Origin of the sequence: Paenibacillus sp. 79R4 (genome assembly GCF_013393165.1) — a bacterium.
In the GTDB taxonomy this organism is placed as follows: Bacteria; Bacillota; Bacilli; order Paenibacillales; family Paenibacillaceae; genus Fontibacillus.
The window spans coordinates 230,685-288,355 of sequence record NZ_QJOT01000008.1; the positions used below are offsets into that span (position 1 = coordinate 230,685).

The following is a 57,671-nucleotide window of genomic DNA, read 5'->3' on the forward strand; positions in this document are numbered from 1 at the left end:
CGCCCGGCCTGGATGTCGGAGAAATATCCGGAAGTGCTGCGCGTGGAAGCGAACCGTCGCCGCAATTTGCACGGTCACCGGCATAATCACTGCTATTCTTCCCCGGTATACCGGGAGAAGGTCAGAATCATGAATAGCAAACTTGCCGAGCGGTACACCCATCACCCGGCTGTTATCGGTTGGCATGTATCGAACGAATACGGCGGCGAATGCCACTGCGATTATTGCCAGGAAGCATTTCGGACCTGGCTGAGGAACAAATACGGGACGCTGGACGCGCTGAATTATGCGTGGTGGACCGCCTTCTGGAGCCATACGTATACATCCTGGTTACAGATTGAATCGCCGGCCCCCCATGGAGAGACGATGGTGCATGGTCACCATCTGGATTGGCGCCGCTTCGTATCTCACCAGACCATTGACTTCTATAAGCACGAGATCGCGCCGCTGAAGCAGGCCAATCCAGACTTGCCGTGCACTGCCAATATGATGGATCTATTCTACGGGCTGGATTATCGCGAGTTCGCCGAAGCGGTGGATGTTATTTCCTGGGATGCGTATCCGACCTGGCATGAAGCAGATTCGGAGGCGAGGATCGCTGTCTGGTTCTCGTTCAACCATGACTTATTCCGCACGCTGAAGCATAGGCCGTTCATGCTGATGGAGAGCACGCCAAGTCAGACGAACTGGCAGCCGGTGAGCAAACTGAAGCGTCCCGGAATGCATCGCCTTTCTTCCTTGCAGGCCGTTGCCCATGGCTCAGATACGGTACAATATTTCCAATGGCGGAAAAGCCGGGGCTCCAGCGAGAAATTTCATGGCGCAGTAGTAGATCATGTCGGGCATGAACATACGCGGGTGTTTCAGGATGTTGCCGCTCTAGGCAAGACGCTATCGCAAATGAGCGGGATTATCGGCACTCAGGTTCCAGCCGAAGCCGCGATATGGTTTGATTGGGATAATCGTTGGGCCATACATGATGCGCAAGGGCCGCGCAATAGCGGAATCCATTATGAAGAGACAGTGATGCAGCATTATCACTCCCTCTGGGAGCTGGGCGTTCCTACCGATATCATTGGATCAAAGGATGATCTTGCCAGATATAAGCTGATCGTAGTTCCGATGGCTTATCTGCTGCGGGAAGAGACGGGCAAGCGGATGGAACAGTATGTAGAACGCGGCGGAACGCTGGTGGTCACGTATTGGACAGGAATCGTTGATGAGCATGATCTCTGTTATCTGAATGGCTTCCCGGGACCGCTGCGCAGCACGCTTGGCATTTGGGCGGAAGAAATCGACGGGCTGCACGAGCAGGATCGTAATGCGTTGATAATGTCCTCCGGCAACGTCTTGGGGCTGGAAGGCAAATATGAAATTCACGAGCTATGTGAGATCATTCACGCCGAGGGAGCTGAGGTATTGGCTGCTTACGAGGATGACTTCTATGCCGGAGGCCCGGCATTGACCATAAATCGGCTAGGCGCAGGCCAAGCTTATTATCTTGCGGCCAGAGTCAGCGAGCAGCGATTCTACGACTCGCTGTACAGGAAGCTTGTAGACGAGGCCGGCGTGAAACGGGCAATCGACACCGTCTTGCCGGATGGAGTAACGGCACAGCTTCGTACTGATGGCGAGCAGGATTATGTATTCCTGCTTAATTTCTCCGGCCAAGAGGTAGAGGTTTGTCTGGATGCTGCCGTGTATATGGATATTGAAAGCGGAGAGCCGGCTCCCAGTTCCTTTGTATTGCCTAAGCATGGATCCGTGATACTCAGGCGAGAGCATCATTCATTCTAGTAGAGTTGTGAGGTGAAAGGTACGAAATGAAAAAGTCAGGACTCATGCTTCTGGTATTTCTATTGACATTTTCACACTTAAGTTTCGCGAATGCGCCGAGGTCTGCGGCAGCGGATTTGCCGCTGGCATCTTCGCCAGGCAAGCTGCAGAATCCCGGCTTTGAGAGCGGGGATTTAAGCGGTTGGAAGGTGACACAGACCGTGACGGAGATTACGTATGCGGTCAATTCCTTGTCGCCGCATTCAGGCTCCTATTCCTTTAATTACTGGAGTGATAACGGGCCGACCTGGTTCAAGCTGTCTCAGTCGGTCGACGGTCTGGAAGACGGGATTTACGAGCTGCGGGCCTGGGCGTCCGGAGGTGGAGGAGAGACCAGACTGAAGTTTTATACAGAGACCGCAGATAACGATCCAACGGGGCTAAGTACCGATATCGTCAACACCGGATGGGAGCAATGGGCGCAGTATTGGGTACAGGACATTGAAGTGACTGATGGCAAGGTGACGATTGGCTTTGAGGTGTTTGGGCCTGCTGGGACCTGGGGATATTTTGACGATGTTGAGTTGGTGAAGATCGAGGAGGAAGCGTATGATCCGGCCGAGTTCATCAAAGGCGTTGATATTTCCACGCTGCAAGCCTTGGAAGATCAGGGGGCTGCATTTTACGACAACGGCGCAAAGAAGGACCTGCTCACGATCCTGAAGGATCACGGCGTGAACTATGTCCGCTTGCGGCTGTGGAATGATCCGGCAGAGGCGGACGGCTACAACGATAAGCCGCATACCCTGGCGATGGCTCAGCGGGTTAAAGCGGCCGGGATGAAGCTGTTGCTGGACTTCCATTATTCCGACTTCTGGGCCGATCCGGGCCAGCAGGTGAAGCCGAAGGCATGGAAGGAGCTTGATTTTAGCGGTTTGAAGCAGGCGGTTTATTCATATACGCATGAAGTGTTATCAGAGCTGGCCGCGCTTGATGCCTATCCGGATATGATCCAGATCGGCAATGAAATCAACAGCGGCATACTCCTTCCTGACGGATCGACCAGCAACTTCGATCGATTGGCGGAACTGCTGCAGCAGGGCAGCCAAGCCGTTCGCGACACGGTGCCGCAGGATCACGAAGTGAAAATTATGCTTCATCTCGCCGAAGGGGGAAGCAACGGCAAGTTTCGCAGCTTTTTCGATCAGATTCAGCGGCGGGGTGTCGATTACGATGTCATCGGATTATCCTATTACCCGTATTGGCATGGTACCTTCCAGGATCTGAAGAGCAATATGAATGATCTGATTGTCCGTTATGGCAAGGAAGTCGTCGTGGCTGAGACCGCTTATCCCTATACTTACGAAGATGCCGATGAATATGGCAATATTGCGGGCGAGAATGAAACGAGAATCGCCGGTTTCCCGGCATCCGTTGCAAATCAGAAGCTGGTGACAGAGACGGTCATGAATACGGTCGCCCATGTTGATGGCCATAGAGGCCTCGGCGTCTTCTATTGGGAACCAGCCTGGCTGCCTGGTGTAGGCTGGAAGTCGGGCGAAGGGAACGCCTGGGAGAATCAAGCGATATTCGACTTTGACGGCAATGCTCTGCCATCGCTTGATGCATTTCAATTTATCCCGGGCAGCATTGCTGACAAATTGCCACTCCTTGTGTATCCATCGCAAGCCATCACGATTCCAAAAGGCGGTGTACCATCTTTGCCGACCGCGGCGAGCGTCTTGTTCAATGAAGGCTCGATTCACTCCGTACCGGTGGCATGGGATGAAATGGAGGGTGAACAATGGACTACGCCTGGTAAATTTACGTTGTATGGAACGGTGGAAGGGATATCCCAAAAGGCTTCGATTGAAATCACCGTGCTGGCTCAAGCGAACGAGATCAGAAATCCGGGCTTTGAAGTCGGCGACTTATCGGAATGGACACTTACCGGGACCGGTGATGTTGGTAAGGTCGAGCATAATGCAGCCAATGCGCATTCCGGCAACTATGCATTTAATTATTGGTATGGTGAACCGTATAAATATCAATTAACCCAGGACATTACGGGCCTGGAGAATGGAATTTATACGCTGAAGGCGTGGGCTTCCGGTGGCGGCGGAGATACGGTGCTTAAGCTGTTCGCGAAGCAGGGCGAGGAAGTGCTCAGTACCGATATGGTAAATACCGGATGGAATGTATGGAGGCCCTATCAGGTTGAGAACATCAAGATTATGAACGGACGGATCACGGTGGGCTTTGAGGTGGAGGCACCAGGGGAAGTATGGGGGTATTTGGACGATATGGAGCTCATCCGAACTGCCGATATTCCGGAATTGCCAACGAATCCGGAGCAACCGGGTACCTCAGGCAATCCGGGTACGCCAGCGGAAAGCCCATCCTCGGCGGAATCCGCTGGTTCAGCAAGCAATGATGGTCAGAAGCCGGGCAGTGCGGCCAGCCTCTCCATTACTTCGGATCAGTTGAAGAAGACGGAGGAAGGCTCGTACTTTGTAATGATCCCGACCGATATACATGAAGTAACTTTGTCGTCTGGTATCCTCCGGTTGCTCGGATCAGATCCGCTTGAATTAAAGAATGGAGCTGTTTCATTGCTTATTCCTGCAGAGGTATTGCTCGCATTGCTTGACCTGGATACTGATGCGGCTAATACTGCTGCGATAACGGTACGGATTAATCCGGTCAACCTGACGGATGTTGAAGCCATGATGCAGTCAGCGAATGTCGATACCTCTACAACTATTCACGTTCTGACGTTAGGTTATGATGTGGATTTGATGTTGACGACTTCCGAGGGTGTGGTGAAACGCTTGTTTCAGTTCCCGACCCCGCTTAAGCTCCGTCTCCCGCTTGACCTGGAAACGAATAGACATATTGCGGGAATTTTCAAGGTGGCGAATGGAAGTTATACGTACACCGGCGGTAAATGGTCGGACGAAATGATTGCGGCAAACCTTTATCACCCTGGCACATATATAGCTTTGCAGGTAGCGAAGACATTTGCAGATGTCTCTCCTGACTATTGGGCACAGCAAATCATCGCCGAGCTCGCAGCCAAACAGCTGATCGAAGGCGACGGCAAAGGATCATTTAACCCGACCCGTTCGATCAGTCGCTCGGAATTCACCGCCTTGCTTGTACGCGCTTTGTCGATTAAATACGACGTCACTGCAATCGCAATGCAGCATGGGTCGTGGATGGCTGGAACAGGAACTGAAGCAGGTGTGGTCTCGGGGAGGTTTGCAGATGTTCCGGCCGAGGCCTGGTATGCTGAAGCGATAGAGATCGCTTACCAATATGGAATTGTGAACGGCAAAGGAAACGGGCACTTCGATCCGCAAACCGCGATCACTCGTGAGGAAATGGCAGTGATGCTGATGAAGGCGTATGCTTTATTTGGCGAACTTGTACCTCAGCAAGCCATGATTTATCCATTTGCTGATCGGAATGAGGTTGCCGGTTGGGCGGCTGAATCCGTTGTCTCTGCTGTGTCGCTCGGATTACTCCAGGGCAGAGAGCGGAATCAATTTGCGCCTCGCGCCGATCTGACCCGAGCGGAAGCAGCACGAGTCGTATATCGTTTGCTGCAGTTCTAGTTCCTTTTGCACAATGTCGGATTGTTTAACAAGAATTGCTCCGATTTAGGGCGACTGCCCCTTCTGACGTGAGACCCATCAAAACATCTTCAAGATTTGCTATGTCGTAAGATATAGAGAATCCTGGAGGTGTTTTTGTTTTGGCAACCGGAGTAAGAACAGTATGTATTTTGACTCTATCTCGCAACGGGCACTAGCCCCCCTGTGGTCAGGGGAGTTTTTTGAATGCTGGCTGGCCCAACTTGGGAGATGACCCATTCGTAAAGCGATTGTCGTGTTTCTCTTGACAAAGCAAGAAAATGACATATAGTAAGTAGTAAGTGATAAGTAGTAAGTAATAAATGAGATTTAACGGATTCCTCGCATTAGGCAGACATCAGAATAAGCCAAGAAAATGATGATCAGAGGAGGATTTTAAATGACAAATCTAAAATTGGGACAAAGTTTTTCGATTATAGCGTTAAACGCACAGAGAAGTCTTGAGATGACTACTGCGAAGAAGGTGGCTCTTCGTTGCATGGCTGCGGCGGTTATTCTAGAAATTTACTTAGACGGCGGATTCACACAGACAGGGAAGCAATTCGTTCTGAATAAAGCTATGCTTGAGCAATCGCAGACGATACCTTATCGCGAAGTCATTTTAACATCCATCGTGCGCAAAAATGCGCAGACCACGGGCGAGCTGAGTTGGTGGCTGAAGAAGGCTGCCAGGCTCCCGGAAAGAAAATTGAGACAGTTAGAACACGCCATCTCGGATTCTCTGAAAGAGATGAACCTGCTTGAGGAGATTTCTCATATTTTGGGGTGCGATCTCTATTTTCATTCCGCAGGTGTGGATATTAAAGAATATCGCAGCGATATCCAAGCATACTCAACGATTACAGAGAGCGCCCGGGCGGAGCTGCTGGAAGAGGGCCTGGTCACAGATGAGACGATTTGTTTAGTATGGCTTCTTCGCGAAAGCGGCTGTATGCTTGATTTCTTCTCGCGGAGCGAACTGGTCGGTATAAGTGCCGGAATGTATAAGCTATATCAAAATGAACCGCTGGCCAAAGTATTATTCCCGATCCGCATCCATAGCGGCATTGAATTAATCCTCAAGAAGCTTCTGCGCATGAAGACAGGGGTAGTCAGGACACAGGTGGGCAGCGGCATGAATTTCCTTTTTCCAATGCTGGAGCGTTCACAGGCCATATTCATTGACACTGAGCAAATGCTGCCTAATGCAGTGAAAAGGTTGCATGATGTGAGGGGGCGGCTGGAATCCAAGGGCCACACGGTTACGGTGCTGCATAAGGGGCAGATTCCGACCCTTAAGGTGGATAATATTGTTTACGAAGCGATCCCACATGCCATCTACGGAAGAGTGCCGATCCATGGGGTGCGTCTAATTCCGAAACCGTTATTTTAAAAAGGAGTCAAATAATCATGTCCAGACAACGTTCCATGGAGACGATACTAGCCTCTGAATATGTGTCTATAGGTGAATTAGTGCGTCTTACAGATTCGCGCTATAGTACGCTGAAATTTTATACCGAAGAGGGGATGCTTCCTTTTGAGCAGGCAGAGGAAAATTTGACCCGAAGATACAAAAGGGAGGCAACGGTCGCTCGTATATTGCGGATTAAAGAACTGAAGTCCAGCGGATTATCCATCCCCCAAATAAAAGAAGCACTCAGTATGGAATGAGGATACCGCCCCTTGGGTATTAAATGAACTGACGCAATCCACACGGGCTACCGCCGCTTTACACGGATACCAGATTGTTATATGATAATTCCATCATTAGATTTCAATAAATATCTTTTGAACAATATGAGGTGCTTTATGAGTGTGTTAGGTTCTAAATAGTCGTAATTGAATAAATAAACATTACGATATAGGCACGGACGATGGATGGACGTGTGAAATTTCCCTATATTGTAGGTTTATTTGTTTTACCTATGAAGAACCCTACAATACGTCATGAGGCTTGGATGGATCTCTATTCATATATCGGAGATTTCCGGAACAAATATGCCTAGAACATGAATGTAAAGCTGTGGGATTCCTACAGCTTTTTTTGCTGTCTATTTATAGGGTGCCTGTTCAAAAAAGGCCGCCAGGTTGCTATCTTTGAACCAAGCTTGATCAGGTTTGCTTAGCCACAGCGGATCTTTTTGAACAGCCTCTCGGGCGGCTTTATTGAAATCTATTGGGGTAGGGTTTCTTCTTGTCATGATTCATTTACGTGAGGAGAATAAACCGATGAATATAAGTACGTTTGATAAATTACAGTACAACGAACTGAAAGAAATCGTAAAAAGCTTTTGTGTGAGCGGATTAGGAAAGCAGTTTATTGATAAATTGCAACCGAGCTCAAACCTGAGCGTTGTGAAAACCCGGTTGAACGAGACAACTGAGGCCCGGGCGATTCTCGATACGGAAAGTCACGTCCCGTTAGTGGGCATATCCAATATCCAGAACTTTATGGATAAGCTTGAGAAGGGGATGATCCTGGATCCTGCTGAGCTCGTAGCCATCGCTGATTTCCTGCGCGGCTGCCGCAAAATGAAAAGCTTTATGCAGGAGAGGGAGCTTCTGGCGCCGAAAATTAGCGCTTATGCCTATTCCATGACCGAGTTCGCACCTATTGAGGAGCGGATTCAGGCAAGTATCAAGGGAAATCAGGTAGATTCAGCAGCCAGCAAAGAGCTGAAGCGGATTCGCAAACATATTGATATAGCGGAAGCGAAGATTGAAGAGCAGCTTCAGCGCTTTTTGAAAAACAGTGCAAATAAGGAATATATCCAGGAGTTTTTTGTAAGCAAAAAGAATGACCGATTTACGATTCCGATCAAAGCTGCATATAAAAACCATGTGCCGGGGGCGATTGTGGAGGTGTCTTCGAAGGGGGCTACGGTATTTATCGAACCGATCTCCGTATCGAAATATAATGCGGAATTAGCGAGTTTGAAAGCCGAAGAGGCGATGGAGGAATATCAGATTCTTGCAGACTTGTCTAATCTGATATTCGATCATGCGCAGAGCATGAATATCAATATTGAGTTAATCAGTCAGTACGATATGATCTTTGCCAAGGGCAAATTCAGTCGCAGCCTCGATGGCATAGAGCCTCTCATCAACGATCATGGCTATATAAGGCTGGTGTCATGCCGACATCCTTTGCTTACCGGCAAGGTGGTGCCGCTTGACTTTGAGATCGGCGATGCCTATCGAAGTCTCGTAATTACGGGACCCAATGCCGGCGGGAAAACCGTGGTGCTGAAAACGGTTGGACTCAATACTCTGGCCACGATGTCAGGCTTTCATATTGCGGCTGCGCCGGGAACTGAGGTTGCGTTGTTCCGCCATGTTTTTGTAGATATTGGGGATAATCAAAGTCTTGAGAACGCGCTCAGCACCTTTTCATCCCATATGAAAAATATATCGGAGATTATGTATGCGGCAGATCGTCATACCTTACTGCTATTTGATGAAATCGGCAGCGGCACCGAGCCGAATGAAGGGGCAGCGCTAGCGATTGCCATTCTGGAGGAGTTCTACCATATGGGCTGTATCACGGTGGCAACTACGCATTATGGCGAGATCAAGCAATACTCGGAAATGCACAGTGACTTTATGAATGCGGCGATGGAGTTTGATCAGGAGACATTGGAGCCTCAATATAGGCTGATGATTGGTCAATCGGGCGAAAGCAACGCGCTGTGGATTTCACGGAAAATGAAGCTGAAGGAGCATGTGCTGGAGCGAGCCAAAAGCTATATGCAGCGAAAGGAATATCGCATGGACCGCCTTCAAAGCAGCAAGGTTGGCAAGCCGAAGAATATCGATATCGCTGCGGAAGCGGAAATTCCCGTCTATGCTATGGGCGATAAGGTTAAGCTGCTGGATCGGAATGAGAGTGCTATCGTGTATCGTGGACTTGACTCCCTCAACAACCTGATCGTATTTGTTCAGGGGAAGATGCTGGAAGTTCATTATAAGCGTGTATCGCTGGAGCTGCAAGCAAGTGAACTGTATCCGGAGGGATACGATCTGAACACGCTCTTCACGAGCTATCAGGAACGAAAATTTCAGCATGATATGCAGCGCGGCTCGAAGAAGGCGCTCCGGAAAGTGCAGAAGGAGATGCGAAATCAGCGTCGACAAAACGCTGAAGAGCAGGATTGATGCTTACGGAGCCCGGATTTTAACAAACAACCCAGCCCGGATAGGAACTCTATCGTTGGCTGGGTTGTTTGTTAATCAATTACAAGCGTCCTGCTGCCTTTACTTTCACAAGCAGGGCATTACCTGGCAGATACGCGATCGGAATGTCCTCGGACAATACAATCTGCACCGTAGCGCGATTTGCCCCGGCAAGGACCGCTTGGTCTATAGCATGGCTGCGCGCATCCTCCATCGCTTGGTCGTAAGTCATCTCGTCCAGCGAATAGATCCAAAAAAGTAATATACATCCAAATGAATAAAAATACAATAGTTTTTTTAAAGATACGCAATCCGGAAAGTCGGGAGTGTGGAGGAAAAAAGCTCGGGGCAATGGGAATTTACTATTTTATGTTATAATATAGAACAAATGTTCCATAACGGTGATTAGTCAAAGCGAACGGCCATTTTGAACAACCTTTAATAGAAGTCGGCGGGTGAAGCAATAATGAAGGATCAAGTAAAGATCGCTGTCAGGCCATTAGTTGAATATGCGTTCCGCAGCGGGGATCTGGACAGCGGGTTCAGAACAGGAACAGCCTTGACCGAGGGGACGAAGGCGCATCAGCAGGTACAGAAGAGCTACGGTGAGGCGGATCAGAAGGAAGTCTATCGGGCAGCCGAGATCCCCTTCGGGGATCTGCTGTTTGTCATAGAGGGAAGATGCGATGGGCTGCTGGTTATGGAGGACGGATCGGTGATGATCGATGAGATCAAATCGAGCTCCGGCGACATTCCGCAGGTGGTGGAGGAGAGCTATCCGGTTCATTGGGCACAGGCCAAATGCTACGCCTATATGTATGCGAGGGAGCACGAAGTCAAACGAATGAAGGTCCAACTGACCTATGTGCAGGTAATTACCGGAGAACAGCAACGGTTCCAGCAGGAGGCGGATTTGGCCGAGCTGGAGGCTTTTGTAAATGAGATCGTCGAGCAATATGCGCCTTATGCACAAATGATTCGAGATCATCAAATGGCAAGGGACAAGAGCATTAGCGAGCTGGATTTCCCGTTTGCGTCTTACCGGGACGGACAGCGCAAATTGGCAGGTGCGGTCTATAAAGTTATCAGCGAGGGAGTGCATTTATTTGCCAAGGCCCCAACGGGGATCGGCAAGACAATCTCGACGACTTTTCCGGCAGTGAAGGCGATGGGAGAGGGGCGTCTGGAGCGAATTTTCTATTTAACGGCCAAGACGATTACCCGTACAGCTGCGGAGGATACGTTCTCTTTGCTGCAAGTCAAAGGCTTGCATTTGCATGTAGTTACAATTACCGCCAAAGAGAAGATCTGTCCCCAGGATCAGGTGAGCTGTCGCAAGGAGGATTGCCCCTTCGCGGACGGATATTATGATCGAATTAACGGGGCTGTTCTTGATATATTGGCAAATGAGACGCTGATCGGTCGTAAGAAGATTGTAGAATATGCGTACAAGCACCGGGTGTGTCCGTTTGAGTTTTCGCTTGATCTTGCCTATGCGGCGGATGTGGTGATTTGCGATTATAACTATATTTTTGATCCGAGGGTATCTCTGAAAAGGATGTTTGCAGAGTCGAAGAGCCGCACCGCGTTGTTGATCGATGAGGCTCATAACTTGGTGGATCGGGCCCGCGAGATGTATTCGGCGTCCCTGAATAAAGGGGATTTCCTGAGTTTACAGCGGGAGTATAAAGGTCTTAACGCGGAGGTGCATCAGGCAGCCAAGGCCGTGAATGGCTTCTTCATTCAATTGCGTAAAGACGCTATGGACAGGAAGGAGCTGGTATCCCGGCAGGCTCCGGCGCAGCTGGTAGAAACGGTCGAGCATTTCATCCTTGCAGCGGAGCAGGAGCTAAGTTTGCGTCAGGATGGGGTACAGGGACAATTGCTGCTGCAGACCTATTTCGCGGCGCAGAGCTTCGTTAGGATCAGCAAGCTGTATGACGAGAGATTCGTGACCTATGCGGAAATTTCCTCAAGGGAAGTATCCATTAAGCTGTTCTGTCTTGATCCTTCTCATCTGCTGCGGGAGATGGGGAAGGGCTACTGCTCGCATATATATTTCTCAGCGACGTTAACACCGATGTCTTATTATCGGGATATGCTGGGGGCGAGGGAGCAGGACTATACCTTATCGCTCCCCTCCCCCTTCCATCGCGAACAGCTTGAGGTGCAGATTAAGCCGTTATCTACGCGTTACCATGACCGGGAGGGGACGAAGCTGCAGGTGGCAGAGCTGCTTAGACAGATGATGGAGGGGCATCGGGGCAATTATCTGTTCTTTTTCCCTTCCTATGCCTATATGAATCTGGTCTACGAAGCGTTTACGGAAGTCTTTGCGAATCAGGCAGAACTGCGCATACTGCTGCAGCGGGGGGATATGACAGAAGAAGAACGGGAGGGCTTCCTGGCAGCGTTCGAGGCTGATCATGAGGGAACCTTGGCTGGCTTTGCGGTAATGGGCGGCATTTTCTCCGAGGGAATTGATCTGGTGGGTGATCGTCTGACAGGCGTAGCAATCATCGGGGTAGGCTTGCCGCAGATCGGCCTGGAACGGAACATTATTCGCGATTACTTCCATGCAGGAGGCAAGAACGGGTTCGATTATGCCTATGTCTATCCCGGGATGAATAAGGTGCTTCAGGCCGGAGGCCGGCTTATTCGCACCGAGACGGATCATGGGAGACTGCTATTGATCGATGATCGCTATCTGCAGCCGCATTATGCAGGTCTATTGCCGGAGGAGTGGAGATAGAGGGAAGAGAACTGGCATTCTTGGAGTTGGATTGGTTGACCTGTCCAACTCCGAAAGAATGCCAGTTGTAGCTTAAATACTTAGGACAGCTGAGCTTGTCTTGCTGCTGTGACGGAGATCCAGCCCTCCAAATTGTTCGTGCAGACGAGCAGGTCAGGATACTCGGACCAGGCCCGGAGGGAGGCATCATCATCAGGAGTCCAGACCATCAGCCGGACGTCTTCTTCGCGGCAGCGTTCGATAAAGGATGGAGTAACGTAGACGTGCTTAACGGACAAATATGTGCCGCGAAGCTGTGCGAGATAAGGAAACAGGGAAGCCGAAGCTCCGTAAGAAATCAGGCCTATGGCGATCTTGGAGTCGAGCGCTCTTACCCGTTCGATGGCGTAATGATCGAAGGAGGAGAGAATTACCTGCTCCCTCATACCCAAGCGATGAATGGTCTCAAGCACGGTCTGCTCCAGGCCAGGCATGGCATCCCCCGTTTGCTTCAGCTCGATATCGACGGTCAGCCGATCCTTCAAGAGCAGCAGTGCTTGCTCCAGAGTCGGGATTCGCTCCCCGTCCCCCGCATCCAGCTGCATCAGTTGTTCCCATGTATGCGAGCGGACCAGGCCTTGCCCGCCCGTCGTTCTGTCCAGGGTTGCGTCATGGATGACCACAGGTACGCCATCGCTTGTTAATTGCACATCCAGTTCCAGATGATCGAAGCCTAATTCGAGGGCGGCCCGAAAGCCGCGCAGCGTATTTTCCGGATGCTTGAGTGGATAGCCGCGGTGGGCAATCCCGTGTATTTTAGACATTTCTCATACCTCCAGCTTTTCTATATAATTTTGAAAACGGCGATCTACGGCATCTATATAATGTTCCATTGCTTCCAGTACGCCCTCGCTATAGCTAGCCTCGCAGACATAGTCGGCGGCTTGCTTCAATTCAGCGGGACTATTCGCAACCGCCACGCCAATACCCGCGGCTTCCAGCATCGGCAGGTCATTGAGCTGGTTCCCGATCGCCATCACCTGTTCCAGAGGAATCTCCAGGCTGGCTGCGATCTGCTGAAGAGCCGTTCCTTTACTGACTTGGCCTGGAACCAATTCCAGATAATTGTCCTCCGATTGAAAAGCGGCGATAGAGGAGTGCAGCGCTGATGAACGATCTACGAATTCAGCGAACAAACGGCGGCTTTGCTCAACCGGGCCGAGTAAAATCGCCTTTTCAATCTCTGTGCCGCATTTCTGGATTTCATGCAGACGGAGAAGAGAACAAGGAACGCCTTCTTTTCGTTCATAAGCAGCGATATTTATATTTCTGGCCAAGGTCAACACCTCGTCCCCGCAAAAAAGCAGGATATCCAGCCCGGACAGCTTCGCTGCGCTTAGCAGATCATACAGGCTGGCCAGGGGAATCCCGCAGCGTTCAAGCAGCGTTCCATTCGCCCGGGCTACCACGGCACCGTTGCAGAGAATAACCGGCAGATCGAGTCCCAGCTGCTGGATAATCGGACGCGCTGTAATAAAAGGCCGTCCGGTTGCCAGTGTGAAGCAGCCTCCGCGGCTAATGTACTCACGAATGGCAGTTGCGGCAGAGCTTGGCAAGGTATGATCGGCGGAGAGCAATGTACCGTCCAAATCGCTAACGATGAGTCGAATTGGATTCACGAACAACATCCCTTCTGTAATAGGTCTTCCGCGTCAGTTAGAAGGTTGTCTCTATTCTCCACCGTAACTTGTGCGGTAAAAGAAATTCAAAAAGTTTCACTGTTGATAGAAAACCTCCGCCCGTGGCCCTTTCAGGGAATGAAGGGGCCGCGCTTCAAAGGCGGTTTCCGCTTCGCCTCCTCTAACGAAACAGGGTATCGTTATTTTGAGCCAAATAGGCTGTCAAAAATTTTAACGAAACAGGGTATCGTTATTGCAGCGAATTTGGGGTTTAACGGCTGTATTTCTCCCCAATAACGATATAGCGTTTCGTTAGATTTTTATTGCCGTTGTTTTTGAGGAAATAACGATCTGTAGTTTCGTTAGACGCAAACGTGTTGGAATTACGAGCTTGAACTACGTGTTGGCACTATGGAAATCTCCAACTCCCAGCACCTTCCATATTATTTAAAAGTCGAATGGGCCATAGCCGAGACGATATGCTTCTGCATGACCGTAAAGACGAGCACGATCGGGATGATCGCCATGACGCTGGCGGCCATAATGATGTGGAAGTACATCGCTTCGTCCCCGGCGATCGAGTCGCGCAGCATGGCGATGCCAACCGACAGCACGCGCATATTGTTCGTGTTGGTCATAATCAACGGCCAAAAGTAAGAGTTCCAGGACGAGATGAAGGTCAGCACCCCCAGCGTAACAACCGTCGGTTTAGCCATTGGCAGCAGGATGCGATAGAGTATCGTAAATCTGCCGGCGCCGTCGACGCGGGCGGCTTCCAGCACGTCGTTGTTCAGCGACTTGAATGCCTGGCGAAGCAGGAAGATTCCGTAGGCCGATGCTCCGCTTGGGACAATGAGCGCCCAGAATGTATCGAGCCAGTGCACCTTCGACATCATCACATACACCGGTACGAAAGTAACCTGATCCGGCACGATCAGCGCGGCCAGGACGAGGAAGAACAGGATTTCCTTGCCCCAGAACCTTCCCTTGGCAAAAGCGAAGGCCGCCATCAGCGCAACATTCAGCTGGAGAATGACGATACCGGCCGACATGACCAGGGTGTTCATGAAGAAGCGGGCATAAGGGATGACCCGGAACGCTTCGGCATAATTGCTCCAATGGAACGACTTGGGCCATAACGTTGGCACGGCCAGCCGCATCTCCGCTTGAGTCTTGAAGGAGCTGATCAGAAGCCAATAAATCGGGAAAAAGATCAGAACAGTCACCGCAATGCCAAGCACTGTACGCAGGGTGAAACGCAGACGGTGCTGCTTCTCCCCGGCCATTCTGCTATCCCTCATAGTGCACCTGCTTTCTGCTGACGAGCCATTGGATAATCGTTAATACAAGGATGATGACGAATAGGATCATGACCAGGGCCGAGGCTCTGCCAGTCTTGAATTCCGTAAAGGCCATCGTGTAGATCCAGTAGACAATCGCATTCGTCGCTTGCAGCGGTCCGCCGTTGGTCATAATGTCGATGGATTGGAACACCTGCATGGACGAGATAAAGGTCGTAATGACAAGGAATAACGTCATTGGCGACAACAGCGGCAGCGTAATGTAGCGGAAGCGGCTCAGCCCGGAGGCGCCGTCGATGGCGGCGGCCTCATAATATTCATTTGGGATGCCGCGCATGCCGGAGATGAACAGCATCATGGCGAAGCCGATGCCTTTCCAGACCGAGACCGCGACCAGGGCAGGCAATGCCGTGGATGGGTTGGTCAGCCACTGAATCGGTTCAAGCCCCATGAGATCGGTAACACGATTAAGCAAACCGTATTGCCCGTTGTAAATCCAGGTAAATACCATCGCCGCGATAACCATGGAGATATAATGCGGCATGAAGATGATTCCGCGCATGACCGCATACATTTTGGAACGGAATACGTTAAATAGCAGCGCCAGCATCAGGCCGATCGTCAGGGTCAATACGACATCAAGCAGCGTGTAATGCAAAGTGACCTTAAGCGACTGGTACAGATCCTCATTTTTGAATAGCTTGACATAGTTGTCCGTGCCGACGAATTTCTTCACCGGCTTGGTCATATTCCAGTTCGTGAAGCTGATATAGACCGAGTTCATCAGCGGGTAATACAAGAACACGCCAAGGAATATCAGCGCCGGGACGGCGAACATGAAGTCTTTGGCTTTCTCTATCCATTGAAGATACTTCTTGCTGCTGTAAGGAGAGACGTCCGCCTTGGCGGTCGTCTCCCTGATCAATGGAGCTGATTGCGATTGCGAATTGCTGTTCATCATCATTCATAATCCTCAAGAATTTCGTTCATTTTCTTGGCGGCTTCCGGCATCAGCTGTGCAGGGTCAGCCTGGTTCAGAACCATTTCGCCGATCACTTCTTTATACACGGAGCTGAACTCCGGATAAGCCGGGTGCTGCAGACGTGGAGTAACGTTATCGAAGTTGTCGAATACAGCCTTATATTGCGGCCAGCGCCCAAAATAGGCTTTGCCTTCCTCTGTCTCCAGCGCTGATTTGCGAGTTGGCAGGTAGCCTACCGATTCCGCCCAACCGATGTTGTTCTCAGCTGCGGTCATGAATTGCACGAACTTCCAAGCGGCTTCTTTCTCCAGATCGCTAGCTCCGTCCATGATCACGATTCCGGCGCCGCCGATGTTGGAGGTGCGAGTCTTGTCTCCTGGCAGGAAGGATACGCCAACCTCGAAGCTGGCATTTTCACGGTAAGTCTTCAGCATCGCTGAAGTATGCTCAACCATTGCGATTTGGCCACCGAGGAACATCTGACGCATATTGTCCGAAGCGCCTTTTCCGTAGCCCATTTGCATCGATCCTTCCTGGATCCATTTCTGAAAATTCTGCACGTAGCGCAGCGATTCCGGGGTATCAACGGCCGCTTTGCCTTCTTCATTCAGAATCTGCCCGCCGCCATTGATCAACCAGGGATCATAATACCAAGTGTCCCAGCCAGGAACAGCGAAGGCATAACGGGTCGTCTTGCCGTCCTTGCGTTCGGTTACTTTCTCATTAAAAGCTTCGATCTCATCCCAGGTTTGCGGCGGTTGTACGCCAAGCTCGTCAAGCAAGGTTTTGTTGTATACGAACACGCTCGTGCTGACGATCAGCGGGAAGCCAAACTGCTTGCCATTGTAGGCGTAAGCCTGCAGCATACCTTTGGCAAAATCGTTGGTATCTATTGCATCGCGCTGGATATAAGGCGTAAGATCGGCGAACACGCCGCTATCCGCGAAATTCGGCAGGGAAGCGACTTCGACATTTGTTACGGCAGGAACATCGCCTGCGGCAACGGCTGCTTGAAGTTTTTTATGAAGATCGTCATAGCCGCCTTGAAATACCGGTTCTACCGTAATATGCGGATATTTGGCCTGGAAAGCCTCGATCATTTTGTTCAAGCCTTCGATCTGAGCATCGCCATGAGCGTGCCAGTATTGGATCTTGACAGGCGTGGTATCGTCTTTGAGACCGGAGTCAGCTACCGCTGCGGAAGAGTTATTTCCTTGACCAGCCGCATCAGCGCTGCCAGCCGTATTTGTATTACCGCCGCATGCCGCCAGTGTCAAGGTGAGGATGAGGGCGAGCACCGGGTTTAACCATTTCAAGGTTTTCATGGATATGAAAACTCCTTTCCTTATAACGGGATAAGTGATTTTTTAAATGCAAGTTTAAAATGAGAGTTCAAAAAGTCCGGTTTTCAGCACCGAAGCTTATGCTTCCGATGTGCGTTTTTTCAAAACGCTTCAGTTGGATGAAGCTAGGGTCTGAGGAGCGGAGCTACACGTTTTCGTAGAAAACGACATCGGAAGCATTTGCTTGTAGTTTGTACGTGAGCACCGGAAGGCCCGGGTGAATTCAAGATTCGATGCTGATCCACTTCTTGGGCCACTTCGTGTTAGATATAGAATTTATAAGTTATCAGCTACGCTGATGAAATTCTATATCGCAAGAAAACCTACCTTTGAATCGCGGTCGCGCATCCTTGAACTGACCTCGATCAGGTTTTCTTATCAAAAGCGGAATTTTTGAACAACTACGAAAAAGAGACGATTGAAAAAACAGCCAAAAGCGCATACCACCTCCTGTGAATTAGGATTGCATGTCATGTGCCCTTGGGTTATCTCATCGTCTCCACCCAAAAGAAAATATATGAAATTGAATTGCTGAACCTCTAACGAAACTCTATATCGTTATTTCCGTAAAGACGAAGACATTTCGAATCTAACGAAACGTCATATCGCTATTTTGGCCGAATATCGCTGTTTTGTCCCGGATTGGCACAAATAACGATACCCTGTTTCGTTACAATTTTTATCGGCCCATTTGCATGCAAATAACGATCCACAGTTTCGTTAAAAAGTGAGAAAGTGGTTATTTCATGATCGCCCGCTTACCAGAAGCGCTGGTCGCCGATCGATACATAGTCTGCGCCACTTCCGAGCGCGATTTGGATCTCTTCCTCGTGACGGATTAGCCCGCCTACGATCAGGGGCCGTTGAATCCGCGCTTTGAGCTCACCGATGATTCTCGGCATCAAGCCTGGCATCAGCTCAACTTCATTCGGCTGCGCGCTGGTAATCACCTTAATCGCTGTCTCTACCGCAGCGGTATCGATGGCGAAGATGCGTTGAATCGAAGAGATGCCGGCATTTCGGGCCGCAGTAATCGCGTTGCTCTTCGTCGATACAATACCGTCGATATGGAAGGTGTCCGCTAAATATTGAATGGCGGAATGATCGCGGCCGATGCCGCCAACCATCTCCACATGTACGTATACCTGCTTGCCTGCCAGATGCAGCTTGTCCATCATATCGCCCATCTGTAGAATATCGCCGGTCATTAAGATGACACGCTCCACCTGGCTGGTCAGAGCGGCATGGATCTGTTCGGGCTTGGTGATGGAGGCGATGACAGGGAGGCGGGATTCGTCCAATTGTTTCATGATGATCCTCTCTCTCCGGTTGACATGCTTCTATTCTAAATGATGAATGTTAGCCTGAGATCAATGCGGTGTTAACGGGATGTAATGCTCATTGAAAAGAAATCTGATTCCTGCTATGTTTGATCCAAAAAGAGAGTGAGGCGTACACTATGAAATTACATGGACCGAATCCGAATGCGCTTTATCCTAATGAACAAATCAAAAGTATCTGTTATATCAAAAATGCAATTACCAGAGACAATATTATAGTAGGTGATTATACGTATTATGATGATATCCATGGGGCGGAGAAGTTTGAGGAGCATGTGACACATCACTATGAATTTATTGGAGACAAGCTGATCATAGGGAAGTTCTGTGCGATTGCCAAAGGGATTGAATTTGTGATGAATGGTGCCAACCATCGGATGAGTTCGGTGACGACCTATCCTTTCAATATTATGGCTCATGGTTGGGAGCAAGCAGTTCCGGATTTAAAAGATCTTCCTATAAAAGGGGATACCGTGATCGGTAACGATGTGTGGATTGGACAGAATGTTACGGTTATGCCTGGGGTGCATATTGGTAATGGAGCAGTCATTGCTGCTAATTCTACGGTAGTGAAGGATATCCCGGCGTATAGTATAGCTGGGGGAAATCCTTGTAAAGTGATTAGACAACGTTTTGATGATGAGATGATTGAATATCTCGAAGCACTGAAGTGGTGGGATTGGGATGCGGAGAAAATCTTTAATAATCTTGAAGTGTTATGCAGCAGTGACTTAACTAGAATTAAAGAGATTAAATAAAACTAATATGATTTTTTCATATAAGATTCGGAATATCATTAACACTTTCAAGAAAACTCTGATACCCTTAATAAGGTAGCCCAATTAAAATGAGTTTTAGTCGGAGTTACAACCACCTGTTATGGCAGGTGGTCGTTTAATTTGAAGGGATCTTTGCATCATGAAAATCATTCGTATTATTATCCAAGTGTTGCTGCTATATTTGTTCTACATCGTTGGGGAATATCTACAAAAGAAATTGCATCTTCCTGTGTCCGGAAGTATCGTAGGCTTACTGTTACTCTTTGTTCTATTGCTTTTCAAGGTTATCCCCTTGAAGTGGATAGAAGATGGTGCCACCACGATATTAGCTTATCTTCCGTTATTTTTTATTCCAGCGACGGCTGGGATTGTGAACCATATGGATATTTTTAGTGGGAGAGGTTTACTGTTAATCCTGATCCTTATCGTTAGCAGTGTGCTCACGATTGCTGCAGCTGCACATTCTAGTCACTGGCTTTCTAGCCTTAACAGCAAGAGGAAAGCGGGCTGGAGTGGCGAGAGATTAAGCGAAAAGGGGAAGGAAATATAATGTTTTTTATCGCGACAGGTATTGTTCTACTGAATGTAGCTATTTATTTAATGATGTCGTGGGTGTATAGACGATTTCGCAATCCTGTACTTATTCCCGCGCTTACAGCGACAGTTATTGTTGTAGGGATACTCATCTATTTTCATATTCCGTATGACACCTATATGATAGGTGGTCAGTGGATCAACAAGCTGCTCGGTCCTGCTGTAGTGTCTCTTGCTTACCCTCTGTATAAACAACGTAAGGTCCTCGCCCAGAATCTCCCGGCGATCTTGGGGGGAACGGTGGTGGGACTGCTTGTAGGGATGTTTAGCGGACTCCTTCTAGCGGCAGGATTAGGATTCTCGAAACTATATATTTTATCTATACTGCCTAAATCGATCACTACACCAGTGGCTATCCAGATTTCAGGCAGCTTGGGAGGGGACTCTTCTTTAACCTCCGTATTTGTTATGATAGCCGGATTTACGGGGGCGATTGGCGGACCTTTGATCATAAAGCTGTTTCGAATTGAAAGCGAGGTTGGAATCGGGATTGGCTTAGGAACTGCCTCTCATGCGCTGGGAACTGCAAAAGCATTGGAATATGGCGAACGATCCGTCTCCATGAGCTCGGTAGCGATGACGGTTTGTGCGATTGTAGGTTCATGCGTTGGCCCGTTTGTAGTGTGGATGGTTTATCCATAAGCCGCTTAATGGACTGATGATTGGCAAGAAGGACTGCCCTTTGGGGTGGCCTTTTTTTGTGCGGCTGCAATCTACGGGCAAAGAGAGAAGGGGAGGCTATCCAATTCCCCGCTTGCCATAAAAAAGCGCCCCTTCTGTGTTGGAAAGGACGCCTCTTGAACCCATGGAGCATCATAAATAATAGTTAGTCACCGCTTGATCGCTAGCCAGAACGGTCTCACTGTCGAGCTTCTTCTTGAGGTAAGTCTTGTCCGACGAGATGAAGATGCTCATGATCAGATCGACGACAAACAGGAACGTGATGTGATTGGACATCAGCGCGCTGTTATTAACCGATATCTTATCCGGTATGATGATGTTCACGTCCGAATTCTCTGTAATTGGTGACGAATCATAACAGGTGATCGCCATCGTCTTGACCTGATGGACCTGCGCAATCGCGACGGTCTCCACGATTTCCTTCGTTGAACCGGAGCGAGAGAATGCCACAAAGGCATCTTCTTTGCCGGATTGGGCGGCGGCGATCTTCATGGCACGGCTGTCGTTGAACAGCCATAATGCCGATAATGGACAAGCGATTCTTCAAGGTCCCGATACGTTTAGCGGTCCGCGGTAGATAGCAAGCGGCGACAGAATCGTGAAGAACAGGATAAACAACAGTGGTGTATTCGGCAATACCGTCTCGATCAGCGGCGAGATGACCGCCGATACTTGCGGAGACATAACGGAGCTGAGCAGGATGCCGATACCAATCATGAGTCCCATCGCGCCAGCAACGTCCTGAATTCCTTCCACTAATGCACTGGAGAGGATATGAACTGGACGCTTCGGCCAGGTGAGCAGGATCGTAACGATCGCGCCGGCGAAGGCTTTTACAAATATCCAAATCCAGCTTACGCAGATACCCATTTTTAAAAGCATAGAAAAGCAAACGGAGGCTCCTCGTTTTTTGGGGACCTCCGTTTTGCTAATCTCATGGGATAATTCCCATCCATGAATCTTACTTATTGTTTTTCTTCTGCTCTAGAATTTCTCTGTGCTTTGCTCCCCAATTCCCCATACTTGTAAGGATCGGAAGGAATTCTTGTCCTTCTTTTGTTAATGAATATTCAACTTTAGGCGGGACTTCTTTATAGACTTCTCTATGAACTAGTCCGTCCTCTTCCATTTCCCTGAGTTGTCTGGTTAGAATTCCTTTGGATACACCAGGCAAGAGCTTTTGAAGCTCGTTGAAACGTCTGGTTTCCTGACTTAAATGCCACATAATGACTAATTTCCATCTTCCTGCGATTAATTGCTGTGTATACGAGACAGAGCACTTATTTTCAGGTAGGTTTGAATTTATTTTTTTATTTAGACTCATGAAACATCCCTTCCTTATACAATAGTCTCTTTTTTGTGACTAGGTTATAAAAATGTTACTACTTTTATAAACGATCCCTTTACTATAGTATATGACTAGGCCTTAAAAAACCAGCTGGTACATCGATATAGGGAGTTGAAATATGATGTCTTCACCGGTAATGAACGCCATTAGAGTACATCAATATGGAGATACTGATGTTCTGAAACATGAACGTATCGAGCTCCCTGAACCAAAAGACAATGAGATTCTGATCAAAGTCCGATACACAACGGTAACCCCATTTGATTGGAAAATGCGTAAAGGGTTCTTGCATAGTGTGTTTCCTAAAACCTTCCCTTATATTCCTGGAGGCTCCATTTCGGGAGTCGTTGAAAAAGTGGGACAAAAGGTAACGAATTTTAAAGTAGGTCAAGCTGTTTTCGGTTCTTCGACGCATGGTGGTTACGCGGAATATACGCTCTCCACTGAAAAACATATATTACCTATGCCAAACGGATTGACTTATGAGAGTGCTGCTACGATAACAGCAGGTGCCGCTCCTGCATGGAAGGCGATATTTAGTGAAGGAAACTTACAACCGAATCAAAATGTTCTGATTCATGCTGCTGCTGGAGGCGTAGGACAATTTGCTATTCAGCTCGCCAAATGGCGCGGGGCAAAGGTGGTGGGTACCGCTTCAACCAATAACGTTGAATTCGTAAAATCATTAGGTGCAGATGAAGTCATTGATTATCAAAAAACCGCCCTTGAGGATATTATAGATCCATTTGACTTAGTCGTTGATACTGTGGGTGGACATACGTTGGAGCAATCTTGGAATATCGTGAGAAAAGGTGGAACATTAGTTAGCCTTACGCAGCCTCTTTCTTCAGAAAAGGCCAAAGAATACGGCATTCAAGTCCATTTTAATACGAAACAAGTCACAATGAACAATTTAAGGACCATCGCCCAACTACTTGCGGACGGTAACATTTCATCGGAAATTGAACGTATTTACCCTTTAGGTGAAGTGAAAAAAGCACATGAAAAAAGTCAAACAGGGCACGCTAGAGGAAGAATTTTGTTGGAAATTCATTCAAATGAAGATATAGAACACTAAAAATGTTGGGAGAAGATGAACGATGAACGCACAAGAATTAAGAACTAAAATTGCTGAAACATGTGATCAATATGATAGTCAATATGCTAAACTAGTAAAACCCATTAACCAATTGTTAATGAACGTAGAGGCTTCGATTAGTGAAGAAACAGCAAATAAAATTCTAGAAAATTTAAAATTATATCACTCAGGCGATAAATATATTACGGAATGCCACTTTGACGAAAGTGAAAACTTCCTAAAAGATGGAATCGAGCTGATTCAAAAAGGCGATTTGGCAAATGGAGCATTACAGATTTACGGTGCCGGACTGAACTTTGCGAGCTATGCTTCAAAAATTCATGGCCAAAAAAATGTGAATCCGTACAAAGATTTCGAAAAAAACTTCGGTTTAATCATGAAATCATTAAGAGATTAACATGTGAGATATATGAAAAGCCGCCCGTTTTGAAGTGCTTCCATCATAGTAGACTATATATTCTATCTATACTACCTAAATCGATCACTACACCCGTAGCCATTCAGATTTCAAGCAGCTTAGGTGGGGACTCTTCCTTAACCTCTGTATTTGTCATGATTGCCGGATTTACGGGCGCGATTGGCGGGCCTTTGATCATCAAGCTATTTCGAATTCAAAGTGAAGTTGGAATCAGAATTGGTCTAGGGACTGCTTCTCATGCGTTAGGAACTGCAAAAGCATTGGAATATGGTGAACGATCCGTCTCCATGAGCTCGGTGGCGATGACGGTTTGTGCGATTGTCGGTTCATGCATCGGTCCGTTAGTGGTTTCGATGATGTATCCATAAAGAAGCGCCCTTTCCGCAATGGAAAGGGCGCTCTTCATTGAACCCATATTTAGCTTCATAAATAATAGTTGGTCATCGCTTGATCGCTGGCCAGAACGGCCTCGCTGTCGAGCTTCTTCTTGAGGTAAGCCTTGTCCGATGAGATGAAGATGCTCATGATCAGATCGACGACGAACAGGAATGTGATGTGATTGGACATCAGCGCACTGTTATTCACCGATATTTTATCCGGTACGATGATATTTACATCCGAATTCTCTGTAATGGGTGACGAATCATAACAGGTGATCGCAATCGTCTTGACCTGATGGACCTGCGCAATCGCGACGGTCTCCACGATCTCCTTGGTTGAACCGGAGCGAGAGAAGGCGACAACCGCGTCTTCCTTGCCGCATTGGGCGGCGGCGATCTTCATGGCACGGCTGTCGTTGACCGCTTCAGCCATAATGCCGATAATGGACAAGCGATTCTTCAAGGCGATGGCCGCCAGATAAGAATCGAACATACCGATAATGAATATGCGCCGGGCTCCCTTAAGTATGTCGACCACCCGGGTAAGCTGCTCCTCCGTAACCAGCGCGGAGGTGTTCACGATCAGTTCATTATAATCGAGCGCAAGCGCGTCGATGGGATTGATCTCCCGTCTCTCTTTCTTCTTGGCCTGCATATCCCGGTAGAAGGCGTCCTGGGCGAAAGCGATCTTAAAATCGTTGAAGCCCTTGAATCCGACCTTTTTACAGAAGCGGTTGATACTTGTCTCCGATACGCCGATTTCATTAGCAATGGCCGTGATCGTGTTGCGCGTAATAAAGTCCGGATTGTGTATAACAAAATTGGCGATTTGATTTTCACCGTAGGTTAATTTTTGCGTCTGGGATACGATCTTGGCGATGACGGCCGGAACCTGTGAAGACATGATACCTCCTCCTGATCTAACGCTGGAAATGACTACTCCGGCGTGTCTGGCAATAGCTTTTCCCATTATATCATACTGAGTGAGGTATTGAGAGTGCGTTATATCCATAATTTACAAGTCGATATTTGCCGCATAAAATCCTCAGCCGAGAGCTGCTTCTCTTCGATCAAATAAGCATAGTCCAGCAAGTTAGGCAGGCAGGGGAGTGCCAGCAGCTCTTTGCAAAAGGCATGGGCGGCGATTTCACTGCACTGCACTACGCTGGATCGCCTCGTCCAAGGCCCTAGCTTAAAGCTCTCGATCGATGCTAAACGCTCATTTGTAAAAGCTTGCTCCCGGTACTCCAGCCAATGATAGAATTCATGAGCCAGATGAATATCGACCAGCAGGTCGAAGTCTGTATCCGTGCCGTTGGACCGTTCACCAAGGATTTCTTGGCAGACCGTCTGCATTCCCTTGGGCGAGGAGGCATACAAAATGATTTCCGGCGGTGTCTTGGAGAAATCGATCTGTGCCCGGAAGGCGACGTTATGGAATTTCCCTGACGCTTCCGTAATCTCGTAGCGAAGTCCGGCTTCCCTGCACATAGCGCGAATATCGTGGCTAGTGTAGGCCGCTGCCGCCAAACGTCCGGCTTGCAGCGATTCATGGACGTAATAGAGAATTTTCTCCGCGGGTATTTTATGAAACAGCGGGTCCTGCCGCAGCTCCATACAGCCCAGGACTTCATCGGACAGCATGCCACCGGACATCAGATCAGGGATAAGAGCTTGCACCGGCATTTTTCATCGTCCTCCTCGCAATTTCTGCTCAATTAATCTCTAGCATGAATCTTTAGCATTATTCTCTAACGAAACGTGATATCGCTATTTTCGTCCCAAAAGTCTGCTACAAATTGTAGCGAAACAGGGAAGCCTTATTTAGCCGGATGAGTGGCTTTAAGCTGTTTTTTATCGCAAATAACGATCCACGGTTTCATTAGATTTGATAACTAGTTGTTTTTAGGGGAATAACGCTCTGCAGTTTCGTTAGAAATACAAGGCGGTTTCCGCTACTGATAAGCGATAACCAGCATTTCATCCTGGGCTTTAAGCATCTCGGTCTCAATCTCAAGAATGGACAGAAGCTGTTCTTTCGTCTGCATACCGGTCAAATCAAGCATTTTCTCTTTATAAAAGACGAACACCTTCGGGATCGTGGCATTGGCATCGGAATAAATGGTGTTATCGTCCAGGAAGGAGCTTAACGCCTCTGATGCGGCTTTGCTTAGCTTCGTATAATGCACATTGCTCTTCTTGAAGCGGACGACGCCTTCGCGGTCAAGAACGCTGACCGAGCTGGATTTCTTTTTTAACAGGCCGAAAAAGGATTTCTTCACATTCTCGCTGACGAACAGGTTCCAGCGTCCGGTCTGAGCGACAAGCTCCGTTGATTCCAGCGGCTGATCGATCGAGCTGGCGGCGATGGCCTTCATCTCTTCCACGGACATGGCCTCTTGGCCCAGATCCTTGGAGCGCAGCTCGGTGGAGCCGGTTGCCATCGCGCGGAGAATATTCTTCTGGCTGTCGATCTCGATGCTGACTTCGACGGTCTCCTCGGAAGCGCCAGACTGCACGATACGCTCGATGATATCAGCTCTGATGCGCTTAATATCTTCCTCGGTCGGATTAACGACCGTTCGCTCCAGCTGCTCCTTCACCATGGCTAACGCTACCCCGATCGTGGAGACGTAAGGAGCGTTGTTGGCGATTTGCGATTTGAAGCCCTCGCGGTCTGCCATTGCCGGGATGAGCACCGCGCCGCTGCCGCCGCCGCCTACCAATGTAACGAAGCTGCGGTCCAGCTCATAGTCCGCGATCATCTCGTTGACGGTCTTCATCGTCTTATCGATAGCGATATTCATGACTTGTCTGGCGGTTTCCTCTATGCTTAGTCCAACATGATCGGCCAGCGCCTTCCAGGCTTTTAAGGCTGCTTCTGTATTTCCCTGGGCATAATCCCCTTCAGGAATGTAGTTCAGAATATTGGCTGCCCCAGCGAGGGTGTAGGAATATTCCTTGCCTCCGGCGCATTCGCAGATCACGTATTCAGCAGGGTCGCCCTCGCGCGGGCTGATGAATTTTACCTTCGGATCGACGATAGTCTCGGTCGGTGCGAAGGCTTCATATTCTTTACCGGCGATATGCGCGCTGCGCGGCCCGACATCCGTGATCTTGCCGCCTGCTACCTTGATCATACTGCCGCCGGCGATGCCAAGCGTACGCACATCCAGGGATTGCAGGTAAGTACGGTGGCCGCCAACCTCGGCATTCTTGATCATGACTTTCCCGTTCTTGATGACGGAGATATCGACACTCGTTCCGCCGACCTCAAAGAAAATGCCATCGGAGATCTTCTCGTACATCAGCGCCCCGGCGACCCCGGCAGCAAGGCCGGACAGCATCGTCAGGATCGGCCGTTTGCGTACTTCGTCAATGCTCATGACGCCGCCATCGCAGCGCATTATCATGAGTTGGGACTGAATGCTGGCGTCCTTAACGGACTTCTCGGTCATATTGGCGGTCTCCATCATTTTCGGGATGAGGGAGGCGTTGACGACCGCCGTGCGCGTCCGCGTCTTCAGCCCGTAGAGCTGGCTGATCTCGTGCCCGCCCGTGGCGTACAAGCCTTTGCGATTCGCCAGCTCCACCACGCGCAGCTCGTTAGTGGGATCATCTACGCTGTAGGCCTCAGAGGCGACAATTACCTCGGCGCCCTGGGCCGCCAATTCGTCGATGGCCCCGTTGATCTGCTCATCTGTCATGTTCTTGGAGTCCAGATACGTATGGAAAGTATGCAGGAACTTGCCCGGGGCCAGCTCGATATCGCCCGGATTGGATTCGGAGCGGGCGCTGAGCCCATCGATGCCCGAGCCCATACCGATGATGCCGACGCGGGCTACGTCTCCTTCGAGCAGAGCGTTCGTGGCCTGCGTTGTCCCGTGGGCGATAAAGGTTACGTCTTCAGGCTGAATGCCCCGGCTGCTTAGAATCCGCTCCAGAATTTGCACAATCCCTTTGGCCACACCGTCCGGGTCATGGTGGGTGGTCGGGATTTTCATTTTCTCGATGACTTCAAATGTTTCATTATCGATCAGTGCCGCATCGGTAAACGTACCGCCGACGTCAATGCCGACCCTTACTTTCGTTCTCCCCATAATGTCCTCCTCCAGTTGACGGGTCAAGGACCTTCTGCTCGAGCTTTATATAGAAACTCTACGCAAGGCCCTTACCCGGTTTTATCTATAAAGGTAATTCAAAAAGTCCACTATTTAAGGTTTAAAATACCATAAACGATCCGATGATAACGGCGATTAGAACGGACGCCATCGTCCATGGCAGTGTCTTCTTCAGAATCTCGTTGATGTCGCTCTTCGTAAAGTCGGCTACCCATACGTTATGGGAGTTCGTAGGGTCGGAGACGGATTGCACGTTGCTGACTGCACGCAGGGCGAGCATGGCAGCGACCGGCGTCATGCCGGCGGATACGAACAGGGCGGCGATCCCGCTGCCAAGACCCCAGACGTTTAGCGGTCCGCGGTAGATGGCCAGCGGCGACAGAATCGTGAAGAACAGGATGAACATCAATGGGCTGTTTGGCAGCACGGACTCAATCAGCGGCGAGATGACCGCCGATACTTGCGGCGACATTACGGAGCTGAGCAGGATGCCGATGCCAATCATAAGTCCCATCGCGCCAGCAACATCCTGAATTCCTTCTACAAGTGCGCTGGAGAGGATATGGATCGGACGCTTCGGCCAGGTAAGCAGAATTGTGACAAGTGCGCCAGCAATAACGGCTGGGACGATATCGATCTTGAAGATAAATACAAGCAATACCGGTACGAGCGGGCTAATCAGGGCAATGGCAGGCACTTTCTTGTCGCCGCCGCCAGGGGTTGCTGCTGGCATCGCCCAGGCTTTGCGGCCTTTGCCGTCTTTGCGGATATAGAAGACGATCATGGCCAAAGCAATAAGGATCAGCGGGGAAGCTACAACCAATGTGTAGTCGGCGATCTGCTCAACCGAAAGACCAAGCACATCGACATATACCGCCCAGTTGGATACGTTGAACAGGGAGCCCACGCCAACAGCCAGCAGAACTACGATCGAAGCGACGAATTGGGAGATGCCCGCCGTCAGCATAATCGGGATAACGATGGTGCCAACGAGGATGACCATGCCCAGTCCTCCAGCCGCGGAAAAAATAATGGATGCGGTGATGAAAAATAGAATAGCTATAAGTATAGGCTTATCTCCGGCCAATTCGGCCGCCTTGCGAATAATGGATTTAGTAATACCGACTTTGTTCAGAATCTGGCCGAACCAGGCACCAAAGATCAGACCGGCGATAGCACCGGATAGCTTCATGGAGCCTCCGGCCAGAATGGTCTTGGCGATACTTGTCGCCTCGGGGTCATTGGATAATAGCGGCACGCCCGCGATGATGGCGAACAGAATCGCCATTAAGGGCAGGGCCAGAATGGTCGGCAGCTTGCGTGTCATCATCAGCCCGACAAACACCAGAAATACGAGCAAAATACCGATGGCTTGCAACCACATTGTCGTTGTCATCTGATTTTATTTCCCCTCTCCAAATGGGTGATTGAACAAGTTGAACCAATGACTATTCGGATGAAGACAACCGGCTGAAATGTTCCTACGATCGCTGTTGCTCACGAATTTCTATGATTGAGTAGAATCCAACAAGCTAGAAATCCGTTCACAAAGGCGACCACTACGTTTCTTCAGAATCATTTCAGCCTTTTGCCAAGACCGTTCTATTTCCTTAGTTCAACTTGTTATTTTAATACGTGTTCAAAAAGTCCGGTTTTCAGCACCGAGAAGGTTGGATAAGCTAGGGTCTGAGGAGCGGAGCGTACGTAGTTTGTACGTGAGCACCGGAGGACCCGGCTGAATTCAAGATTCGATGCCGAATAGCTTCTTTGATTGACTTCGTGATCAAAAGCGGATTTTTGAACAACCTCTTTATACTTCAAGGTAAGCGCCTTGCTCTTTAAGAAGTGATTGAACATGCTTGATGTCTATATCTTGAACGTTCTTGTGTTCGAGCGCCGCAAGAGCTGCGGCTACGCCGCCGCCATGACCGATCGCGCCTGTTGTTGGCGTGGTTCGCATCGCTGCCTGGGCTTCGAAGGAGGCCGAGATGCAGCGGCCGATCACGATCAGGTTAGGTATGGAAGCGGTGATCATGCAGGAATACGGAATGCTGTATACGCCGCCCCATTCCAGCTTCTCATGCTTGGTGCCTTCGCCGTCCGGGCTGTGGATGTCGATCGGATAGCCCGAGTGAGCGATCGTATCTTCGAACAGGCGCTGCTTCAAAATATCTTCAGCCGTCAGCGTGTAGATGCCTTTAATTTGGCGCGAACCGCGCACGCCGATGCTTGGTCCGGTAGACTCGACAACTGCATTTTCAAAGCCGGGAATGTATTTGCGAACAAACAGCTCCAGCTCCCGGCACTGCTTGCGGCCTTCCATTTCCGCTTGACTGAGACTGTGCGCGTCTGTAGCATCATAACCGATAATCCGCGTTGTATTGAGGATGACCTCGCCCGGGTTATTCGTCTCGAAGAACAGAATATTTTCACGCGGAATTGAGATTTCACCGAGCTCCTTGGCTTTCCTGAACAGGCTGTCGAAGCCGCCGACCGATAGGCGAGGGGCCTTCTCGATAATGGAGGTGTCCCCGTTGTATAGCGGGAAATCCTCGGGATGAGCGTGAATATATTCCTTGACCCTTGGGATATCCACGTTGTACATTTTCATTTTGAGGGTCATCGGCTGGGTCGCTCCGTCAGATTTGCGTCCTTTGGTGTACTCGACTCCTGCCAGGGCCGAGAGGTCACCGTCACCGGTAGCATCGATGAAGACGGAGGCATGAATGTCGCTAAGCCCGGATTTGTTGCAGACTTGGATGCCTGTAATGCGGCCTGCTTCCGTGTAAACGCCTGCCAGCATCGTGTGGTACAAAATTTCTCCGCCGGCTTCCGTTACCATCAGCTCCAGCTCATGCTTCATTGCTTCGGCATCAAATGGGGTAACCGAGTATGTAAATCCGACGGTGTCGAAAATATGCCCCGGAGATTTGCCCAACTGCTTCAGCCGCTCGATCAATTCCCCGGTGAAGCCTTGAATGACCTGCTTATCACCGGCATGGAAGGTCATCATCGGCCCGACACCGTTGGCGGTTAGAGTGCCGCCGAGGAATCCGTGGGACTCAACAATCAGCGTCTTCGCCCCGGTTCTGGATGCTGCAATGGCAGCCATAGCCCCGGAGATGCCTCCGCCCATTACAACTACGTCGTATTGCTTCATAGGTTCTTCGCTCCTTTTCTCGCAAGTGAATAGCTTGTGTTGCTATTAGGCTAACAAAATAATTTTAATTTGTAAACGCTTTTAGAAAATAATTTTCTAAATATCCGGAAATGTTGAAAATTGTTTGCTGAATTTTGGAGATTTAATGTTGAAGAGGATTTTTGAGGAAATAGGGTGAAAAAAAGAAGACTTCCGGGAGGAAGTCTTCTGAGTAGAGTAGGGGCCATTCTATTTATTGAATCGCATCCAAAGCAGCCTCGACTTGAGCTTCGATCGATGCCTTCACATACTGCATGCTTACAGAATACCCATCTTCGGTTCCTTGCAATAAAAGAGTGATCAGCGTGTCGCCTTTTTTCCATTCGCTCATATAGCAGCCCCCGTCAAGCAGAGGGATCTGTTCTAACGTATCCTCGTAAGCGCCAACGACATCTGTGATAGGTTGCCCATAGCTTTTAACTAAACTATCAAACGCTCCATCATAGAAGCCAACTAGCCCCACTTCATTAAGACCGGAAATGACAGGGCTAAAGACCACTTTGGCTAATTTATTCTTATAAAAAACGTATAGCTCTTCAGGGTCTTCCATGGAATCCTGGTACAACAGCAAATAAATATCGCCTTGTCCACCTTCATCAAGAAGGGTTGAATATCCGGCCGCTGATTTAACTTGTTCCGGAGTTATTCCCCATACCGGAAGATTCGCGGTTGCCGGCTTCTCCCCGATCCAGGCGACCCCCTCGGAAGCATCCAATCCGATTGGCTTCCCAGTTAACTGCTTTACAGCTGACAAAGGGATATAGGTGGTTCCGCTCAATGTTTTGGCAGCTGCAGCCAGGTTGACATTGGAGCCGTTAATTTTCGCCTTTTTGCTGCCTAGATTTACGGTGATGTAGGAGCCTGCTGAATTTTTGGCAGTGATGGCCTTTGTCTTTTTATCGACGGTGGTGACATACTTCAGATCAGCCAGCACCGCTTTCATCGGAATGAGTGTAACATTCTTCTCTACAACGACCGGAGTTTTCGCTGATGAAACCGTGCCATCCACATAGAGGGTATAAGATACGGCTGCGGCGGCGGAAGTAGGAGCGGTGAATGAGAACAGACCGAGCAGGACGACCAGGCATCCCATAAGAGTGAAGTAAGTAAACTTTTTCATAATGTCTCCTTTTTAAAGTTTGTTCAAAAGGCCCGCTTTGACTTCATATCACTTTTCGGTGCTGGAAAATGGTCTTTTAAACACTTTTATGTATTGTAATATGGAAAATCCTGAGATTCTATTAATATAGCATATGGATTCAATATTGGTGAGGAATATATTCCCTGGGAGATAAAAAATATAATTAAATAATGATGCTACTTGTTGACATCCATATGCAGAATGAGGATTATTGCATTAGAAGGTAAATTAGCAAAGGAGGTGAAAGGGTAATTCCAATTCGTATTCATAGGACCTTTATACTTACGGGTTCCCGTCCTGCATTTTGCTTGAATGCTGCATCATAAAGTCGTGGAGGGCTAGACCTGCTTATTAATATCGATTGAAATGATTCATTCACGCAGAACGGGAGGATTCACAATGATAACCTATCAAGTGATGACGGAAGAGCAAGTAGGAAAACTAAGGGAAATTGATCGTTCCGAGCATATTGATCTGATCTACGAGATGCAGAACGGTGAGATGATAGAATTGCAGGCCGGCCATGAATGCCCGAGCTGGGACGAAGATTTGCTGCATGAGATGGAGGGAAGATATCTGCTGGAATTGCGCAATGGGGGAATGGCGATCGGCGCGTTCGATGCAGATACATTAGTTGGATTTGGTGTATTGGCACATCAATGGCGAGGCGAACACCAGGATCGACTTCAGGTAGATCTCATGTATGTATCCCGGAACTATCGCAGACGGGGCATCGGGACGAAGATCATGCAGACGCTGGCAGCAGAAGCGAAGCAAAGAGGCGCGAAGTACCTCTACATTTCGTCTACAGAGACGCGTTCAGCGGTGTTTTTTTATAAGAGCAATGGCAGCCAATTGACGGAGGATGTAGATCCCGAGCTGTTTAAAAAAGAGCCGAAGGATATTCATATGTTGGTGGAGTTGTAGGTGTACGGTTTGATAAAATAAAGAGTTTAATCTATTTACAAAGCAGTGTGGCACGGATGAATTACTACACTGCTTTTTCTGTCTTATGGAATGAGTCGGAATTCGACTTAGGCTGCGAAGGCTTAAGAAACTTGTAAGAATCGAGAAAGAAAAAAGAGAAGTCCGCCTTGTACTATGAAAGTGCCAGGTAGGTGTTCGACAGAATCGGCTTCTTCATTCACTTCGAATCAACGGCAGACGAACAGAAATTCTACTATATATATTTTTAATTGGGAAGGAATTGATGTTTTCGTGAGTTACGCCTTATACAACAAAATGCTACAGTCGCTGTGGATGGCATGGGAGACTGTATTTGAACGTATTACGCCGCTTCGGAGTGTGTACCAGTCGAAATTCGGCATTTGCAAGATTGTCGTTCGCGCCCACCGCGGTAGTTCTATCCGCTGTGAGGATGGGACATACATTCATGCGGGTGATCAAGTCGGTGAAGTTCACCTTGATAATCGGGAAGTTCTGCAGTTATCACGGTCGGTCGGAGCAGATCGGGCTGCAATTGTGACGGCGCGCAGGCTGCGTGAAGCGTTGAAGGATATTGGCCGAGCGGTCGATACAGATCCGAAATTGGCAAAGGTTAGGGCCTTGACCGGCATTACCTTGCTGCATCGGGGCATTGTTTATGGATTGGGATTTGAGCAGCATCCGCTGGAGACGAAGTGGATGGAGCGGATATCGACGGTATATCTTCGCTTGCTGCTTCGCATGCTCAACCCAGAAGGGGCCAAACGCTTAAAGCAGCAGAGATCGAAGCTTATACCGAAAATGCTCATGATGTCCCAAGCGTCTTTGGTAAATCGATATGCAAGCGGGGTAAAGGCGTAATTATGGACAATCTCATTCCACGTTTGCTCATTTTCTTGATCGCGCTTTATATGGGGCTGCCTTTCCTGCTGACTCGAATATTCGGTTGGGGGGTCTTTCGCAAGGCCAGTCGTAAGCGGGCAGAGCGCCATGTTGCCTTTACATTCGATGATGGACCCGATCCCCGCTATACGCCCAAGCTGCTTGATCTTCTTCGGGACCGAGGCGTGAAGGCAACCTTCTTTGTTCTCGGCAGTAAGGCGGAGAAATATCCGGAATTAGTGAAGCGCATGCACGAGGAGGGACATCAGATCGGCATTTATAATTATACGCATATGCTGAATTGGATCATGTCTCCAAGAAACATACGTCGAAAACACGTTGATCGTTCTGCAGACATTATCCAAGGAATTACGGGAGAACGTCCGACCTACTATCGTCCTCCTTGGGGGATTTTGAATATTATGGACCTGTTCCTGCTGCGTAAGGCATATCGGCTCGTGTTATGGTCAGTTATCGCACGCGACTGGAAACTGAATACGGGTGAACATCATTTGCGTAATTTGCTGTCCGATCATATCCGTCCCGGGGCTGTCATCGTATTGCATGATAGCGGCGATACTTTTGGGGCTGACAGAGAAGCTCCTGGACAAATGCTTGCAGTGCTTCGGGACATCCTGTCCGAGACCGAACGAAGAGGCTTAAAGTGCGTGCGCACGGATGAATTGCTGAAGCTGGAGCATGCAACGTAAAATCGTAAAAAGAAGGATCATTCACTATCTAAAAGTAGCAAACCATAGAGAGGCAAGGAATCCTTGTTTAGCCAATTTCCCGGCCAATCACCGATTGCGATTTGCCTCTAAATGGAGCTGCTGCATCAAAAACGTAATAGATTATAACCATGGCAAGGGCGTCCTCGGATCTGGGATGCTCTTTTCGCTGCTTATGCAGACCAAGCAGAAAATGAGTTAATTTTGAGGCCAAACAATCATAGATTGAATACCAACAAATTCATTTTACGAAAGGCTGATATGATGCAAATTTCAAAGGGAGTAGAAATGCTTCATCTCGATTTCCATGGTCATGTGATTCACCCCATTCTTTTGTGGGATCAAGAAATGGCTGTTCTGATAGACACAGGATTTCCAGGGCAAATGGAAGATTTACGCGTAGCAGTGGAAAAGGTAGGCGTGTCGATCGACCAACTAAAAGTTGTGATTTTGACGCATCAGGATGTGGATCATATAGGCAGTCTTCCAGAGATTTTGCAGGAGTGTGGCGATCATGTACAAGTATACGCGCACGCATTGGATAAGCCGTATATTCAGGGGGAGATCCCTCTATTAAAAGATGGTCATCTTGAGAATCCCCCTAAGGGCAAAGTGGACGATACCTTAATAGATGGTCAGGAACTGCCGTTTTGTGGCGGAATTCGCATCATCCATACTCCTGGGCATAGTCCTGGTCATATCAGTCTCTATTTAAGGCAAAGTAAAACACTCATTGCTGGAGACTCGATGTACAGCGTAAACGGGATTCTCGAAGGTATTCACGAACCGACTACACCGGATATGAATGCAGCTCGTCTCTCTTTGAAAAAGTACTTGGATCTCGACATTGCATCCGTGGTTTGTTATCACGGGGGATTAAGTCATGTAAATGTGAATGATCAGATATTGAGACTTACTCAGTTTTTGTAAACTGAATTTCTAAATAAATCCTGACATCCTCAGCCACATGCTAAATATCCGAAAGAGAATCTAACTCCTCTAAAAATATTTTGAAGGATGAATATTAACGAAAGCACTTCAATATGTTGATTATCGGGCCTATAAGCAAAGGGATTAACATCTTATAGGGAATACGAGCAACAGTGCTTAACTCAAGCACGATTTGTATGAGGAGGAACGGTTAGATGGCTGTTGGATTGGTCTTAAGCGGCGGCGGTGTAAGAGGAGACTTTGAAGTTGGAGCTGTTCGGTATCTTTATGAGTTAGGAATTCGCCCTACCGTATTAACCGGATCTTCGGTTGGAGCGATTAACGCGATTAAGCTGGCTGAAGGTGAAGGGGATGGTAACGACCCTAATCGAGGCTTACGCGGATTGATTCAGATCTGGAGAGGGCTGAATACGAATTCGGATATGTGGAGAGAGGAAGATTGGTTTAGAAATGTTACGAACAACACTATCGTAAAACTTCTTTCTATGGCTGCTGATGACGAAGCAAAGGTTACAAAGAGCGAGGGAGACAAATTAATTGGCAGTAAAATCGGTTGGTTGTATGTGCTTAAGGATTTACCAAATGATATTAGCAGTTTAAAGACAGATATTATGAAAGTTATTAATGCGAACAGTCGATCTCTATATAATCTGAATCCGATTCGAGAAAAGCTAAATGATACGACCAAGCTTGATCTAACTAAGGTGCGGAGCAGTGGCATTAAGCTGCGGCTTGCTACCGTCGCTCTTGAAAGCGGCGCACTGCGTTACGTTACGGAAAACGGAACGATGCTGGAACGAGATGGTACGTCACCTGTCTACTCTAAATCGTCCTCTTATGCATCGCAATGTCAACCATTTGCAGATAAGATTAAGTTACTGAAGAGGGAATTATCGGGGCTGCAGGAGGAATTAGCAGGCGCAGCTTCTGGTCGTGAGAAATCGGCCATTGTAGCTGCTATTAAAAGTGTGAACGAACAGATTAGTCAACAAAGTCAACAGCTGAATAGCTGTAACCTTCAGTACCCACCATCTCGTAATATTAGTGTTGTGAGTTTAATCGATGGAACAATAGCTTCTGCCTCCATTCCTATGGCATTCTCGCCTGTTAAGTTGGCGGATGAGAATTATGTGGACGGTGGTGTACGCGAAATAGCGCCTATTCAATCGGCCATTCAAGCTGGTGCGAGTGACGTCTATGTGGTATTAGCCTCAGACAACAGTCTCGATGAGGCAAGAAGTGTGGCGAGTGGCAAGGTATTGCCATCCTTTGATACAGGTGTTGCAAATATGGCGGATGTGATTTATCGCTCGACAAGCGACATTATGGCAGATGAGATTGGCTATAACGAGACGAATCCGATTGGAGGCTGGAACGCTAATGTAACGGTTATTCAGCCGGATTATGATATTCATGACATCATGACGATTGATCCTGGTTTAATTGACATTCGGATGGCACAGGGCTATATGCGTGCTGACGATACGATACAGGCAAAACAACAGAATCCACAGGATTATCTTGCGGTAGCAGAGCAATTGTCTCGTGATCGTCATACGATTCTGATCTATAAGATTAGAGAAGAAATATGGAAGCTTGAGTATGCTGCTAACGGATATATTCTAGCGTATGACAACCATGATCGCCCTATCCATCCAGCACCGGTGATTACACCAAGTTACGATGCGATGCTTGAAGTGCGTAATCTTAAAAATAAGCTCCGTAGTTACGTTCTCGAACGTCAGAGTAAGGGGGGAAAGGTCCCTTCAGAGGTCGAAAGCTGGTGGAGTGATTGGGAACGTCATCCATGGCAGCCTACGAGAAGGCTATGGCTTCCGACAGGTCCAGCTGCAACCGGCGACGATATGCTCCCTGGTGAAGTGTTGGACTACGAACGATCCATTGATTCACCTAATGGTAATTATTCTTTCGTCTTTCAAGGTGATGGTAATCTAGTTCTCTATAAAATTACACGGACGATAACCAGACTGGCGTCTCAATGTCAATCGATCGCGGATGCCATTTCAAATCTGAAAGTGGAGTTGGAAGGTCTACAGCAAGAATTATCCGAAGCGGGTTCAGCAAGAGAAAAGGCAGCAATCGTTGCACAGATAAAGCAAGTAAATGCCGAAATTAATCAGAAGAAGTCGCAATTGGATTCTTGTAACGTTACATACCCTCCGATTGTTAGTATTCAACGGAGTCCCATCTGGGCAACAGGTACTGGGGGTCCAGCTGGAGTATGTATTTTACAGCATGACGGGAATCTTGTTATCTATGATCAAGGTAGTCAAGTACGTTGGGCATCGAATACAGCTCAATACCCAGGCAGCCGACTGTTCGTACAGGACGATGGAAATGTAGTATATTATAAAACAGATGGTGTAGCGGTTTGGGCTATTAAGTAGTGATGCGAATGCAATAAATAGAAGCAAGTTCGAGCCGCGGCTCGAACTTGTTTTTGTGCGTACGGCTAGCATGGGCTATAATCGAAACCCCATTTTGCCGATGAAACATTATGAGGAATAGTAGAAGACAGTAATATTTAATGGAGGTCAACATGAAACGATTAATTTCAGCGGTGCTATGCCTTATGTTAATCCTCACGGCTCATTCTGGTTGGGTGCAAGCCAAGGGGAATGACATAAGTGCTGTTAGTGAACAGGAATACACACGTATCGGCGAGGATTACGACATTCTTGACGACAACGTACTAATGGCGAAAAACGATGGATCCGTATGGACTTGGGTCATAAATAAAGATTCCTTAAAAACTTTAGATTACTATATAGCTGAAATGTTCCAAATTCCGGGCTTGCAGGATGTGAAGCAATTTAGATACAAATCGCATGAGAAGAACAGTAGAGCTATTATTAACTACGTTGCGTTAAAAAAGGATGGAACCGTATGGTATTGGGATTCCAAAATCACCGAAACCGACGCTGCTATTATACATAGTCCTATGGGTACTCCGTCGCCCATCACAGAGTTGAATCAAGTCACTTCACTCGTCGCTGATTTTTATTATGACAATTCTAACTTCAAGACTTTGTTCGTATTAAAATCAGACGGTTCGGTTTGGAGCTGGGGAAGCGAAATAGGCGGCGCCTCGTCGATTCCGATTCAATCCAAGCTGCTTGATGATGTCATATCCATAAGCTCGGCGAACGGTTTCGCATATGCGGTTAAAAAGGATGGTTCAGTTTGGAAATGGAGCACTAGTGACTATCTTCCGCATAATATCTCTAAAGACAAAGGGCCAGAACAGGTCAAGGGTCTTAGCGATATCGTCAAGATCGAGACGGGCGCTTATCCAAACTATGCTTACAAGAAAGATGGTACGGTCTGGTCCTGGTCGGCATATAATTCTGCGAGTGTTCCCGAACAATTACATGGAGCAACCGGTGCGCGAAGTATTGTTGAATTTAGCACGATGCTGCAGGATCGATTTATCGATTCCATTTATGCTTTGCGATTGGATGGTCAGCTTTGGTCCGTATACAACGAAGATAAAGTGTTCCAAGGGCTTACGGACATCGTCTCCATACACAATAAAGTTAAGGACAAGTATTCTAAATGGTACTATGCCTTGAAAAAGGATCAGACCTTGTGGGCATGGGAAGATGATTATTATTCCTTGCCCAAGCTTGTCGTGTTCACGAAAGGAACGGCAGCTGGTTATCGTTCTGGCGAAGCTGGAAAATCTACTGGTGATCAAACTGGAGTAACAGGTACCCCAACTGGTGATCACTCGGGGACAGCAACCCAACCAACTGGTAATAAAACTGGGACAACAGGCACAGCAACTGGCTCTGCGACAGTATCCCAACCAACTGGTAGTCGAACTGGAACAACAAACAAACCAACTGGCGACCGTCCTGAGACAAAAGCTCAACCTGCGGTACGGACTTCTCCAGAAATTAGCCTTTTTCCGTTTATCACGATGCTGCAGCCTGGCGGACAACAGATCATTACCGTTAGCAATGTGCTTCCTGGGACCCAAATAACGTATACCATTGACGATTCGAGCATAGGAGCTATATCGAATGTGAATGGCATACCCGTCATTACCGCGAAAAAATCCGGACAAACTGTTGTACGGGTAACCGCAACCAGAGCCGGTTTTCCAGACGAGACCGCCTATTTCTTGTTGTATGTCATGGATGGCAGCATGTTGTCTAATACGTATCTGACGGCTGTCGGGTCAATTCCTGACACTGACAGACAGAACCCCGTTATCGTGGAGGGACTGACACAAGCGGGAGAGCTTGTGATCACAGCGGCAAGCAGCGAAAAAGTGGCTCCCGTTAACGGCCAGCTAGTCGTAACGCCCGAGTTGATGGACCGCTTGGCAGGTAATGCGTCAAAGGCGAAATTAGCGGTAAAGCAGGCGCTGTCGGAGAACCGAATTACGCTTGCGAGAGAGTTGACCGTGAATGCAGAAATCGTGCCCACGTCCGGACAAAGCGAATATATTTTCAAGCTGTACAAGGATAGCTTCATGGGTCAAAAGGATATCGATTATATTACCATTCATGCGGGGGATGCGAAGCTGGTGCTGAATGTTGCCACCGCAGATCGTCTGTTCGATTCACGTACGGTGATTGTGATTCGTCTGATCAAAGCAAATAACGGCGGATTTCAAGTGCAATTCTCAGATGAACAAGGTCAGGAACTGCCGAATGTATCAAACAATATCCTGCTCATTCTGCCTGCAAAGCAGACGAATGCAACACATACCAGCGTGTTCTATTCAAATGGAAAAAAGGCGCAGCCGATCGGCGGAAAGTTCAATCCGTCCCAAAACGGCATAGAAGCGGAAATCAACCGTTCCGGGACGTATTTCGTGGGCGAAAATCCCAAGTCATTCCCTGATATTTACGATCGAGATCCAGAGCTGCAGCAAGCGGTTCAGTTCCTGGCTTCCAAAGGAATCGTGACCGGGAAAGAGAACGGTAATTTTGAACCCGATTCCCTGCTTACCCGTGCAGAGTTCACGGCTATGCTTGTAAGAGCCTTCTACGCATTGGATGAGACGGCGACGGAGAGCTTCTCAGATGTGCATCCGCCGCAATGGCATCATCCCTATATCGCTTCATCAGAGAAAAAGCATATCGTCGAAGGTTACCCTGACGGCACGTTCAAGCCAGATAAAACGATATCCCGGGAAGAAATGACCGCCGTCGGCGCAAGATACCTGCATGAAAAGAAACACTATAATTACCCTACGAATCCGGAAAATTACCTGAACCAATTCGTAGACAAAGAGACCATCTCCAATTGGGCCAAACCAACCATGTCCTTGGCTGTGAAGCAGCATCTGATCGATGTTCCTGCGAATAAACGGATAAACGCCCGCGAGGCTGTCACGCGTGGGGAGGCTGCGCGGATGTTGTATAGGCTTTATTTGTTGCTTTGAGTGGGAGGTTTTTCAAAGGGAGAATGTGAAAAAGGGCTGGATATGATGTTATCCAGTCCTTTTTATGTAGAGTATTGTCAGTTAAAATCCACTTCCACAGAGCCAAGGTCGTAAACAACACGATCAAAGCCGATCCTTACTTTAACGCAGAGAATTTGCAGAGGACCTTAGGAAGGTAACAAAAAGACAAGCTGTTGCATTAACAAAAGCTTGTCTTTTTTGACGTAAGCCTTGACCTCTTGCATTTAGGAGAAGTTACTTAAATTTTTCAAGACTGTTTTTTATTGAAACGCTTGGAGATATTCGTCTGACCAAGAATATAGTCAATATTTACGTTGTAAAACTCGGATAACTTAATTAACACTGAGCTTGGGACGTCCAAGTTCCCACTTTCATATCGGGAATAGGTTGCTTGAGATATGTTTAGATAATCTGCCAATTGCTGTTGCGTCAAATCCTTATCCTCACGTAAATCACGTATTCTCTTATACATTCGTTCATCACCCAAGATAAGTTTAAGTTATGCGAAAATTGCATATTGTATTTTATGCGCTTTTCGCATAAAATCTATTCACATGGAAGCTGCTGGATGTTGAATATTTCAAGATCGTAAATGATACTGTTTACCTATTTCTATAAAAGGGGCGAGTAGAATGAAGAGTGTTATAGAGGAACTTTACTATGGTAATCTCCATCCCGAAGAGCGTATTGTCCCTACAGATCCCGAATATCGTCCACTCAATAGGAAAATTTCTAAATTGATAGAAGAAGCAAGGGAAAGACTTTCGGAGAACGACTTCGCTCTCCTTGAGCAAATACTGGATTTGACCAATGATTCTAATTCCATGGTTACAAGTACTTCTTTTGTAGAGGGGTTTAGGATGGGAGCTTTGGTGATGGTGGAGGTGTTTGGTAGTAGGGGGATTATTAGGGAATAAGGTTGGGGGAGATTAGAATATAACAGTCGTGATGTTGATTAAAGATTTTTAAGAGCTTCTGCTGATGATATTAGCAGGAGTTTTTTTGTGTAGGAAAAAGGAATTATTTACCTCGTATTACACTAACTTTATAGTAAAATGGGCTTATAGTAGATTTTGACTATTTTTGAATTGTATTTGGTGATTTTACAAAGTTCGTGGATATTATGTTAGCCGAAATCAAAATAAAGGGTGTCATAAACATGGAAGAAACACGTTCTGCCCAAGGACTTTGGAAGGCATGCTACCAAATGGAAGTATCGGCAGCTTTACAAATAGAGAAGGTGCTCAAGCCATTTGAAGTACCAATAGAAAATTTATATGAATGTGGAATTGAAGTTGCAACGTTAAATAGAAAAACAACGGATATGAGTGAGGGATTGAAAATTGGCGGAATATTTCTTAAGAGATGCCTAACTGATTTGCGCAGTATTTGGGGATTGTTGCAAATTGGATATACATCACAAGCTGCTTGTATCGCAGCAGCAACATTTGAAAACGCATTACTTGTTGAAGCTATTTCAAATGATAGTGATAAAGCTAGAGAATTATCGAATTCTGAGTTAGGAGATACTCCTTGGTCTGTTGTGAATCTATGCAAATTTCATGCGGAGCAAGCTAGACAAGAAGCTGTTATTCTTGTGAAGAGCTTTTCAGAGAAGGAATATGAGTTAACCTGGATGCAGCTATATAGTGCATATAAATGGTTATGCAAAATTAAGCATCCTACAATCCCATCTGCAATTCATGATATGGGTACTTCTTATCATAATGAAGAGTATGTCATTATGGCGGTTCCTGATACTAGAGAAGAAGATATTCCTATTAAGTACACGATTCTTGTTATAGTGATTAATAGGATAAGATCAGCAATACGCAATTTTGCATTTGGATCTGATATTGATTATCTAGATGAAGGAGTAAAGAGGTGGCTTCAACGGTTTAATTCCATCCTTGAAGAAACAGTAAAAATTTATGATTCAGATAATTTAGGCTGTCTTCCTTTTACAGTGACAGATAAAAGCCTAATTAAAAAATTCAGGGCGTTGAGTGAGTGAATTCGATGAAGGATTTTGACTTCGGCTAACAATGTGTTCACGCATCGGGTTCTGGGAGATAAATCGAGGAAGTTATTACTGGGACACGTCCCCACCACCTTAAGGCTCCAACGAAGCCTTAAGGTGGTGGGGTGTCGTGAATACATAACGTTATACGTAATGGCTAATGGCTGAAGAGTAGATTTTGAATGATTCCCAGAGGAGACTGGCCTTTTGTTAAGAAAATTATTTTACCCAACTGTACTCTTGTAGGTCCTAAACACAAACTCGAAATCGATGGCAATTGGTTTGAAGTCATAGATGATCATAAATATGATGATAAAGAAATTACTGATGAGGAGTATAAAGATCTGCTAGTAACTCGATGATGTGGCCACAACGTATAACATAGGATTCACGTATCGGGCATATGCCTCGGTCCGGCAGAAGAATTTCGGGGAAGGAAAGGCAACCGGACACATCCGACTACGTCGAACGTCGTGTATACAGAAACGTTAGGCGAAATACTTAATGAAAGAGGAGAGCGCATGCAATTCAACAATAAATTTAAGTATATATGGTGGGCCATAGTGATATGTTCAGGGATTTATATGATATATCTTCGATATGATCATATTACTGGTTCAAATGTAGGAGTATTTGATATTTTTTTAGTTGCTATTATTGCTGGATTAATGTTAATTCCATTCTTTACAGAGATGGATTTTCTAGGAGTAAAACTTAAACAAGAGATTGCTACAATGAAAACTGAAGTTAAAGAGGACCTTAAAGAAATTCGTGAAGTTGTAAAAAATGTGATTGATATCAATAACCATAACAGATTTAGTCCAAGCATTTATTTTGGTAACAATCCATCCCCACCGCCTGACAACCAGTTAAATAATATTGAGGGATTTATTAAAAAGACAATGGGTCAAATCTTAGAACAAAATATTGTGAGTGGGCAAACTAACGGTAATTTAGAAGTTCCAGAAGAGAATAAATTACTATTTGCGGCACGATTTAATATCGAAAGAGAAATTAGAAGGATATGGATGAACAGATTCTTGGAATTTAGTGATGAGAAATCTAGACATATGCCAGTAACTAGAATGGTGAATGATCTAATTAAACATGAGATACTTCCTCCATCATTTAATGGTGTAATCAGAGAAATCTATGCGGTTTGTTCTCCAGCAGTACATGGCGAAGAGCCGACTGTAAAACAAGTTGAATTTATTAAGGACGTTGCACAAGAAGTCATTAATACATTGAAAGTAATTCGATGAAGTAGAGTACTTTGTCTAACAATGTATCTACGCTGCGGTCTTCGGCCCTTGGTTCGCAAGCTGAGGGAAGCGAAGAAGTTGATTCAGCTCACAACCTGGCGAGGCTAAGTCCGTCGGACCTGGTCGCTTTGCTCCCTTAGCCTCTCGGGTTCGTAGATACAAGAACGTTATACGACAGAATCAAATGAACGATAGTCAATATGCTTTCAATCTGATGGTACATCTAATTCATAGAGTTATAAAATAGTTAGAAGGGAAAGGTCTTTTGGATGTAGACAGGAGTCGGGTTCGAAGAGCATTTTAGCAGAAAATTCATACATAGGTTCATGAATAAGGGGACGTTGTGTGAAAAACGGGGTTAAAGCAAGTACATAAATTTTTGGAGGTATAAGTATGAATAATTACGTGTGTTCAAATTGCTTTAGAGATACAGGGATCATAGATTTTATAAATGAAAATGGTAAGTTAGAATACAGGAAAGAATGTATTTTTTGTAAATCTTTGAATACCTATTGGATAGAAATGAAATTAATAGGACAATATCTATATCAACAGATGTCAAAAAACATGAGACTTCTTTCTAACGATACATGGGATGAAGAAAAAGGTGTCTATATACACAAAGATATGGGATGGCATATTAGGACTGAGTCGATATTTGGCATTTTGGAAGATTTTTCAGTTTTTAATAATTTTGGATATGAACAAAGGCTAGAACTAGCAAAAAAGATTTTTTGTGAATATGATTTAAACATTGATGTGTTCAGTGATTTCTGCAGTAAATATACTGATGATGAACAATATCAAAGTTGCTTACGCTTCACTTGGGACCGTTTTTCCGAAAATGTTAAATACTATGGAAGATTTAATAATAGAAGTAATTATGAAACGCTTCAGCAATACGATGAATTACTCGATAGTTTTACAACAACAATTAATAATAAGTTAATGTATAGAGTGAGATTGAATGTTGGAACTTTAAAAGATATTAAACTAGAGAAATTTTAGGACCAGCACCGAGAGAGTTTAGTAAAGAAAATAGATTGTCGCCTAAAGGAATTTCATATATGTATTTAGCTGAAACGATTAATACTGCACTTGCAGAATGTAGGGCCGTTACTGGTGATAAAGCACTTATCGGAGAATTTGTTCCCCGAAAAGAATTGGTTTTGCTTGATTTGACTAAAGAAGGGATACCATCGAGTATATTTGACAGAGCTTTTGATGGGAAATTAGACTCTTATGCACAGTTTCTCAGAAAAGTATCGAATGAAATTTGTAAACCCATAAGGAACATTGACAACGAACTACTTTATCTACCATCTCAGGTATTTGCTGAATACATTCGGGATAAAGGAATAGATGGAATTATATATAAAAGTAGTCTTACATCCAAAAAGAATTATGTGTTATTTTATGGAGCGGATGATCATAAAAGCTTTAAAATAGGTGAAAGAATACCATGTTTTAGAGATGCTGTAGAATTGAAGAGTGATCGTCATGTTGAAATAATGCCTCTTGAGATTGAGTATTCACTTAATGATTACCATCCAGCATTTAGTATGTTCAATTGATTTGGGTGATTATTTAACATTTGGATTTTTTAGTTAGTATAATGAAGGGATTCGAGAACTGATTCCGTCGTATTACATAATATTCAAGCAGCGGCTCTTAATGGAACCTTGGTCTGATGAATTTCGAAGAAGAATTTCAACAGACACATCCGACTTTGTCGGACGTCATGAATACAGGAACGTTATGAGAAATCATCGTGAAAGTTGGTATTAGGATAAGATATGTACGATACCCAAATCAAGAAGAATGGACTGATATTTTTAATAGAAGCCCATTCCAAGGCTTTGATTTCTCCTCATTGGATTTTGCAGATAAGAACTTTGAAACAACTGATATTTTTGACTCTCCGATATTGAATTCAAATGGATTACTGCTAATACAAAGGGTTAGAACACTTATTGAAAGTTACATATTATTGAGTTTTTATTATGAGTTGGGAATTCCTGATAAAAAAGAACAGAGAAAATATAAAGATATATTTATTAATTTTGAACCTCATCATTATAATATCAAAGAAAGATTTGATTATTACACTGATATATTTTACTTTAAAATTTTCTCTTGTGGGAAACACTTGGGCATATTCTCAATATACAATATGATTTAAAATTGAAAAGAGTGGAATTCAAAGCAATTGTAAGATCTCTAGAAAAAATTGATACCGTGATGTATTTAAAACTAAATAAAATTATTAATGATACAGAATTAAAAAATGCCAATAAATATAGGCACCAGATTACACATAATCAATCACCAAATATCCCAGGACTAGTAAGGATCCGAGATGAAAATGGAGTTGAAACGGAAAAACTGCAAGAATATCTAAGCTCTAAGAATGTTTTTTAAAATATAAATTTAATTATTGAACTGCTTAAAGAAAGTATTTTCATTATAGGTAAGTAACAAGTAATTTGAGTATTTCAATGAAGCCGATGACATCTCATAACACTGAATCTACGCTTCGGGCCGTCCGGCCTTATGGTTCGTAAAACGATATAGCAGAAAAGCGGATTCAGCTAACAATCTACGAGACTAAGTCCATCGGACCAGGCGCTTGTGGCTCCTTAAGCCTCTCCGGTTCGAATAAAAAATGCTATTTGAAGAGACTAAATGCTGGAAGAATAAAACAAATGGAAGCCATAAGTCAAATTAAAATTATTGAAGAGATGAGAATAAGTTTTAGAATTATTCAAAAGTTTCTCTAGAAGACTATTACATCTTATAACTATCGCCTTGGCAAGTTGGAAGTAGGATATACGAAAATTATTTTAGGAGAGTACGAATGACAGTTTTGTTGGAAGATGTTATTAAATTATTCTCAATAATTGCGGTATTTCCAGTATTCTTTACATTCATTAGATATTGTCTAAATGTATTCAACAGGTCCATAGTAGAATTAGTAATACTACCTGCTAGAGTTAGAGTTTGGGAAGATTTTTTAGAGAAAATATTATTAATAACTATACTTATTGGCACTTCTATTTTTTCAACATTATTAGGAAATACCAAGTTATCGGAACGAATAATTTCATGTTTGTTAAATTGGATGACTTCTATTTTATTTTTAATTATTATAGTAATTTTTATTGCTTGGATATTATCTTTCTTTATTACGAGGATAAAGGAATACTCTAAAGTAATTACAACACTAATAATGATCGCGCTAATGATTTTATTTTTATACTTACCCTTAATTATTTGTGTTTTGAAGCAGCAATTGATTTCAAGAAAAATTACTATCAGTTTAACTGAAATAGTCTTTGTGACTATTGGTATTATTATTTTATATAGTGTTATATTCATCACGGCTCTTAAATGTTCTAACTATTTTCATAGAAGACAAAAAAGACAATATAAAATTGAATCACTAGATGTATCTAACTTAAGTAATTTGATATTTATTTATTCTTTAAATGATGATGTACAAGTATTTTATAAATATCCAGAAGATATTCAAAAAATTAAAATGCCTTTTTATATTTTTTATCCAAAAGAAAAAAATTTATATAGAGTATATGATGGATCCAAAGAAGAATAGTCTTTATTTATAAGATGGGCCGATCTGTTTTTAAATTTGGTATTATTTGATGAAATAAGGAACCTGTAATTAAAAATTGAAGATTTATTGACTTGGTTTTTTATTCATACCAATGTACATAAAGCAATAGATTTGTCATGCAGTTTATTTGAAAAATAGGAGAAATAAGTGATGCAAAACTTAAAAGGAAACTTTTATTTGTTGTGTAAATGGATTCTATTTGGATTTTTGCTTGCAGAAGTTTTGTTGATCCTTAAGGTTCTTGTGGTGAATTTATCAAATTCTTTAGTTTCGATTCAAAAAGAAGAATGGTTATGGGTCATTGGTGCTGTGTATCTTACGATAATTGTCTATATTCTATATATAAAAAAAGTATGGCGAAAGATTCATCTTATTTTAAAAAGTAGGAGATGGGATCTCTTAATAGTTTTTTCTTTTGGGATAGTTTCAACTTTGTTAATTGATGGTTTGGGTATAGGCTTTTTTAACAAATGGATTAGTGCAATATCTTTGAATAACGTCATAATTTTAATTCTTCTTCCAATTGTATTTTCTATTGCTTCTATCATTAAAAAAATACAATTGGATGTTACTAGAAAAAAAATATATAGAGATTCATTGTTTTTAAGTGATAGAGAAGGTCAAAATAAAGGTGAAGACGCTTTTGGTTTTCAAGAAATTGCTAATAGATTCGCTGAGAGAGTCTATGATCAAGGTTCACCAGAAAGTCTAGTTTTTGGAGTAGATGCACCATGGGGAACAGGTAAATCAACTTTTATAAATTTATGTAAAGAATATTGGCATGAAGAATATAATAATAAAATGCTAGTTTATACTTTTGATCCACTGAAATATGAAAATTCTGATAAGATACTTGAAAAGTTTGTCGAAGGATTACTTAAATTAATAAAAAATCAATTATTTGCACCAGAATTAGAATCCCTTTTTGAAAAATATGTGAAATTAATGAATAATTCTAAAATAACATTTTCAATTTTAGATGTGAAATTTGGAATGCCATTTGATAGGACATCTATCGAAAAAACATTTGAAAAGCTCGAGAGTGTTTTAAGTAATATAGATAAAAAAATAGTTGTGGTTGTAGATGATATAGATCGATTAAACTTCTCAAGTATAAAAGAAGTTCTTTTTGCTATTAAAAAATCGTTTTCTTTGCCCAATATATCCTATGTGTTATGTTATGATACCGAAAATATTACTGCACTTGAACAACAAAAACTAGATACAGAAAAGATCATTGAGTTTCTTGAAAAATTTATAAATATCAAAATAAGCTTGTACTTAGATCAGTCGTTACTACTCAGTTATTTCACAGAGAGTAAAAATATATCAGTGTATAGAAATTTATTAAGTGATACTGTGATTGTTTCAAAAGCAGTAGAAGGACTTAAAGATATTTTTAGTTCGAATGAATTTTACATGTATACCCCCTTTGTTGGAGATGCTAGAAAATTAAAAAGATTAGTCAATACAATTATTTTACTTGAAGTTGAAAAATTAGACTTCTCAAATTCTGATTTTGATAAGCATGATCTTATTCATTTATTGTTGATCTATATTAATTATCCGAATATTTTCAGGAAAATTTATAATACTGAGGCACAAGGAAAGCGAGGCTTTTTCTCACTTTTAAATAAATATGATGATGATTATCCCCAAAATAACGATGATAGATATAATAAAGATGAGTATAGAAATTCCACAAAATTTAAGAGTTATTTAAACACTTTAACTGAAAATCAAAAATTTCTTTTAAAAAAAGTTTTTAGCGCTGAGCAACGTTTGAGAAGTCCACAAAATGTTTCACAAGAACAACTTGCTTCGTATGCTTGTTTTAACGGATCAAAATGGAGTTCTAGTGGAAGAAATCTTGAACAGTATCTTAATTTAATAACTAAAGTATCTCGACCAGTCATCACAGAGCAATATAAATATTATGTGAATTTAAAAAATAGAATATTAAACAAAGAAAATATAAGCGATATTTTTAATCATAGAGATTTTTCATTTTCACTTGGTGAAAAAAACCACGAACAGCTCTGGCGAATTATAATAAATTCTCCCCATAATGAATTTTCGTCAAACAAAGCGATAGAAGTTATTCAATATGCTTTAAATAGCCTTCCGCAGTATTCAAGTCTTGAAATCAGTAATATTAATGTTGGTTTACGGAAGATTCTACCTCTTTATATTGCAAAATTATTAGATCAAGTTGGATGGGTTGATGATGTAGGAAACCATTTTAGTAATACTGATGAAAATGTAATTCAGATATCTTATTGGATTTTTGGTGAAAGAAAACATAAACATAAAGGAATTTTAGAAAGTTTGACTAAAGAAGAACGGGGGATACTTGGATTATATGATATGTTGTTATTCCGTCTATACTGCTGCGCGGATAGGGGCGGAGATATGTATAATCTATCAAGGGCTTTATCTAGACACGGGAGACCCGAAAATCCCATTCAAGGAGATGTAGAGGAAATTGTTATTGGAGAAATGCGCGAAATATCTCAGTATGTATTTAGAGTTTTTAATAAACAGTATATTTCTAAAGGGATTAATATCTTTGACGAAGTATTAGGGACAACATTAGAGGCTATTTGTGGTGAATCGCTAGACTATATAAAATCTAATTTTTCAAGTGAAGTATTAAGTGCTCAGTTATTTAATTTTAAATCAAGTATTCTGTCTTTTATTATTTATCAATTGGGAAGCATAATATACAGTAGTGGTATACCTTGTGGATATTACGATCTACAAGGAGAAAAAGATCAACATAATATTAACAATGCAATAAATGAATACCTTTTTGAAGTTTGTTTCAATCCCGCCATAAACAAAATAAACTACGATTATTTTTTGTATTATCTTTATATTAATTATCGTGCTAATTTTGGTTTGGTCACTAAGTATATACCCCATATTAATGAGTTTACGAAAGTTCTTAGTATGGGGCGAATTAAAGATTATTGGAAAGAGCATGGAGATAATATTAAGGGAAAAGAATTTGTGTTGAAAGATAACTTAGTGCAAAGTTTTAGTAATATCAATTTTGAAAATTATTTAGAAGAGACATACAAAATACTTGATGACCTAGTTAAAGAAAACGACAGTGAGCATATTGAAAATCAACCTTAATTATTTTCAATAAGATCTGATTTTGCCCAATCCCACAACCCGAGGTGACCCCCAAATGAACGCCAAAATCATATCCATCAATATAGGTAAACCCATACAGGTGCAGTACAACAACAGAGAAGTCTCCACAGGTATTTTCAAAACACCAAGCGATGAACCGCTATTCTTGACCTCGGTCAATTTCGAGGGTGATGGTCAGGCGGATCTTGTTCATCACGGAGGCCGAGATAAGGCAGTCTGTGTTTACCCCTATGAACATTATCCCTATTGGGAGAATGAACTAAATCAAAAGCTGGAATACAGCGCCTTTGGGGAGAATTTGACGACGCAAGGATTGTTGGAGACGGGGGTTTGTATCGGCGATATTTTTCAGCTTGGGGAAGCGGTTGTGCAGGTGAGTCAGCCCAGGCAGCCATGCTTTAAATTGTCTGTAAGATATGGGGCACCCGACATGCCGCTGAAGGTGCAGGAGACCGGTTATACTGGCTTTTATTTCCGGGTGCTGCAAGAAGGGCTAGTATCGAAGGCGGATAGTCTGATTAGAACGAGCTGCCATCCGATGGGGGTTACTCTTGCCTACGCTAACCAGATCATGCACCGGGATAAGAATGACACCGAAGGGATTAAGAAGATCCTTGAAGTGGATGAGCTCTCGGCAAACTGGAGAAAAACTTTTGTGAAGCGTCTGGAAGGAAGTGCAACGGATACTAAGGAAAGACTGACAGGTGATAAGGGGGAGAAGGTATAGACCCACTCAAAAAATCCCCTGTAAAAGCGTTATAAAATGAGCTATAATAAGGTAAGAATAAGTAAGGAGCCGTGCTGTAACACGACTCCAGTGTACAATAACTGCATAAAGAGCAGTCGGCCGCTAAGTGCTGATCGAAATAGACCGTTTCCTTAGGCAGGGCGGTCTATTTCTTTTTCATGTAGGTGAGCAGTGCCAGAATGAACATGCCGAACATGAACATTAAGGAAAGCGCATCTTTAACCTCCATGGGCATCACCTCCCTTCTGGGAGACTAGCCGACCACCCTTACAGCCGTATACTGTACTCTCAAATTATACCATAATGAATGGAATAAAACTGGTGTAAGAACTATAATTATCAAGTAGAAAGAATAATAGAATTCCCCCTCACATATGTGAACCCAATGGGCAAGTAGTAGCTACGCAGATTGAATAAATCGGTCTTTTAATGCTAATTTTCCTCTCAGTACTATTATTTTTACCCGGATCGGAGGCCAATCCATGAACCACCGAGATAAACTAGAACAACAGAAGCTCGAAGATTACAAGAAAAGTCCAACCATCAATATGGCTGATTCGATAAACCGCTCGGTGAGCGGTGATTTAGAAGCTCTGACAAGAGGAAGCTTCCTGACAAGGATCCTAACGACTTTGGTCGTGATCGGGGGATTGCTTGTCTTCCTATTGCTTAAATAGTGTTTCAGTTTGGTTAAATTATTTATTCGTTAAATTATTCCATGGTTGTAGTAGAATATTACCTATAGATAGCCCCTAAATTCATAAGGTTTATATGTGAAAAACGTGAAATGACGAACGGTAGTGGTAATATGGGTGGAGGATGGTGAGGATTGTTTGGAAGTAAGATATTGTTCTTCATGCGGACAAAGTATAAGTGCGACCGCTCGCTTCTGTACAAACTGTGGGAGACCTATAGTGGAACAGGCAGAGCAGCAGGATGCCCAAGGGCAAGTGTACGAGCAGCGGGAACAGCAGAAGCTGATACCACAGCGGGAGGCATACCAGCAGCACGATCATGAGCAGCAGATTTTTCAAGAGCGATCATTTCCACAACAAGATTATCAACAACAATCGTATCGGCAACAACCATATCAGCGACCGGACGATCCTCAACCGGGGGATCAACAGCGACCATATCAGCAACCGGAGGATTGTCAACAACCGCATCATCAACCGGGATATCAACAAAGGGATTATCAGCAGCCTGGGTATCAGCAGCAAGCTTATGAACAGCCGCAAGCCTACCAACAGCAAGCATATTCGCAACAGGCCTATCCACAACAAGTTTACCAGCAACAAGCGTATCAAACCCCAGCATGGCAACATCCACAATCCAATCCTTATGATACACCTGAAGCAGAATGGTTATGGTTATATTCCCATAGTGATAGATATGTTGAAAAATGGATTAAAAATTCAAAGTGGAACTGGGCATCTTTTCTTTTCTTTCCGTTTTGGGCGGGGTATCGGAAAATGTATGCCGAGTGCGCGATCTATACAGCCATCTTAGTTGGGCTGGTCTTCATTGAACTATTATTAGGCCTTCCACTTAAGGGAGCCTATATTGGAATTTATATTTTATGCGGAACATTAGGCAACAAACTATACTATCAGAAGGCTCAAAAAGAGATTGATCATATCCTGGCTCTACACGGGGATTATGAGCTCCGTCGCAGTTTGATTTACGAAAAAGGTGGAACCAGTGGCTGGGGCATTGTCTATGGGATAGGTATGTTTCTAATCGGAACCATTATAGGGCTTCTTTTGGAAGAGGGATTTTATTATTAAATGTTGTTAATACATAACTGAAATATCTGCTGGACAAGGACAGTTCTCAGAAAGAGAACTGTTTTTCTATTTATAATCTGAAATCCAATGTCCCTTTTACCGCTCCTTAAGTGTTACACGTAGGTAGAGAGGAGGATGGCTTGATGGAGTTTGTTGAGGAATGCGTAATGCAAGTTAAAGCGGGCGAAGCGAATAAATATGTACATATCGTTGAGACGTTCCAGTCTCCGATTTATCGATATTGCAGTCGTATGTTAGGGAATCGGCAGGAGGCGGAGGATGCTGTTCCGGACATTCTGGTTAAAGCTTATGAAAAAATAGACAAGTATAATCCAACGGGCAGCTTCTCATCCTGGCTATACAAGATTGCGCACTACCATTGTTTGAATCTGCTTCGTAAACGCAGTCTCCAGCGTAAATTCCAGAGTTGGTTCCACCAAGAGGCGATTGTGGAAAGTGCGGAGCAGACGATGACAAACCGTTTATTCGGGGAGCCTTTGGCATCTGCTATAACAGCTTTAAGCGCGGATGAACGGAGTTTACTGATATTACGGGTGCTTGAGGAGAAGTCTTTTGCCGAGATTGGAGAAATTTCCGGGAAAAGCACGGAAGCGGATATTTATCCTACTTTGTTTGGTATATTTATCATATAGGACACACTCTCTTTTCTGTTAATGATTATAGTTTAGGATTGTGAGTCGATTAAAAGTATCTAGATATGATGGAGGAAAATGATGAGAGTGAGCATCAGTATATGTTTTTTAGCTGTTGTTCTACTGACAGCGTGCAATAATCGTCTAACAGAATCCGTAAGACCTCAGAATACGAATGGAAAGGCTGAGATTCTGGAAGTAACCACGGATCTAACGAAGAACGCAGGTTGGTGGGTTGTACCAGAAGATGCCACAACAATGACGATTCATGTAAAGGCTAAAAACATTGAAACGGTTCTATTTTGGATTGCTCCTGCTGGCACAGAGACCTGGGGGGAAAGGGAACTTATTGGCTACGATATAGAGGAGGATAACGGCTGGTCTTTGACCTGGAATTTTGGTAGCCGGGCATTTCATGACCGTATCTATATTCAAGCTCTAGGAAGCGATGGTACTACACAGGACAATGAAACCATGGGGGTAACTTCAGAGTAAAGATAGTATTAAATCGGACAAATTCATTCCAAACCACGGATTCCCCGAAGGATGCCCGCAAACGTTATATACTGACGGTAGGCTCAAGCACAGTTATCGAACTATTGATTGAATCGAGATTCACCGTTGCGCCAATTGGCAAAGCCGCTTTATAGACACCATGGCCCGTAGCCAGATTTGTTATTAAGGGCTTGCCTAGAGGTACTATGAATTCTTCAATTATATCCTCATAGGACTTGCCATATGCTGCTTGGCAGCCCGTGCATTCCCCCATAATAATGCCGATGCAATCATGGAATTTTCCAGCCAGCTTCAAATGATTTAAGTATCTGTAGACGGTATTGGTAGGTTCATGGGTTTCTTCAAGAACGAGGATTTTTCCTCGTGTATCGATTTCGTATGGGGTGCCTAAGGTATCCACAAAAGATGTCAGATTACCGCCCACTAACGGCCCCGTCACATTGCCGGGTACCCGGCTAATCAGCGGCATTCCCGGCGGATTCAGGATCGGTCTGGTTAATGAGTAAAGGGATGTCGCCGAGAAAAATTGGTCGAAATTGTAGTTAGGTGTGCCGGAATTGAAGTCAATAAGCAGCAGACTATGGAAGGTTATTAAATCTACAATTTCATACAGTACGTTTAATAATACCGTGATGTCACTATAGCCTGTAATGATTTTGGGATGGTTCTGAATCACATTATAGTCCAGGTACGGAAGAATTCCGGCCACACCTGTACCACCCCTGGTGGGCAGAATCATTCTAACCTGCTCGTCCTGAAACATCATCATTAAATCGGAGGCTCGCTGCTCGTCTGTACCGGCTAGAAAACCATCTTGTGCATATACGTATTGACCCAATCGGACATTAAGCCCCATTGCCTTCAAAAATTCGATCCGTTCATCAATTATGTTTGCAGCTAACGGGCTGCCTAAAGTAACGATGCCAACGGTATCTCCCTTCTGTAATATTGGCGGACGTATCGGCATATGCTCATCTTCCTCTCCTGAAAATAGAAGAAGCCATTGTAATACCCTATTTTTAGATTATATTGACAAAGTCGACAATACAGTACTAAATAGCAGCAAGTGGCTATATTATGATCGGTTGAATCTGAACGGATTTCATAGAAATTAATTATTGCTATTATAGAACATATGTTCTATAATTTATAGTGACTTAAATATGATGGAATAAGGAGGATGTTAGCGATGATAAATCGAGTTTCCACACCTTTCAGTTATTCATCAGCAGTTGTGGCCGGGGATTACATATTCTTAGGGTTGCATAGAGGGTTTGGCGAGACGTTTACGCAGCAGATTCATGACACCTTTGAACATCTGAAGAAGACACTGCTACAATGCAATGCATCATTGGATAGTGTCGTAAAGGTCCAAGTATATCTAAAGAACATAAAGGATTTGCCCGAAATGGAAAAGGTCTTTTTTGACTACTTTGAGACAGATCGATTTCCAGCCAGAATGACCTCAACGACTGAGTTTATTGATTCGGATTGCCTGCTGATGATCGATGGAATAGCCTATCTTCCAATATCTCAATAATTAAGCAAAATGGCGAAAAGATAGTCTGGCTTACTATCTTTTCGCCATTTTTAATCATCAATTCTAACGCTAACATATGGATGTCCTTGCACCTTGTAACCAGAACCCGTTAGATTGATCTCAAATACGGACCTCCGGCGCACGCAGCTTCAGCGTCAATTCCTTGCCGTCAGGAGCTTCCTTGGTTTCAGCCACAGTCCAGTTCACAGCCAAGCGCTGATGAACCAGTTCAGCTTGCTGCTCGGTGAGTTGCAATTTCTCTATGATGCCCTCGCCTACCTCAAAATCCTGACCGCCTTGCAGGCCAAAGGCTTGCTCCAGCCAGCTTTTTAGCCCGTTGCGGGTATTGAAGGTCAGACGATATCCTTCCTTAATAGCTTCGGCCAGTCTCTCTCCATGCTCTTCGGCATAGCTGATGAAGTGCTCATACTTGAAGCGTTCATCTTCGATTTGCCGAAAGGCAGCAACATCCTTGGCTTCGACTGCAGCCAGGATCGCCTGGTCAGACATTCCTGCTCTGCGGGCATGCTCCAGCAAAATAGCGGTGCTCTGCGATAATTTAATAGATATATGAGTCATGTCTCTCTTCCTCTCCATCGGATACTAGTAAATCAATAGGATTACCCTATATTATAGCGTGTGAACCTTAAAAATAAAACGATTCTATACCTACAACTCTCGTC

50 protein-coding genes and 3 pseudogenes (1 of these 53 only partly in view) are annotated in these 57,671 nt (G+C 45.1%); 33 read left to right on the forward strand and 20 right to left on the reverse strand.

The annotated features are described in order from the left end of the window. From DMN77_RS13665 to DMN77_RS13685, 5 genes are all read left to right on the forward strand, one after another. Positions 1-1,797, forward strand: partial view of a beta-galactosidase gene (locus DMN77_RS13665; protein ID WP_179015437.1) — the 3' portion only. The gene continues 276 nt to the left of window position 1, outside the view; only the last 1,797 of its 2,073 coding nucleotides appear in the window; its start codon lies off the left edge, out of view; it ends in the stop codon at positions 1,795-1,797. Between the two features lie 26 nt (positions 1,798-1,823). After that, a complete protein-coding gene (locus DMN77_RS13670) occupies positions 1,824-5,393 on the forward strand; it encodes a glycosyl hydrolase 53 family protein (protein ID WP_179015438.1) in 3,570 nt (1,189 codons plus the stop codon). Between the two features lie 418 nt (positions 5,394-5,811). After that, a complete protein-coding gene (locus DMN77_RS13675) occupies positions 5,812-6,804 on the forward strand; it encodes a hypothetical protein (RefSeq protein WP_179015439.1) in 993 nt (330 codons plus the stop codon). Between the two features lie 17 nt (positions 6,805-6,821). Next, positions 6,822-7,082, forward strand: coding sequence for a helix-turn-helix domain-containing protein (locus tag DMN77_RS13680; protein ID WP_068782482.1), 261 nt, complete (start codon positions 6,822-6,824; stop codon positions 7,080-7,082). A gap of 558 nt (positions 7,083-7,640) precedes the next feature. Beyond that, positions 7,641-9,566 carry an endonuclease MutS2 gene (locus tag DMN77_RS13685; protein ID WP_179015440.1) on the forward strand — a complete coding sequence of 642 codons (1,926 nt, stop codon included), beginning with the start codon at positions 7,641-7,643 and terminating at the stop codon, positions 9,564-9,566. Positions 9,567-9,645: 79 nt separating this feature from the next. Here the strand turns inward: DMN77_RS13685 and DMN77_RS13690 are convergent, their stop codons facing one another. Continuing rightward, on the reverse strand, positions 9,646-9,816 hold the full coding sequence (locus DMN77_RS13690; protein WP_157259363.1) for a hypothetical protein: 171 nt from the start codon (positions 9,814-9,816) through the stop codon (positions 9,646-9,648). 234 nt (positions 9,817-10,050) lie between these two features. Between DMN77_RS13690 and DMN77_RS13695 the strand changes: the two genes are divergently transcribed. Further along, entirely contained in the window at positions 10,051-12,336 is a 2,286-nt protein-coding gene (locus DMN77_RS13695; protein WP_179015441.1) for an ATP-dependent DNA helicase, read from the forward strand. Positions 12,337-12,416: 80 nt separating this feature from the next. Here the strand turns inward: DMN77_RS13695 and DMN77_RS13700 are convergent, their stop codons facing one another. The 6 genes from DMN77_RS13700 to DMN77_RS13725 all read right to left on the reverse strand — a co-directional run bounded on the left by DMN77_RS13700 (position 12,417) and on the right by DMN77_RS13725 (position 18,930). Continuing rightward, entirely contained in the window at positions 12,417-13,139 is a 723-nt protein-coding gene (locus DMN77_RS13700) for a glycerophosphodiester phosphodiesterase (RefSeq protein ID WP_068782479.1), read from the reverse strand. 3 nt (positions 13,140-13,142) lie between these two features. Next, the gene (locus DMN77_RS13705) at positions 13,143-13,994 is read right to left on the reverse strand and encodes an HAD family hydrolase (protein ID WP_179015442.1); all 852 of its coding nucleotides are present in this window, start codon (positions 13,992-13,994) and stop codon (positions 13,143-13,145) included. A gap of 443 nt (positions 13,995-14,437) precedes the next feature. After that, on the reverse strand, positions 14,438-15,295 hold the full coding sequence (locus DMN77_RS13710) for a carbohydrate ABC transporter permease (protein WP_068782477.1): 858 nt from the start codon (positions 15,293-15,295) through the stop codon (positions 14,438-14,440). Then, positions 15,285-16,253: a carbohydrate ABC transporter permease gene (locus DMN77_RS13715; RefSeq protein WP_179015482.1), complete on the reverse strand. Its 969-nt coding sequence runs from the start codon at positions 16,251-16,253 to the stop codon at positions 15,285-15,287. The genes DMN77_RS13710 and DMN77_RS13715 overlap by 11 nt, the downstream gene beginning before the upstream one ends. A gap of 2 nt (positions 16,254-16,255) precedes the next feature. Next, positions 16,256-17,602, reverse strand: a complete 1,347-nt coding sequence (locus DMN77_RS13720) for an ABC transporter substrate-binding protein (RefSeq protein ID WP_068782476.1) — start codon at positions 17,600-17,602, stop codon at positions 16,256-16,258. Positions 17,603-18,378: 776 nt separating this feature from the next. Next, entirely contained in the window at positions 18,379-18,930 is a 552-nt protein-coding gene (locus tag DMN77_RS13725) for a glycerol-3-phosphate responsive antiterminator (protein ID WP_179015443.1), read from the reverse strand. Positions 18,931-19,079: 149 nt separating this feature from the next. On the opposite strand from DMN77_RS13725, the gene DMN77_RS13730 reads away from it, so the two are divergent. The 3 genes from DMN77_RS13730 to DMN77_RS13740 all read left to right on the forward strand — a co-directional run bounded on the left by DMN77_RS13730 (position 19,080) and on the right by DMN77_RS13740 (position 20,975). Continuing rightward, positions 19,080-19,718 (forward strand): Vat family streptogramin A O-acetyltransferase, encoded by a 639-nt coding sequence (locus tag DMN77_RS13730; protein ID WP_068782474.1) that lies wholly within the window; start codon positions 19,080-19,082, stop codon positions 19,716-19,718. Between the two features lie 160 nt (positions 19,719-19,878). Further along, positions 19,879-20,289 carry a CidA/LrgA family holin-like protein gene (locus DMN77_RS13735; protein ID WP_068782473.1) on the forward strand — a complete coding sequence of 137 codons (411 nt, stop codon included), beginning with the start codon at positions 19,879-19,881 and terminating at the stop codon, positions 20,287-20,289. Next, complete coding sequence (locus DMN77_RS13740; protein WP_068782472.1) at positions 20,289-20,975, forward strand: LrgB family protein; 687 nt, start codon at positions 20,289-20,291, stop codon at positions 20,973-20,975. The genes DMN77_RS13735 and DMN77_RS13740 overlap by 1 nt, the downstream gene beginning before the upstream one ends. 171 nt (positions 20,976-21,146) lie before the next feature. On the opposite strand, the gene DMN77_RS13745 is transcribed toward DMN77_RS13740, so the two are convergent. From DMN77_RS13745 to DMN77_RS13755, 3 genes are all read right to left on the reverse strand, one after another. Beyond that, complete coding sequence (locus DMN77_RS13745) at positions 21,147-21,506, reverse strand: SIS domain-containing protein (protein ID WP_256872385.1); 360 nt, start codon at positions 21,504-21,506, stop codon at positions 21,147-21,149. A gap of 51 nt (positions 21,507-21,557) precedes the next feature. Then, a complete protein-coding gene (locus DMN77_RS13750) occupies positions 21,558-21,884 on the reverse strand; it encodes a hypothetical protein (protein ID WP_256872386.1) in 327 nt (108 codons plus the stop codon). Positions 21,885-21,975: 91 nt separating this feature from the next. Continuing rightward, positions 21,976-22,338, reverse strand: coding sequence for a winged helix-turn-helix transcriptional regulator (locus DMN77_RS13755; RefSeq protein ID WP_068782470.1), 363 nt, complete (start codon positions 22,336-22,338; stop codon positions 21,976-21,978). Positions 22,339-22,480: 142 nt separating this feature from the next. Here DMN77_RS13755 and DMN77_RS13760 point away from each other — a divergent pair, with 142 nt between their 5' ends. The 3 genes and pseudogenes from DMN77_RS13760 to DMN77_RS13770 form a co-directional block, all read left to right on the forward strand. Then, entirely contained in the window at positions 22,481-23,440 is a 960-nt protein-coding gene (locus DMN77_RS13760) for an NADP-dependent oxidoreductase (protein ID WP_256872387.1), read from the forward strand. 22 nt (positions 23,441-23,462) lie between these two features. Further along, positions 23,463-23,858, forward strand: coding sequence for a hypothetical protein (locus tag DMN77_RS13765; protein WP_068782469.1), 396 nt, complete (start codon positions 23,463-23,465; stop codon positions 23,856-23,858). Between the two features lie 38 nt (positions 23,859-23,896). Then, a pseudogene (locus tag DMN77_RS13770) lies at positions 23,897-24,247 on the forward strand (LrgB family protein); the annotation flags it as partial. A gap of 55 nt (positions 24,248-24,302) precedes the next feature. Here the strand turns inward: DMN77_RS13770 and DMN77_RS13775 are convergent. The 6 genes from DMN77_RS13775 to DMN77_RS13800 all read right to left on the reverse strand — a co-directional run bounded on the left by DMN77_RS13775 (position 24,303) and on the right by DMN77_RS13800 (position 32,699). Next, positions 24,303-25,163, reverse strand: coding sequence for a MurR/RpiR family transcriptional regulator (locus tag DMN77_RS13775; protein WP_068782467.1), 861 nt, complete (start codon positions 25,161-25,163; stop codon positions 24,303-24,305). Positions 25,164-25,261: 98 nt separating this feature from the next. Beyond that, positions 25,262-25,945 (reverse strand): hypothetical protein, encoded by a 684-nt coding sequence (locus DMN77_RS13780; RefSeq protein ID WP_256872389.1) that lies wholly within the window; start codon positions 25,943-25,945, stop codon positions 25,262-25,264. Positions 25,946-26,214: 269 nt separating this feature from the next. After that, positions 26,215-28,359, reverse strand: a complete 2,145-nt coding sequence (locus DMN77_RS13785; RefSeq protein WP_179015444.1) for a hydantoinase/oxoprolinase family protein — start codon at positions 28,357-28,359, stop codon at positions 26,215-26,217. 121 nt (positions 28,360-28,480) lie between these two features. Further along, positions 28,481-29,776 carry a citrate transporter gene (locus DMN77_RS13790; protein WP_082790199.1) on the reverse strand — a complete coding sequence of 432 codons (1,296 nt, stop codon included), beginning with the start codon at positions 29,774-29,776 and terminating at the stop codon, positions 28,481-28,483. A 414-nt stretch (positions 29,777-30,190) separates the two neighbouring features. Next, positions 30,191-31,540 carry an FAD-dependent oxidoreductase gene (locus DMN77_RS13795; protein WP_179015445.1) on the reverse strand — a complete coding sequence of 450 codons (1,350 nt, stop codon included), beginning with the start codon at positions 31,538-31,540 and terminating at the stop codon, positions 30,191-30,193. A 232-nt stretch (positions 31,541-31,772) separates the two neighbouring features. Continuing rightward, the gene (locus DMN77_RS13800) at positions 31,773-32,699 is read right to left on the reverse strand and encodes a copper amine oxidase N-terminal domain-containing protein (protein ID WP_179015446.1); all 927 of its coding nucleotides are present in this window, start codon (positions 32,697-32,699) and stop codon (positions 31,773-31,775) included. A 420-nt stretch (positions 32,700-33,119) separates the two neighbouring features. Here DMN77_RS13800 and DMN77_RS13805 point away from each other — a divergent pair, with 420 nt between their 5' ends. The 6 genes from DMN77_RS13805 to DMN77_RS13830 all read left to right on the forward strand — a co-directional run bounded on the left by DMN77_RS13805 (position 33,120) and on the right by DMN77_RS13830 (position 41,645). After that, on the forward strand, positions 33,120-33,647 hold the full coding sequence (locus tag DMN77_RS13805; protein WP_179015447.1) for a GNAT family N-acetyltransferase: 528 nt from the start codon (positions 33,120-33,122) through the stop codon (positions 33,645-33,647). 291 nt (positions 33,648-33,938) lie between these two features. After that, complete coding sequence (locus DMN77_RS13810; protein WP_179015448.1) at positions 33,939-34,526, forward strand: YkoP family protein; 588 nt, start codon at positions 33,939-33,941, stop codon at positions 34,524-34,526. A 2-nt stretch (positions 34,527-34,528) separates the two neighbouring features. After that, positions 34,529-35,257 (forward strand): polysaccharide deacetylase family protein, encoded by a 729-nt coding sequence (locus DMN77_RS13815; RefSeq protein ID WP_179015449.1) that lies wholly within the window; start codon positions 34,529-34,531, stop codon positions 35,255-35,257. Positions 35,258-35,539: 282 nt separating this feature from the next. Then, positions 35,540-36,205, forward strand: coding sequence for an MBL fold metallo-hydrolase (locus DMN77_RS13820; RefSeq protein WP_179015484.1), 666 nt, complete (start codon positions 35,540-35,542; stop codon positions 36,203-36,205). 215 nt (positions 36,206-36,420) lie between these two features. After that, positions 36,421-38,634 (forward strand): patatin-like phospholipase family protein, encoded by a 2,214-nt coding sequence (locus DMN77_RS13825; RefSeq protein ID WP_179015450.1) that lies wholly within the window; start codon positions 36,421-36,423, stop codon positions 38,632-38,634. A 152-nt stretch (positions 38,635-38,786) separates the two neighbouring features. Then, positions 38,787-41,645, forward strand: a complete 2,859-nt coding sequence (locus DMN77_RS13830) for an S-layer homology domain-containing protein (protein ID WP_179015451.1) — start codon at positions 38,787-38,789, stop codon at positions 41,643-41,645. A gap of 268 nt (positions 41,646-41,913) precedes the next feature. On the opposite strand, the gene DMN77_RS13835 is transcribed toward DMN77_RS13830, so the two are convergent. Then, positions 41,914-42,138: a helix-turn-helix domain-containing protein gene (locus DMN77_RS13835; protein WP_179015452.1), complete on the reverse strand. Its 225-nt coding sequence runs from the start codon at positions 42,136-42,138 to the stop codon at positions 41,914-41,916. Between the two features lie 160 nt (positions 42,139-42,298). Between DMN77_RS13835 and DMN77_RS13840 the strand changes: the two genes are divergently transcribed. The 9 genes and pseudogenes from DMN77_RS13840 (at position 42,299) to DMN77_RS13885 (ending at position 52,471) form a co-directional block, all read left to right on the forward strand. Further along, positions 42,299-42,583 (forward strand): DUF6809 family protein, encoded by a 285-nt coding sequence (locus DMN77_RS13840; RefSeq protein ID WP_179015453.1) that lies wholly within the window; start codon positions 42,299-42,301, stop codon positions 42,581-42,583. A gap of 242 nt (positions 42,584-42,825) precedes the next feature. After that, entirely contained in the window at positions 42,826-43,680 is an 855-nt protein-coding gene (locus tag DMN77_RS13845) for a hypothetical protein (RefSeq protein WP_179015454.1), read from the forward strand. Positions 43,681-44,207: 527 nt separating this feature from the next. Next, on the forward strand, positions 44,208-44,948 hold the full coding sequence (locus tag DMN77_RS13850; RefSeq protein WP_179015455.1) for a hypothetical protein: 741 nt from the start codon (positions 44,208-44,210) through the stop codon (positions 44,946-44,948). Positions 44,949-45,341: 393 nt separating this feature from the next. Further along, on the forward strand, positions 45,342-45,956 hold the full coding sequence (locus DMN77_RS13855) for a hypothetical protein (RefSeq protein WP_179015456.1): 615 nt from the start codon (positions 45,342-45,344) through the stop codon (positions 45,954-45,956). A gap of 35 nt (positions 45,957-45,991) precedes the next feature. Beyond that, positions 45,992-46,522, forward strand: a complete 531-nt coding sequence (locus DMN77_RS13860; protein ID WP_179015457.1) for an RES family NAD+ phosphorylase — start codon at positions 45,992-45,994, stop codon at positions 46,520-46,522. Between the two features lie 197 nt (positions 46,523-46,719). Further along, positions 46,720-47,369 (forward strand): annotated as a pseudogene (locus DMN77_RS24280) (Cthe_2314 family HEPN domain-containing protein). A 436-nt stretch (positions 47,370-47,805) separates the two neighbouring features. After that, positions 47,806-48,561, forward strand: a complete 756-nt coding sequence (locus DMN77_RS13875; protein ID WP_179015460.1) for a hypothetical protein — start codon at positions 47,806-47,808, stop codon at positions 48,559-48,561. A gap of 171 nt (positions 48,562-48,732) precedes the next feature. Beyond that, positions 48,733-51,723, forward strand: a complete 2,991-nt coding sequence (locus DMN77_RS13880; protein ID WP_179015461.1) for a KAP family P-loop NTPase fold protein — start codon at positions 48,733-48,735, stop codon at positions 51,721-51,723. 55 nt (positions 51,724-51,778) lie between these two features. After that, a complete protein-coding gene (locus tag DMN77_RS13885) occupies positions 51,779-52,471 on the forward strand; it encodes an MOSC domain-containing protein (protein WP_179015462.1) in 693 nt (230 codons plus the stop codon). A 166-nt stretch (positions 52,472-52,637) separates the two neighbouring features. Here the strand turns inward: DMN77_RS13885 and DMN77_RS23945 are convergent, their stop codons facing one another. Continuing rightward, entirely contained in the window at positions 52,638-52,721 is an 84-nt protein-coding gene (locus DMN77_RS23945; protein ID WP_220687457.1) for a putative holin-like toxin, read from the reverse strand. A gap of 253 nt (positions 52,722-52,974) precedes the next feature. Here DMN77_RS23945 and DMN77_RS13890 point away from each other — a divergent pair, with 253 nt between their 5' ends. From DMN77_RS13890 to DMN77_RS13905, 5 genes and pseudogenes are all read left to right on the forward strand, one after another. Continuing rightward, entirely contained in the window at positions 52,975-53,169 is a 195-nt protein-coding gene (locus DMN77_RS13890; RefSeq protein ID WP_179015463.1) for a hypothetical protein, read from the forward strand. Positions 53,170-53,304: 135 nt separating this feature from the next. Beyond that, positions 53,305-53,400, forward strand: a pseudogene (locus tag DMN77_RS24285) (zinc-ribbon domain-containing protein); the annotation flags it as partial. A 6-nt stretch (positions 53,401-53,406) separates the two neighbouring features. Then, a complete protein-coding gene (locus DMN77_RS13895) occupies positions 53,407-54,279 on the forward strand; it encodes a DUF2628 domain-containing protein (protein WP_372775920.1) in 873 nt (290 codons plus the stop codon). A gap of 143 nt (positions 54,280-54,422) precedes the next feature. Further along, a complete protein-coding gene (locus tag DMN77_RS13900; protein ID WP_179015465.1) occupies positions 54,423-54,932 on the forward strand; it encodes an RNA polymerase sigma factor in 510 nt (169 codons plus the stop codon). Between the two features lie 87 nt (positions 54,933-55,019). Next, positions 55,020-55,427, forward strand: a complete 408-nt coding sequence (locus DMN77_RS13905) for a hypothetical protein (RefSeq protein WP_372775911.1) — start codon at positions 55,020-55,022, stop codon at positions 55,425-55,427. A gap of 64 nt (positions 55,428-55,491) precedes the next feature. Here the strand turns inward: DMN77_RS13905 and DMN77_RS13910 are convergent, their stop codons facing one another. Further along, a complete protein-coding gene (locus tag DMN77_RS13910; RefSeq protein WP_179015466.1) occupies positions 55,492-56,415 on the reverse strand; it encodes a S66 peptidase family protein in 924 nt (307 codons plus the stop codon). A gap of 222 nt (positions 56,416-56,637) precedes the next feature. Between DMN77_RS13910 and DMN77_RS13915 the strand changes: the two genes are divergently transcribed. Beyond that, positions 56,638-56,988 carry a RidA family protein gene (locus DMN77_RS13915; RefSeq protein WP_179015467.1) on the forward strand — a complete coding sequence of 117 codons (351 nt, stop codon included), beginning with the start codon at positions 56,638-56,640 and terminating at the stop codon, positions 56,986-56,988. 120 nt (positions 56,989-57,108) lie between these two features. Here the strand turns inward: DMN77_RS13915 and DMN77_RS13920 are convergent, their stop codons facing one another. Then, positions 57,109-57,567 carry a hypothetical protein gene (locus tag DMN77_RS13920; RefSeq protein ID WP_068782443.1) on the reverse strand — a complete coding sequence of 153 codons (459 nt, stop codon included), beginning with the start codon at positions 57,565-57,567 and terminating at the stop codon, positions 57,109-57,111. Positions 57,568-57,671 lie beyond the last annotated feature (104 nt).

Bases quoted from the DNA above. Each gene is read 5' to 3' on its own strand.
- DMN77_RS13670 (WP_179015438.1), top strand. From the start codon at position 1,824: ATGAAAAAGTCAGGACTCATGCTTCTGGTATTTCTATTGACATTTTCA.
- DMN77_RS13675 (WP_179015439.1), top strand. From the start codon at position 5,812: ATGACAAATCTAAAATTGGGACAAAGTTTTTCGATTATAGCGTTAAAC.
- DMN77_RS13680 (WP_068782482.1), top strand. From the start codon at position 6,822: ATGTCCAGACAACGTTCCATGGAGACGATACTAGCCTCTGAATATGTG.
- DMN77_RS13685 (WP_179015440.1), top strand. From the start codon at position 7,641: ATGAATATAAGTACGTTTGATAAATTACAGTACAACGAACTGAAAGAA.
- DMN77_RS13690 (WP_157259363.1), bottom strand. From the start codon at position 9,816: ATGACTTACGACCAAGCGATGGAGGATGCGCGCAGCCATGCTATAGAC.
- DMN77_RS13695 (WP_179015441.1), top strand. From the start codon at position 10,051: ATGAAGGATCAAGTAAAGATCGCTGTCAGGCCATTAGTTGAATATGCG.
- DMN77_RS13700 (WP_068782479.1), bottom strand. From the start codon at position 13,139: ATGTCTAAAATACACGGGATTGCCCACCGCGGCTATCCACTCAAGCAT.
- DMN77_RS13710 (WP_068782477.1), bottom strand. From the start codon at position 15,295: ATGAGGGATAGCAGAATGGCCGGGGAGAAGCAGCACCGTCTGCGTTTC.
- DMN77_RS13715 (WP_179015482.1), bottom strand. From the start codon at position 16,253: ATGAACAGCAATTCGCAATCGCAATCAGCTCCATTGATCAGGGAGACG.
- DMN77_RS13720 (WP_068782476.1), bottom strand. From the start codon at position 17,602: ATGAAAACCTTGAAATGGTTAAACCCGGTGCTCGCCCTCATCCTCACC.
- DMN77_RS13725 (WP_179015443.1), bottom strand. From the start codon at position 18,930: ATGAAACAATTGGACGAATCCCGCCTCCCTGTCATCGCCTCCATCACC.
- DMN77_RS13730 (WP_068782474.1), top strand. From the start codon at position 19,080: ATGAAATTACATGGACCGAATCCGAATGCGCTTTATCCTAATGAACAA.
- DMN77_RS13735 (WP_068782473.1), top strand. From the start codon at position 19,879: ATGAAAATCATTCGTATTATTATCCAAGTGTTGCTGCTATATTTGTTC.
- DMN77_RS13740 (WP_068782472.1), top strand. From the start codon at position 20,289: ATGTTTTTTATCGCGACAGGTATTGTTCTACTGAATGTAGCTATTTAT.
- DMN77_RS13745 (WP_256872385.1), bottom strand. From the start codon at position 21,506: ATGAAGATCGCCGCCGCCCAATCCGGCAAAGAAGATGCCTTTGTGGCA.
- DMN77_RS13750 (WP_256872386.1), bottom strand. From the start codon at position 21,884: ATGGGTATCTGCGTAAGCTGGATTTGGATATTTGTAAAAGCCTTCGCC.
- DMN77_RS13755 (WP_068782470.1), bottom strand. From the start codon at position 22,338: ATGAGTCTAAATAAAAAAATAAATTCAAACCTACCTGAAAATAAGTGC.
- DMN77_RS13760 (WP_256872387.1), top strand. From the start codon at position 22,481: ATGATGTCTTCACCGGTAATGAACGCCATTAGAGTACATCAATATGGA.
- DMN77_RS13765 (WP_068782469.1), top strand. From the start codon at position 23,463: ATGAACGCACAAGAATTAAGAACTAAAATTGCTGAAACATGTGATCAA.
- DMN77_RS13775 (WP_068782467.1), bottom strand. From the start codon at position 25,163: ATGTCTTCACAGGTTCCGGCCGTCATCGCCAAGATCGTATCCCAGACG.
- DMN77_RS13780 (WP_256872389.1), bottom strand. From the start codon at position 25,945: ATGCCGGTGCAAGCTCTTATCCCTGATCTGATGTCCGGTGGCATGCTG.
- DMN77_RS13785 (WP_179015444.1), bottom strand. From the start codon at position 28,359: ATGGGGAGAACGAAAGTAAGGGTCGGCATTGACGTCGGCGGTACGTTT.
- DMN77_RS13790 (WP_082790199.1), bottom strand. From the start codon at position 29,776: ATGACAACGACAATGTGGTTGCAAGCCATCGGTATTTTGCTCGTATTT.
- DMN77_RS13795 (WP_179015445.1), bottom strand. From the start codon at position 31,540: ATGAAGCAATACGACGTAGTTGTAATGGGCGGAGGCATCTCCGGGGCT.
- DMN77_RS13800 (WP_179015446.1), bottom strand. From the start codon at position 32,699: ATGAAAAAGTTTACTTACTTCACTCTTATGGGATGCCTGGTCGTCCTG.
- DMN77_RS13805 (WP_179015447.1), top strand. From the start codon at position 33,120: ATGATAACCTATCAAGTGATGACGGAAGAGCAAGTAGGAAAACTAAGG.
- DMN77_RS13815 (WP_179015449.1), top strand. From the start codon at position 34,529: ATGGACAATCTCATTCCACGTTTGCTCATTTTCTTGATCGCGCTTTAT.
- DMN77_RS13820 (WP_179015484.1), top strand. From the start codon at position 35,540: ATGCAAATTTCAAAGGGAGTAGAAATGCTTCATCTCGATTTCCATGGT.
- DMN77_RS13825 (WP_179015450.1), top strand. From the start codon at position 36,421: ATGGCTGTTGGATTGGTCTTAAGCGGCGGCGGTGTAAGAGGAGACTTT.
- DMN77_RS13830 (WP_179015451.1), top strand. From the start codon at position 38,787: ATGAAACGATTAATTTCAGCGGTGCTATGCCTTATGTTAATCCTCACG.
- DMN77_RS13835 (WP_179015452.1), bottom strand. From the start codon at position 42,138: ATGTATAAGAGAATACGTGATTTACGTGAGGATAAGGATTTGACGCAA.
- DMN77_RS13840 (WP_179015453.1), top strand. From the start codon at position 42,299: ATGAAGAGTGTTATAGAGGAACTTTACTATGGTAATCTCCATCCCGAA.
- DMN77_RS13845 (WP_179015454.1), top strand. From the start codon at position 42,826: ATGGAAGAAACACGTTCTGCCCAAGGACTTTGGAAGGCATGCTACCAA.
- DMN77_RS13850 (WP_179015455.1), top strand. From the start codon at position 44,208: ATGCAATTCAACAATAAATTTAAGTATATATGGTGGGCCATAGTGATA.
- DMN77_RS13855 (WP_179015456.1), top strand. From the start codon at position 45,342: ATGAATAATTACGTGTGTTCAAATTGCTTTAGAGATACAGGGATCATA.
- DMN77_RS13875 (WP_179015460.1), top strand. From the start codon at position 47,806: ATGACAGTTTTGTTGGAAGATGTTATTAAATTATTCTCAATAATTGCG.
- DMN77_RS13880 (WP_179015461.1), top strand. From the start codon at position 48,733: ATGCAAAACTTAAAAGGAAACTTTTATTTGTTGTGTAAATGGATTCTA.
- DMN77_RS13885 (WP_179015462.1), top strand. From the start codon at position 51,779: ATGAACGCCAAAATCATATCCATCAATATAGGTAAACCCATACAGGTG.
- DMN77_RS23945 (WP_220687457.1), bottom strand. From the start codon at position 52,721: ATGGAGGTTAAAGATGCGCTTTCCTTAATGTTCATGTTCGGCATGTTC.
- DMN77_RS13890 (WP_179015463.1), top strand. From the start codon at position 52,975: ATGAACCACCGAGATAAACTAGAACAACAGAAGCTCGAAGATTACAAG.
- DMN77_RS13900 (WP_179015465.1), top strand. From the start codon at position 54,423: ATGGAGTTTGTTGAGGAATGCGTAATGCAAGTTAAAGCGGGCGAAGCG.
- DMN77_RS13910 (WP_179015466.1), bottom strand. From the start codon at position 56,415: ATGCCGATACGTCCGCCAATATTACAGAAGGGAGATACCGTTGGCATC.
- DMN77_RS13915 (WP_179015467.1), top strand. From the start codon at position 56,638: ATGATAAATCGAGTTTCCACACCTTTCAGTTATTCATCAGCAGTTGTG.
- DMN77_RS13920 (WP_068782443.1), bottom strand. From the start codon at position 57,567: ATGACTCATATATCTATTAAATTATCGCAGAGCACCGCTATTTTGCTG.